Source organism: Sulfurospirillum sp. HTRB-L1, from assembly GCF_059415125.1.
In genome coordinates, this window is record NZ_JCAHZR010000004.1 from 230,686 (window position 1) to 271,338 (window position 40,653).

Sequence of the window (40,653 nt, forward strand, 5' to 3'; positions counted from 1 at the left end):
CTAATCAGAAAGTTATACTCTTTTTTTATAGAACTTAGCTGTATTTGCTATCGAAATATAGAATATTTTTAATATATTAACCTGTATTGACAAATGGTGGCAATAGATATATAATCCAGAAATAAGTTTATTTTAAATAGGCAAATTTTATTTAATAACATTTTCAATATAAAGCGAAAAAGGAACCCTATGCTTGCACACGCTAAAGAAATAGAAACAGAACAAGCCTCCCTTGCTTTAGCCATCGAGAAGAGAATAGTTGCGGAACCCGCTTATCAATCAATTCTTTACAAAATGCTCTCTTATTGTGAAGAGCCTAAAACATTCCAAGAACTAGAAACACACGTGCTCACCTACCCTGAAATGAAAACACCCATGCAAACGCCACAGGTTTTTTTAACATGGTTAGTTAAATGCCATGCTATGGAAGAGATAGAACAAGGGGCGCAATATTCACTGTGGAAAACAACTCAAGCTGGATTCATTGCGTTAAACAAAGAGCGACTACACGATAGGCTTGAAACGCTGCTTACAGAAGATGCTCACTATAGGCCTATCTACTTAATGGTATTAGAATTTTGCAAGCATGCAAAATCTCGCATGGAGATTGAAGCATACTTGGTTGACCACCCTTTACTGGAAAATCCAAAAATATATGCGAGTTATTTCATTGACACCTTAGAAAAAGCAGGTGGGCTACTTTGGGATAGTGCATGGAAAACCACCCAAAAAGCGTGTGCCAAACTTTAAGAAATATCACATTATCACAAAGGATAAAAAATGGGACAGATGCGTGAAAATATTGCATTAATGGACAATAGAACTTATGTCTACCGGCTTTTAGGAAGAATTTATAAAGAAGAGGTTGATCAAGAGCTATTCAAGCAACTCGCATCTCTGCACTTTTATAATGATGCCAATGAAGGTGAATTATCAGAAGGATATCGGGCATTTGAAGCTTTTTTTCAAAAAAACCACCTAGACCCACTCACTGATTTGGCAGTTGATTATGCACGTGTGTTTCTTGGAGCAGGTGTTTTGGAAGGCACAGTAGCTGATCCATATGAATCGGTCTATACCAGTCCTGGACGTTTAATAATGCAGGATGCGCGCGATAACGTTTTGACGCTATACCGTAAATTTGGGCTAGATAAAGATGAAAAACTCAATGTTCCAGAGGACCATATTGCGCTTGAATTTGAATTTATGGCGTATTTAACACAAACATGCAAAGAGGCGTTGCATCACGAAGATTATCCCAAAGCGAAAGCTCTTTTGGCTACTCAATCGGACTTTTTACACAACCATTTACTTAACTGGGTTCCACGTTTTTGTGAGGATGTTTTAAAATGCTCTCACGGTGAGTTTTACAAAGCTGTTGCCAAAATAACACGAGGGTACCTTCAATTTGAGCAAGAGATACTCACGTATTTAGATACTGCGGTGATGATTAGTGCGCACAAGGCACATGCGCATCAAGAAAATTTTGTACAAAGTACCTGTGCTGCCAACTAAAAGAGCAGGGACACGCGATGGAAAATGAATCTTCTTGGACAACAAAGAAACAAAGAAAGCAATCCATCTCAAGGCGAACCTTTGTGGCATCTAGTGTAGGTGTTGCTTTAATGTTTGCTCTGGGAGCGACAGGAAAAGCAGCGCCTAAAAAAGAGCTCTTGCGTCCCCCTGGAGGACAAAATGAGGATGATTTTATTGCCAAATGTATTAAATGTGACCGATGCCGAAGCGTCTGCCACACGTCTGTTATTGGCATAGCTCCTATTGAAGAGGGGTTCATCAATGCCCGAACGCCTCTTATGAAGTTTCATATCGGCTCGTGTGATTTTTGCAATCGATGTGTTGAAGTATGCCCAACAGGGGCACTACAACCCTTTGATAAATCAAATGTCAAAATTGGCGTGGCTGTTTTAACGGATGTGTGTATTGCTTTAAATTTTGGAGCGTGCACCCTGTGCCACACCGCATGCCCTTACAAAGCCATTACTCTAGATGGACAAAAACACCCAATTATTGATGAAGACAAATGCAATGGTTGTGGTGTATGTGAAACCATTTGCCCTGCACTCATTCTTCGCTCTTACGTGGGCGGGAAAATACGTGGAGTTGAAATTAGACCCATTTCCTGTAAAGAAGCATCATTATGAAACCTCTAAACTCCTCATCATTACGAACCCTTAGCATTTCATTTTTTATCCTCTTGGTCATTATAGGCTTAGCTTTTCATACAGGCACAGGAACGCTCAGTGCCTTTGGGTACAGTACTGTTTCAGCGATTTGCCCTCTAGGCTCCATTGAAGCATTGATTGCGAGTAAAACATTTATTCCAATGGTATTTGTATCATTAACAGTTTTTTTACTGATTAGTATTGTATTCGGTCGTATTTTTTGCGCGTGGATGTGCCCAGTACCGCTTTTTCGAAAATGGTTCCCCAAAAAAAAGGAGGTAAAAAATACCCCTGATACGCCAATCTATGAAACAAAACCCAAAGAAGGATTGCTGGCCTCTGCAAAAAAAGTGGACGCTAGCTATTACGTCTTAGGTGGCGCCTTAGGTTCTACGTTTATTTTTGGATTTCCTGTGTTTTGTTTAATTTGCCCCGTGGGATTAACCTTTGCCGTCATTGTCAGCTTGTGGAGATTAATTCAATTCAATGAGCCCACATGGTCTTTAATTATTTTTCCTGCCATTTTGGCACTTGAACTTATCTTTTTTCGTTTTACATGTAGAAAATTTTGCCCTTTGGGTGCGGTAATCTCTTTGGCGAGTCGGCTCAATCTCTTTTTTAAACCAAGCATTGATAAAACACGCTGCCTAAGAACAAGCAAGGGTACTGAGTGCACCGTTTGTCAAACAGTGTGCCATGAAGAGATTGATTTGCACGAACCCTTAGGCAATGAGGAAATTGCACGCTGTACTAAGTGCAACGATTGTAAAGATGCGTGCCCCATGCAGGCTATTTCATTTAGATTTTTTCAAAAGAAATCTTCATAGAGCCTCCATGTTGGTAGATATTCATTTTTTTCCCGAACGTTGCCTTAAGAGTAAACATCGCGCTTCATTATGTCGCTTATGTTACGATGTTTGCCCAACCCATGCTATTGAACACACAGGAACTGCCTTGCGGTTTGATGTCCTTAAATGTGTGGCGTGTGGCGTGTGTGTTGGAATCTGTCCCATGGATGCCTTTGAATCCAAAGAATTTTCAGATGAAAAACTCTTACACGCCATGGCAAAACAAAGAGAACATACAGGAAAAATTGTCTTTACATGTAAAAAGACTCAAGCACCCAAAGATGCCTGCATCGTTCCTTGTTTAGCACGGCTGGATAGCTCTTTACTGTTGCATGCATGCAGTTTTAAGGCTTCTGTTGTTGAGCTCATTCATGCGCCATGTGAGCATTGCTATGCTTCTTTGATGCGCATCTGGCTTGAGCAGACATTTACAAACGTTCATAACCTTGTGCGTGAAGCATCCAAATTCAATCACTCTTTTTTACATGTAAAAGAGCAACAAAGGGCAGAACATGAAGAAAAAAAGCAAGAAGGGATGAGCCAAGAAGGCCATGTGAAAAGAAGAATATTTCTAAGATTCTTAGGTCAAAAAATAGCACCCAAACAGCAGCCCATCACCACATCTACCGCGCCTCGAAGCGTGCCAAAAGACGCTAACACACATCACTCTTTCGAAAAAAATCATCGAAGAATAGCTGCTCTGATGTTCATAAAAAAGGAGTGCGAGCGCTTGAATCCAACCCTGCCCATTGGTTTCAAACCAATGGTTGATGCGAACCAATGTAAAATGTGTTCGATTTGTACAAAAATCTGTCCTACAGGTGCTTTAGCACTTGAAAGCACTAACCCATTTACGTTGACACATCACGCCAACCAATGTATTGAGTGCCACTTGTGCGAAGATGTCTGTTTTGCACATGCTATTTTTTTTACCACAAAAGAGGTTAATGACGCGTTGCAAAAAACGCCCTTAACGCTTTTTCATCAAGAATTAAAATCTCAAAACAATACTGTTGTCATTTTTACAACGTAACCAGACAAAAAATTTAAAGATTGAACGCTTTGAGTGTATTGTTAACAAACACCTGTTCTTTCTTTAGCTGGTCCAAACGTTTTTCAAGACGCGCATTCTCTTTTTTGAGTGCGTCAATACTCTTTTTCTCGGGTATCTCATTAAAAGCAAAACTTGCATTATCTAAAAACTGCTGTTTCCAATTCATAATATTTTTAATAGAAATAGCATACTCATCGGCTAAGTGTTGCAACGTTTTACCTGAGCCAAGGGCCTCTAGCGCAACTTGCATTTTAAATTCAGGGGAATAACTGGTACGCTTTCTGGCCATCGGCACTAAACTCCTCAATATTTTTAATGCAAAATACTGCTCAATAAACCAACTTATCTCTTTTGTTTATTGAGACCTTTTTGAAGTTTATTGTAACACAAAACACTTTCTTATCCCCATAAATACCACACTATTTTTTTGAATAAAAATATATAAATAATTGTATTGACAATTAGTGGCATTAATCATATAATTCAAAATGTAAATCGATTTATTAAGACATATTTTATTATGAATTAAATTCTAAGTGGCCATTAGCAATTCATATAAAAAATGTCGGCGTTACAAAATTATGGTGGTTTCATTAAAAAAATTTATGAAATCTAATCACACACACATTTAAAACGTTAAACCTTTAAAGATGTGTTTTCCAGATTTTTGCCGTATAAGGAGAAGTGTATGGAACACAAAGAACAAACAGTCTTTGGTAGAAGGGATTTTCTCAAGACCACTGCTGCTATTAGTGCTTTTGGTGCACTGAGCAGTACGTGGAGCGGTGGATTGGTGCCTCGTGCGCATGCTGCAACACCTGGCCAGATATCCGACAAAGTTGAAATCATCCGAACAAACTGCCGTAACTGTACCGCAGATTGTGGTGTATTAGCACATGTTAAAAATGGTCGCGTTATTAAGCTAGAAGGTGATCCTGAGTTTAAAAGAAGCGAAGGAGCATTGTGTGTAAAAGGACTTGCGGGCATTCAAGCACTCTACCATCCTAATCGACTTAAATACCCAATGAAGCGAGTTGGCGCTCGTGGGGAAAATAAATGGAAACGGATTTCATGGAAAGAAGGAATTGATGAAGTTGCTCAAAAATTGATGGAAATCCGTGAGAAATACGGGGCAGAATCAGTAATGGGAGGAACAGGTGGTGGTGGAAATCCCAACTTCCCAAGCGTATGCCGTTTTTGTAATGTTTTTGGCTCTCCCAACTGGTTTGAACCAGGCGCTTCACAATGCTATATGCCACGGCAATCCGTCTATTGGATGATGTATGGCGGCGGGCCCAATGGAAATCCAAGCCTTGCGGACTCAAATGGTTTAGAAGCTTATTTTTATAATGAAATTAAAATGAAAACATTCGTGCTTTGGGCAACAGACCCCTCTTACAGTGGTCCATCACAAGCAGGACGTGCCCTTGTAGAACTGAGAGCTCGTGGCGTAAAGACCGTTGTTGTTGACCCACGCTTCACTCCAGATGCAGCTAAAGCAGATATCTGGCTACCGATTCGCCCAGGAACGGATGTCGCCTTAATGATGGCATGGATTAAGTACATTCTTGAACATAACCTGTACGACCATGAATTTGTACTCAAATGGACAAATTTACCATTTTTAGTCAACACCCAAACCAAAATGATTTTACGTGAAAACGAGTTATTTGAAGGTGGACGCGCTGATACCTATGCAATCTGGGACACCAAAACAAACTCGGCCAAAGGATTGACCTATCCGTGGGATGAGGCGCTCGAACCAGCGCTATTTGGTACATTTACAGTTAATGGCACACAGCATAAAACAGGCGCGACACTCTTACAAGAAAGAGTTGCTCCTTTTACAATTGCCAAAGCGGCCAGTGAATGCGGACTGGAAGAGAAAAAAATTATAGCGGCAATTAAAATGTATGCTGAAAATACACCATCAAGCATCGGCTTGGGTGTTGCAGTCGACCATGGCATCAACTCTTCTGAAGCAGCGATGGGTGGCGCAACGTTGGATATCATTATGGGCAATATTGAAAAACCGGGCACCATTTTGCAACGCTATAAAGGCGAAACAGGTGGCGCACTTCGTACTACACGTTTACAGCATTTTCTTACAAAAGAACAGTTGCTAAAACGCTTAGGCACGATTGAACACAAGGGCATGTTACAGTGGTGGGTAGCACAACCGACCCCATTACTTGAAGCCATGCTTACAAAAAAACCATACGGTATTCATGCGTGGATTGAGCGCTCTGGCAATAAACTGGGCGTGGTGGCAAATGCGACTCGATGGGTAGAAGGCATGAAGCAATTAGATCTTATCGTTCATGCATTTACCTATCCCACCTCTTTTTCTGCATATTCAGATTATTTATTCCCGTTGACAGAATGGCTAGAGACAGATTTCATTACACAATCTTTCAATGTCATGTTCGCGAGACGTGCCGTGACACATCTGTGGGAGACATGCAATGAAGACTTCTTTTGGACTCAAATTACAAAACGATGCGGTGAATTGGGCCATGAAGGATGCAAACGTTCGTTTGACCCAAAAGAGACCGCCCCTGAAATACCCAACTTCAATTCGTATGAAGAAAAGCTAGACTCATGGACTAAATTCTTTGGTATGACATGGAAAGAGTATATTCAAAAAGTTCCGTTTGAACATATACCATTTAACGAATTCAAACAATACTATCGTTATTTGGATATTGATCCAAAAACAGGAAAAGCAGCCGGATTTGGTACACCTTCAAAAAAATGCGAAGTGTATGGTGAATGTTTTATTAAACTAGGACGAACAGGGAGACCGCTGTCACCTTTTGACTTACCACCAGCTTCCAAAGATTATGATCCACTCTTGTACTACAGAGAGCCGCTTGAAAATAACAATTCTCCGGAAGGAAAATTATTCCCTCTCATTATGACCAATGGTCGTTTACCTATGTATCACCATGGCACCCTTAGAAATATTCCTTACCTAAGAGAGATTTATCCTGTGCCTGAAGTATGGGTTAATCCCATAGCCGCTAAAAAATATGGTGTCGCACAAGGCGATTGGACGTGGATAGAATCTGCAAGAGGAAAGATTCGGGGCAAAGTGAGAGTTACGGAGGGCATTCCACCAGATACTGTCTATATGGAACGCTTTTGGAATCCTGAAACCTTAGACACACCAACAGCTGGCTGGCAAGAAACGAATGTCAATGTCCTCTCAAGAGAACAAGGTCCGTTCAACGATATCTTTGGAACGTATACCATACGAGGGTATCGCGTAAAGATTTATAAAGCAGAGAGTGCGCCAAAGGGCATCTGGGAGAAGCCAGAAGAGTTTAAACCATGGCTACCGCAACCATCTGAAACCACCAAAACTGTAACACTATAAGCAAAGGAAGAAGCAATGAAAAAAACAATGGTTATCGACCTAGATCGTTGTATCGGATGTTACTCTTGCGAAATATCGTGTAAGATAGAAAACGATGTGGCATTGGGCGTTTATTACAACAAAGTATTGACGATTGGCCCCATGGGAACATTTCCTGATATAGAACAGTACCATTTGCCAACCATCTGTCAGCAATGCTACAACCCAACCTGTGTGGACGTCTGCCCAACAGGCGCTTCTTTTAAAGCGTCGGACGGGACCGTTATGGTCGATAAAGAGCTATGCATTGGATGTAAATATTGCATCATGGCATGCCCTTACGGCGCACGCTCCTTTAACGAAGAACAAAAAGTGGTTGAAAAATGTACTTTATGTGCACATTTAACTGCCGTGGGGGAACAGCCTGCATGCGTGAAAGTATGTTGCGCCAAATGCCGTTATTTTGGAGACATTGATGATCCAAGCAGCGAAGTCTCTAAGATTTTAAAAGCTGCGGGAGAAGAGAATATTCACACCCTTCCCGATCGTGGCAACCATCCATCTGTGAAATATATTTTACATCGCAAAACGGCTACATGGCAAGAATTACCACCTAAAGATACGTGGAGAACACCGTATCATTCTGGAAAAAAGGAGGAGAAACATCATGGATAGTGAATTTTCATTAGTCTTTTTTACATCTTTTGTAGATTTAGGATGTGGATTGTTTATCGCGTTGGCGATAAATGAGTGGTATGGCTTTAGTGAAAAGGTCAAACAGCGTGGTGCTATTGCTGCATTGGTTACCTTAGCACTTGGTGGTTTTTCCAGTGTTCTTCACTTGGGCCATCCTGAACGAATCTTTGGTGCACTAGGTCATCCGACCTCAGGTATTTTTATTGAATCAGTAATGATTGGCATTACAGGAATTTGTCTTCTTGCCTATATTTACGCATTGCATCGTCATGCTTCTAGGCAAACACTTAAGTCACTCACCCTCATTGGGGGTATCACGGCGGCTATTCTTGCTTTTGCAGTAGGTGATTCGTATGTCATGGGTGCACGTCCTGCATGGGATACCCTCACTTTGCCCTTTGTTTATTTGGCATCTGCGTTTTTAATGGGCACTTTGGCCTTTGGAGCCCTTTTGGTTGAACCAAATGCTGCAATGATTGAAAAAATAAAACGCTTCGTTCAAGTGCTAATTGCTGTTCAAGCCATTGCCATTATTGCTTATTTGGTTGCTTTGGTCGTTGCGCCGTATCAAGATCCTAGTCGCGCCGCATCGTCTGTGTTGTCTGGTGAATTTGCCATGCTCTTTTGGGTGGGTATTGTCATTGTTGGGCTTGCGCTTCCTTTTGGGCTGGTCTCATCATTTTCTGGTAAAAATGAAGGTGCTATTACTCTCTCGAATACCCCTTTTGCTTTGGGGCTTATTTGTGCTTTTGTTGGTGCCGCCATTTTCAGGATTATCATGTTCAATTTGGGTACTTCTGTTTGGCAATTCTTTTAGGGAAAGCTTCGTAAAAACTCTACGACATCCCTTTAAAAAAATCTAAAAAGCTATGCCAACGTTGGACTTTTTGCAAATTTTGTTTTGCAAAAAGTCCGGTTGTGCCTTTGCGCGGATTGATATACCAATCCGCCCTTCTCTTCTTCTTCTTCTTTTAACTCACACCAAGGAATGTTTATGAAAATGAGTAGGACTAAATACCAATGACAATGCGGTTGCTGGTGGCAATATTGATTTGTACTACGGTGAAATTGCTTACAAATTGCCAATCAATGATTTTACCTATGGAATTGCTCTTAATAGCGAATACAAATCAGCCACAACCAAAGATGATGGATTCATGTATGGCGCAAAAGCCAGTTTGGGCTATAAAGAGTTCGGTACTGTTCACCATTCTGTGTCAGCATCGAATAATTCCTAAAATTGCATCATGACCTTAGAGGCAGGCCACTTTCTGACTCCACCGCATCATGGCACGCTACTCTTTACATGTATAATTCCCCTAGCGCTCAAACGATAGTCCAACTCTTCTCTTGTGGCACCACCACGACAGATAACTGTGGCAATTTTTTGTAAAAAATCAATGCCCGCGTTTACGGATCCATTTTCTATTCTACTAATGACGGCGTGTGAAGTGCCAAGTTTTTGAGTAAGTGCGGCTTAACTTAACTTATATTGCATTCTAATTCCCGCCATCAAGCCACCCAGCTCCTTATATTTGCATTATGCTAAGTCTTTTACGCAAACGCCCTTGTAGGCGTGAATATTTTCAAAAGCACCGGTTTTTCACCAAGTTTGGCTATAGTGGGGCAGATTATAGCTTTAGATAAATTGAAAAATTATAGTAGGTTATCACAACATGAAACTTCTGCGACGCATTTTTTCCTTTTACAGCGAGGGATTTTCTAGCATGAAAGTAGGGAAACAACTTTGGCTCATCATCGGAATCAAACTTTTTCTCTTTTTTTTCGTCCTCAAATTCTTCTTTTTCCCCAATGTGCTCGAGACCCAATTTTCCACTGACGAAGATCGGGCAAATCATGTTATGCAGAACTTAACGCAACAAAGGTAACAGATGGAAAATACGCTTCTAGTGGACCTCTCACGGGCTCAATTTGCACTGACCGCATTGTATCACTGGCTTTTTGTGCCGCTAACCCTAGGACTCTCCTTTATTATGGCGATTATGGAGACCATTTACGTCAGAACAAAAGACGAGGCGTGGAAAAAGATTACGAAATTTTGGATGACACTTTTTGCCATCAACTTTGCCATTGGCCTAGCAACGGGGATTATCTTGGAGTTTGAATTTGGAACCAACTGGTCAAATTACTCTTGGATAGTCGGAGATATTTTTGGTGCGCCCTTGGCCATCGAGGGCATCATGGCGTTTTTTATAGAGTCAACCTTTTTTGCGGTCATGTTTTTTGGGTGGAACAAAGTCTCAAAAAATATGCACTTGCTTTCGACGTGGCTCGTTGCCATCGGCTCAAACCTCTCGGCCGTGTGGATTTTGGTTGCAAATGGCTGGATGCAACACCCTGTGGGCATGGAATTCAACGTCGATACGGCCAGATTTGAGATGCATAGCTTTTTGGATGTGCTCCTTAACCCAAATGGTGTTTCAAAATTTCTGCACACTATCGCTAGTGGGTACGTGATGGGTTCTTTGTTTGTGGTGGGCGTTAGCGCGTGGTATTTACTGAAAAAAAGAGAAGTGCTCTTTGCCAAAAGAAGCATCATCGTTGCCGCCTCTTTTGGGCTTTTTGCCTCGTTGTTTTTGGTTTTCACCGGAGACGAATCAGGACATCAAGTGGCGCAAACCCAACCCACGAAATTAGCCGCGATGGAGGGCTTATACAGCGGACACTCCCGTGCGGGCATTGTTGTGATTGGACAGTTAAACCACAAAAAAGAGATAGGCGACACGCAAGATGAGTTTTTGTGGGCGCTTGAAGTGCCCTATGCCCTTTCGTTTTTAGGCTATAGAAATATCAACGCCTTTGTTCCAGGCATAGACGATTTGGTGTTTGGAAATGAAAAGTTAAGCATCGAATCCGCACAGGTCAAAATAGAAAAAGGCAAGGTTGCCCTGAGCGCATTGCGGGGGTACAAAGAGGCAAAAAGAGCAGGGGACGTTGAAGCTACGGCGGCGCACCTGGAAACCTTTAGAGCCCACGAAACGTACATGGGGTATGGGTATTTGAAAGACCCCAAAAGCATCATCCCGCCAGTTGGGCTTACCTTTTACAGCTTTCACCTCATGGTTGGGCTTGGCGTTTGGTTTGTGGTGCTCTTTTTCTTTGTTTTGCTCTTTAGCATGCTAGGCAAACTTGAAAATAAAAAATTGCTCCTCAATGCCGCCCTTTTTAGCATACCTCTAGGGTATATCGCAGGCGAAGCGGGCTGGATAGTTGCCGAAGTGGGAAGACAACCGTGGGCTATTCAAGGGATGTTACCCACAGGTGTTGCCACCTCAAGCTTGGATGAATCGGCTGTTATCGTCACCCTCTCTTTGTTTGCAATTATCTTCACAGGATTGCTGATTGCGGAGATAAAAATCATGCTCAAGCAGATAAAAATAGGGCCGCAGGAGGAATCACATGTTTGAAAAGTTATCCCTTTTGGCACTCCAACAGTACTGGTGGTTTTTGATTGCTTTGATTGGCGCGTTGTTTGTTTTTGTCACCTTTGTCCAAGGGGGGCAGACCCTTTTGTATAAGATTGGCAAAGATGAAAAACAACGCACTGTTCTTGTGAACTCTCTGGGAAGAAAATGGGAACTCTCTTTTACGTCACTTGTCGTGTTTGGCGGGGCTTTATTTGCGGCATTTCCTCTTTTTTACGCGGTGAGTTTTGGCGGGGCATATTATGTTTGGATGGCGATTTTGTTCTGTTTTATCATCCAAGCAGTTTCGTACGAATACAGAAAAAAACCAGATAATCTCTTTGGCGCACGCACCTATGAAACCTTTTTGTTCATCAACGGAAGTGCGGGGATTATCCTTATCGGGATTGCTGTTGGGACGCTTTTCACAGGGGGAAATTTCATCAAAAATGAGATGAATCTCTCGTCTTGGACACTGCCTACCTATGGCCTAGAAGCTGTGCTCAATCCTTTCAATGTTGCCCTAGGACTCACACTGTTTTTTCTAGCAAGAGTCCAAGCGTCCTTGTACTTTTTAAACAATATCGCCGAAGAAGAAATCCTAAAAAACACAAGGACACAACTTGTCAAAGATGCCCTTTTGTTTGTGGGATTTTTTGTACTTGTTGGCACGATGCTTGTTTTGATGAGCGGATTTGCGTATGAGGGAGAGAGGGTGTTTATCGTTGAGCACAAGTTTCTCTCTAATTTTTTAGCCACGCCTCTTTTGCTCCTTTTCTTTGTGTCAGGAACCGTGCTTGTGGTGTATGCCATCCTTATTGCTTTAGTGAAAAAAAGCGATAAGGGCATTTGGTTTAGTGGCCCAGGAACGGTACTTGTGGTGTTAAGTCTTTTTTGCCTTTTAGGCTTCAATGGGACGACCATCTACCCTTCGCTAAGCGATATGGCCAGTTCGCTGACCATTGAAAACAGTTCAAGTTCACACTATACACTTAGTGTGATGGGTTACGTCTCGCTGGGAGTACCCTTTGTCGTGGCCTACATCTTCTTTGTTTGGAGGGTTATGGATAAGGAAAAGATAACGTCGCACGAAATCGAGGCAGACCCACATCACTATTAGGAGAAAAAAATGGTAAATTACACCTCGGGGATTTTATGGTTCGCCGCTTGGCCAGTACTTGTGTACGTGGCCTACCGATTTGTCCTGCTCAATATTAGTTACTTTGAAAAAAATATCAAAGACAGATAGTCCTTACATGTAAGAAATTTTTCTTACATGTAAGGTGTAAAAAAGGCTGTTATTTTCTGTTACAGCCTTTGCCTCTTCCTTGGCCTTTGCCAAACCCTTCGCCATTTCCATGGCAAGATTGGTCATGCTTCATGTTGCCACCACGCCCCATTCCAGAACCATTAAGGGCTCTTTTTTGCATACGTTTTTTTTCCATCATTAATCCTTTTGTATAAATTTTTTACAGCCTTTTTCTTCATTTCCACCGTTAGTGGAGAACTCTTTGGCGCCTTCGAGGAAGAGCTTATACCGTAAGCACTCATCTTTTTTTATACACGTGCTATTGTTGCAAGCAAGCACAACTTCTTGTTCCATTTACGCTCCTTATTTTGAACATATGTTCATATTATATCAAACATACGTTCAAAAAGAAAGAATCCAACATGCTACAATGCCACCAAAAAAAGGAAGTTCTATGGAGCTTATTTTCGCACAATACCAGAGTATTATCGTCTTTTTGCATGTTATTTCTGCTGTAGTGTGGGTGGGTGGCATGATTGCCATTCGCTTTAGCGCCCACTACGCCCTAGCCCAACTTGAAGGGCCACAACGTCTGGCTCGCACGGCACATATGCTCAACACTCTCTTCAAGATTGTCGTGCCCTTTGTACTGCTCTTGCTTCTTACCGCGCTTATCATGGCACTTGCCATGGGCTTGCATCAAAGCGACCTAAAAGTGCTCACCTTCGCCAAAGAAGGGATTTGGAGTGTGATGGCACTAAACCTTGGCATGATGATTCTACGCCGCAACAAAGCCCAACGCTTCATAGATGCAGGAGATTTTGCCAACGCAAAATCCATGCTAGGGCCAATCGGAACCCTCATGGTGCCCATCAACATCACACTAGGCGTGGTAGCGATTTTTCTAGGCGTGCTTTTGCGTTTTTGAAACGCGCTCAATCGCCCCACGCTATTTCCACGCTACACACCTGTTGTAAGATTTCCTTGCTAAAAAACTAAAAAAGGAGACGTTATGGCAGTAAAGATTACGGACGTTTGTATTTCATGTGGAGCCTGTATCGATGAGTGTCCCGTGGAGGCTATCGTGGATGATAGCGACAACCCAACGGATGCGGATATTTACTATGTGTACGCAGACAAATGCGTTGAGTGCGTAGGTCACCACGCTTCACCCGCGTGTATGGAAGTCTGTCCAACCGAAGGGTGCATTGTTTTTGCACATTAATAAGCCTCACGCTTTACATGTAAAGAAGAGGCTAGGCACACACGTGAATATAGTGTGCGCCTAGCCTTGAGGCCGCCCCCTAAGACTTAAACTTTCCTAACTCGTTGTTAAGATTTTCGGTCATGGTGTGCAAGTGCTCAGACGCTTGAGAAACGTTGTCGATGCTTCCTACGTTCTCTTTTGAAATCACATTGATTTTTTCGATTTCATCTACAATCTTTTTGATTTTTTCAGCCGTATCCACAAAGTCATTCACCGTGCCGTGAGACTCTTCGATGGTTTTATAAATCGTATTGGCAACCCCGTTCATGCCGTTTTGTAGCTCCAAAGAGACAGAAGCCAACCGGCTTACTTCCTGAGCATTAGCAGCGATGTCGGTATTGGCATCCATGATAGACTGTACTACCACGTTGATGGTTGCATCAATCTCCACAAGGCTTTTTTGGGTTCTCTCCGCCAATTTTCGCACCTCATCGGCCACGACCGCAAACCCACGCCCATGCTCACCCGCGCGCGCCGCTTCGATGGCCGCGTTGAGCGCCAAAAGGTTCGTTTGGTCGGCAATATCGCGGATGATGCCAAGCACATCTTTGACTTCGTTGGCATTTTGACTGACCGTATTGAGGCGATCGGCCAAGCCCAGTTCCTTGGCGGCTGTGGCTTGCATGGTGTGCTCCAACTCTTCCACTTTCGCTTTCACCTCCCCAATATCTTGCTGGGTGCTAGAAAGTGCTTTTTGGGAAGCCTTGGCTTTTTCCACAGAACTTTCAATGCTTTTTACTAACGCCGTGCCCTCTTCTTTTGTTTTTTCTACAATCCTCGACTCGCTGTCCACGTTTCGCACCACTTGCGAAGCAGTGCGTGAGAGCTCTTCTGAGATGGACGCATTTTCACTGCTGATGACTTTTGATTTTTTCACAATCTCGTGAAGTTTTTCAATGAAGCGATTGATGTTGCGTGAGACTTGTGAAAATTCATCATTAGCGGTCGCAACAAGCCGTTGGCGCAAATCTCCCTCAGCACTGGAGAGTTCTTCCACAACGCTGTTGAGTTTATCGAGAGGTTTTAGCAGTGTTTTGATTAAAAAAATCATAATGCCCATCGAAACAACGAGCATCATCACACCAATAAACACAAGTTCCCTTGTTTGGGCATTTAAAAAGGCGTACGCCACTTCTTTCTCAAAGGTGATGCCAGGAATCCAATTGGTCTCCACGGAAGCCTTGTAGGTAAAAATTTTATCGCTTCCATCAAAGGTGTATTCAATCATCCCCTCACTCGCCCCGCTAAAGCGCGACGCCAAGACAGACTCTTTGCCAATCATGTCAGATTTAGGGTGCACAACAATGACTTTTTTCGCGTCCAACAGCATGCCGTATCCGCCGTTAAAGTCAATGCCACCCACAGCCTTAGCAATGTGCGTTAGCTCAAAAGAGCTTGCAACAACGCCGATGATTTTGCCATTTTTGACGATGGGCGCCATCACAGCGACCAAGTCAATAGGATCAGCCGAGCCTCGGTAAATATCGGTCATGCCGGGCTTACCTGTGGTTTTACCCATGATAAACCACGGACGCGCACGCGGGTCAAACCCTGCTCTTGGCGTGGTATTGCTTCCGTAAATCATCACACCAGAAGCCTCGATGCCCACAAAGGTGTCGCGACTTTCTGCGGCACTTGTCGTTTCTTGAAGCACGGCTTTGATTTGTGCTTCGCTCATAGTTTCAATCTCGCTAAGCATGCGAGCCGCACTCATCAAGCTATTTTTTTTGCTCAGCACCCACAAATCAATGTAATCCGTCAAGCCTCGAGAGGCTATCTTAAGACTCTCTTCAACCTGCGCAACACTGTTTTTCTTCGTGTCAATGTAACTTATGACACCAAAGATACCCAAACTTAAAAACATCAGCACGGCAATCGTGGTGATAATCTTTGCTTTAAATGACACATCCACTCCTTGTAGTAGTTTCATATTCACCCAAAAATGTCACCACCATCATGCCACAACATGGTGACATAAATAAGACGGATGCCCCTTTACATGTAAGCCTTAGGGTTTGGGTGCTTTTTCATACAACGGCATCACACGCAAAGCAGCCTGATTAAGTTCAGCGATGCGCGACTGGGGCGAAGGGTGGGTGCTTAAAAATTCCAGCGGTGCACTTTGCGACACTTTTGCCATTTTTTCCCACACCCGCACCGCGCCTTTTGGGTCATAGCCCGCACGTGCGGCTAGTTCAAGGCCGATGATGTCCGACTCGCGCTCATGCTCTCGGCTGTAGGGCAGCGTGATGGTGTAGTGGGTCGCCATGTCTGCTAGCTTCATCACTTCACCCGAAGCACCCGTGGCTTTTTGTACGGCAAAAAGGCCAATCTGGCGCAACTGGTCTTGGGAAGCACGCTCACGGCTATGTTCGCGCAAGGCGTGGGCCATTTCGTGCCCCATGATGGCGGCGACTTCGTGGTCATCAAGCTTCAACTGGTCTAAAATACCCGTGTAAAAAGCAATCTTTCCCCCAGGCATACACCACGCGTTTAGGGTGTCTTCGGTGATGAGATTCACTTCCCACGCCCACTGGGTGGCATCTTGGCGAAACACGCCCACGTGTGCCACAAGGCGCTTGGCGATGGTGCGCAACCGTTCCACTTGGGCCTTGTCTTTATTGAGCTTATTCTCGGCTTTGGCCTTGCTCAACACTTGTGCATAGGCTTCGTTGGCTCCTGTTTGCATCTGATCCGAAGAGACGAGCATGAGTTGCCCACGGTTTACGCCCAGTGCGCCTCCTTGGGTGGAGCTTGCCACACATCCTGTCAGTAAAACCCCTACTACTATCGCCACCAAACCCTGCCAAATGCGCATTGTTCTCTCCTTGTATTTTGCCAAAAGTATAGCAAAAACCCTTACATGTAAAGGATTAGTCGTTCAAGTAATAGACCACCGTAGAAACCACCCGCACGGTTTTGATATGAGGGGTGTTTTTGTCGCGGTCGCTGATGCTAAACTGCCCTTGAGAAGCGGATTTTATTTTGCCTAGCTTGCTTTGGGAGTCATCTGCAAAGGTTTGGGCTGAGGCGCGCGCACTGAGTGTGGCTTCTTTGAGCATGGCAGGTTTGACCGCGTTGAGTTGCGTAAACAAGTACTCTACACGGTTTTCGTACATATCGGACTTAAAGGTCACTCCCTGCTTGCCAAGTTCCCCGATACTCACCATCGCCCCTCTGGCTTTGGCGACTTGGGTGCTATAGAGGGAAAGGGTTTGGTTGAGGATGTAGCGGTATCCGCCCTCATTTTGGCCGTATTGGTTACTGAGGCGGTCAAACACCACGGGCGCGCTAGTGGTCAACTCTTCGGCACTAAACCCTTCGGACTCCAAAAAGTTTTTGACCAGTTTTGTATCGCGCTCTAACTCTTGGTAGAGCTTGGCCAAATCATCGCCCGCGCGGGTAAATTGGATGGGCCAAATGACCACGTCTGCTTCCACTTCCGTCTCTGCTAACCCCTTCACCGAAACCGTGCGCTCCAACTGTTTGTATTTGACCACACTGCTTCCAAGTCCCATTCCAAGGGCTCCTGCGCTTAAAAGTAAAAATAACCCCAACACAAATGCGGAAGATTGTTGCATCACTCGCTCCTCTTAATGTAAAAAAATCAAGCTCATGAGCGGAATGCTCACAAGGGAAAACAAGGTGCTAAGCAGCACCGCAAAGGAAGCCTTTTCGGGCGCGGCTTTAAGCAATACCGCCATGGAGACAGCATTGGCCGCTAAAGGCACCACGGCGAAGATAAACATGACTTTATACAAGGCATCATTGAGCAAGCCAAGCCACGTTTGGTCAAGGTAAATAAGCCCAAACACCACCAGCGGCCACACCACAAATTTCGTCACAAAGGTCATACCCACAAAGGTAAAATCCATCCCCTTTTCCCGCACGCCTTTAAGGCCCATGCCTACCATCATCATCCCTAAAATGGCAAAAGTTCCCTTAAAATACTCCATAAAATCCATCAACGATTCGGAAGGAAACCACCCCATGTAGTTGCACACAAGCCCCAAGTGCATGGCATACAGCGAAGGCAACCGCGCCACTTTGAGAAGGCTTTGCCTAAACGTGTACTGCCCGCGCGCGATGATGTAAAACCCGATGGTACTCTCGTATAGCAAGGAGGCGAGCATAGTGAAAATGTACAAATTGGCCACTTCTGGCTCAAAAAGTAGCATCGCCAAAGGGATGCCAAAGTAGCCCGTGTTGCCCGTGCCTGCGCTAAAAGCAAAGATGTTGCGCGTGGCGTCCTCCCAAAAAAACTTCCCCACCCAGTAGAAAAAAAGGCACAACGCTGCGCTCACCCCAAACATGAACCACGGAAACCCGAGCACTTCAAGGCTGATGGTCACGTTCAAACTGGCCGCAAACACCACCACAGGCGAGATGACATAAATAAGCAAAGGCGCGATAGATTCACGGGCTACATGTAACCCCCGCGAAGCGATGTACCCCAGCCCAATCATCCCATAAAGCGGAAAGATTTTTCCCACCAAACCCATAAAAATGCCAAACACACGAACTCCTTGTAAAAGGGAGATTATACTCCAAAAAGAACACGAAGGGTTTGGAGAAATTTCTTACATGGCAAGGATATAACGTAAAATAACACCTTTTATAATTACTTAATTTAAATATAATACTTTAAACTATACAATTGTGCTTTTAAATTTTTATCCCTTATCTTTTTAGATTCAATGGAAGCCAATGATGCGCAAACAACTTATCTTGTATTTTCTTTTTCCTTCCCTTTTATTTTCAAGTCCCGCCCAAGAAGCCATCGACCAACGCGAGCAATTTGAGCGACAAAAAGAGGTGTTTGAAAAGCTTGAACAAAACCAACACCAAAACACCTTTCGCTACGAGGTCGAAAAACCAGCATTGCACACAAAAGAAGAGGAGCAATGTTTTCATATCACCGCAATCACAGATGAGGGAATCACCCTGCTTTCTAGCACCGAAAAAAACCTTATATATAGTCAATACATAGACAAATGCAACACGCTTTCTGAGTTATCAAACCTCACCAAACACCTCACGGCTTTGTATATTGAAAAAGGCTACATCACCTCTCAGGTTTACATCAAACCACAAAATATAGCCCAGGGGGAGATCATGCTTTACGCCACGGAGGGAAAAATAGCGACTATCTCACCCAAGGAGCGGTACATTAACAATGCTTTTTGGGGAGAAGAGGGTGCTTTTTTAAACATAAGAAACTTAGAAAATGCCATAGAAACCATCAACCGCCTCCCTAGCAACCACGCAAACATGAACCTGCTGCCTAGTTCCCAAGTAGGCTATAGCGACATTCACATCGAAAATACCCCCACAAATCGCATCAATGGCACTGTTGGCATCAATAATTTTGGCACAAAACAAACAGGAGATAAACAAGGAAATCTCGCGCTAAACATAGACAATCCTCTGGGTATCAATGACCAATTTTCCCTCAATCTCAACAGCACAGACCAGCACTTTAAAAATGAAAATTCCCTCGGAGACGGATACCAATACTCCTTTCCCTTTGGCAGACTGCTTACAACATTGAACTACCGCAAAAGTAACTACAAACAGTTTATTTATGGCGGAATAAACCAATACACCTCCAAAGGCAACACGCAAACCCACACGCTATCTTTTAACTACAAACTTTTTCACGACCTCTCTCACAGGGTCACCCTAGGCTCTTCGTTGTCGCGGTACCACACCAAAAACTACATAAGCGATACCCTCATAGAAACCTCTAGCTACAAGCTTTCCAAGGCTGGCTTGATGGTTGATTATTTGTACCAAACATCGGGTATGTACTTCTATACGGCCCTTAATTACACTAAAGGAACAGATTGGTTTCATGCCACAAACCCAACCCATCTCAACGAACACTACCATCTTTACACGCTTGATTTGGCTCTTTTAAAACGTGCGGACAAATTTCAATACGCCCTCAATGGCCATTTTCAATACTCCCATCACCAACTTTTCAACACTAACCAAATCAGCATTGGCGGGCACTACAGTGTACGCGGCTACCAAAAAGAGGGACTTAGTGGCAATACAGGGTTTTTCTTACGCAATGAATTTTCCTACCTCTCCCCAGTGCATTGGTTTGGCGCCCTAAGCCCGCATTATTTCGTAGGGTTTGATTATGGAGAGATTAAAAAAGAAGAAGACACCGCCGGAGGTGCTTTATTTAGCAGTATTCTTGGCCTCAAACTTCAGAAAGATTCCCTTAATACTTCATTGTATTACGCTATGCCTTTGCGAAAGCGCGATGTGTCCAAACATCAGAATTTTTTTGGATTCTTAGTGCACTATGGATTTTAAAAAATGAAAAAAACCTTATGGCTTGTTGTCGTATTTTTAGCTTTGGCATTCCTTTATTTTAACCAAGACAGAACAGCCCTTCATGTTGTCACAAAAGACAAATCCTATAGCTTCACCAAAACAAACCACTTGCAGCACATTTTCACACCCTCGCATACCGTTGAGTATCTCCTTGATGCCCAAGGATTAAAACTGGCAAAAAAGGTAAATGGTGTGCTTAAAGAACGCTATCTTTGGGCTGGCGAAGGGCAACTTCTTGCGGTTCTTGATGCCGATGGAAATGTTTTGCGTCAATACGCCTATGCCGATGCGCAGGCGACACTTCCTCGCAGTATGACAGTCAAAGACAAAACCTATCGCTTTATCTTCAACCCCATGCGAAGCCTAAGAATCGTCATGGATAAAGATCAGCAAATCATAAAAATCATAGACTACAACGATGATGGCCTTATCGCCAAAGACACCCTGCCTTCCTTGAAGGTTGATTTTGCCTACGCAGGAGGCCTTTGGGACGAGGATGCCAATCTTTTGTTTTTCTCACAAGGGGTTTACGACCCTTTTGAGCAAGTCTGGCTTTCTAAAATAAAAGGGGACGACATCATTGAAAACCTTAAACAACTCACTGCCCTCGCCCCACACGATGTCTACCGCTGCAATGCCACCTTGGATGTTTATTATCATGCTTATTTATGCACTGCCAACCAGTGTGGCGGGCTGTACGCAACCCAATACCTTGATTATTTCAACACGCAAGGGGCGATGATAGACAATTCGCCCTACTTTAACCACGCCAAATGCCATCCCCTTGACTTGGCAAACGATGAAGATGCCACCACGTTCTCCCAATGCGTTCAAGAAAGAATATCCCCCCGCCAACCGCTGCCCTTTGATGCATTTTTTCACAATTGCCATCACGAAGTCACAGATATTATCGTTACATGTAAAGCTTACGCCAAAAAAGGACACCCATGAACACCGCTCAGTTTATTTCTCTTTGCACCAGTTTTTTCCTTATCTCCACCCAAACACTCCATAGTGCAAACCTTGCCGTAGACACAGCCGCACCGAGTGCAAATCAAGCTGGGCTCATAGAAGCGCCCAATGGCGTCCCTGTTGTTAATATCGTCGCCCCAAACGCACAGGGCCTCTCCCACAATAAATTTTCCAAATTTAACGTCGAACAGCAAGGCCTCGTTCTTAACAATGCTAAAAACATTGCCAACACACAGCTCGCAGGCTACATCTCTTATAATCCGAAACTTACAGGCAATGCCGCGAGCCTTATTCTCAATGAAGTGACAGGCACAAGCAAAACATTATTGCGAGGCTACACTGAAGTTGCAGGACAAGCAGCGGATGTTATCGTCGCTAATCCAAATGGTATTAGCATCAATGGGGGAGGTTTTATCAACACCCCCAATGCAACCCTAACCACCGGCACACCCGTGATGCACGGGGGCGTGCTTCACGGTTTTGATGTGGAGCGTGGCATGATTGCTATCGACGGGGACGGTTTTAACGCGCACAACATCGCCAAGGTCAATCTCTACGCCAAGGCACTAGAGTTCAACGCCAAGCTGTACGCGGATGCGCTTAATGTCATCGCAGGAGAAAATAGCATCACACTTGAGGGCGCCCATACTCCTAGACAGACAAGCGACGCTGGCATTGCCATAGACTCAACCCTTCTTGGCGGTATTTACGCCAATGTTATTACACTAAAAAGTACCGATAAAGGCATCGGTGTTCACCTTCCACCTGAAGTCTTAGCGCAAAATACCCTTGAATTAAGTGCAGATGGCGACATTGTTGCTTCTAAAATCATTGCAGGCACCGCAGCAACGCTTAACTCCCATAGCGCGGATATTACCCTCAAAGGAGACATGAGCGCCCAAAATATTTCGATTGATACAGCAAAAAAACTTTTGGTTGAAGAAAATAATGTTATCGAAGCTTCTAGCACTATGGTCTTAAAAGCAAAAGACATCCACAATAAGGGCGAGCTCATCACCCTTGAGGGGACCGGGAAAAATACACTGTATGCTTCAAATCACATCAATAATGAAGGACTTGTGGGCGGCTATGATTTGGAAATTGCCGCTAATACTATTGAAAACACGGGTGCATTTTATGCCAAAAACGACTTAGCCCTAGCTTCCAAAAACCTCGACAACGCGGGAGTGATCCGTAGCAATAACGCCATAGACCTCCTCATAGCAGACACACTCACCAACCAAGAAGAAGGCGTTATCTATGGTGATGGGAGTCTAACCATAGCCTCAAACAGCGATAAGGACAAAATCAACACCGTTGCCAACCGCGGACTCATCCAATCAGAAAAAGATATTGCCATTACGGCTAAAACCCTCAACAACACAGCACCTGCACCGACATTCAAAAACACTTCCTCCACCCATACAAAAACCGTTTCAAAGGGAGGCTCCAACGACTATGATATCATCACCACCACAACGTATGAACAGGTTATAGACACCCCAACCGACCCTGCCCTTATCCTCGCTTCTGGTGATATTTTGCTTGATGTTGACACCCTTAACAACGCGTATTCACTAATTGCATCAGATAAAAACATACACTTAAATGCCGCTCAAGTAAACAATATTGGGAAAGTAGTAGTAAGCACAACCACTACCAAAACAGCCCAATACAGAAACGAAAAATACTGCTCTTCTTCTGGCCCATCAGGAACATGCTTTAACCACAAGCACAGAGCAGCATACAGAGGAACATTTACTACCACAAAAACTAGCAAACACCCTTTAGCCAACTATGGCATTCAGGCAAAACATAGCATCACAGGCAATGTCATTACCCTCAATAACATCAGTGACCAACTCACTGGTTCTTTGAGTGACCAACAAATACTCAGCAAACTAACTGCGATAGAGAGCATTGAAGATGGTGTATTTTCCCTACAAACGCTCACGTTAAGCCTTCAAGCAAGCGATGAAACCCTGCTCAATAGTCTAACTGTTGAGGAAACACTGCTATCACAAGTCCTAACCCAAGAGGATTTAACGCATTTTAAAGATGACTTAACAACGCTAAAACAAAACCTCCAAACCACCATCACAGAAAATCAAACAACCCTAACCTCCTTGGAAGACACACTTGAGACTATCAAACAGTTTAATATCCTTCAAGATACTGGTGAGCTTGAAAGCGCCATTAGCCTCCTTAAGGAAAATATAACCCATGCACATAAACACATCGCCAGCTACGAGACGCTGAGCGATAGCCTAACAACAGTGGAAAACCTGGAAGAAAACAAGCAAAACTTGTTAGATTTAAATGAAGAGTTGAAAAATCTCTTTTTGCAAAACCTCCAAACGCTCACAAGCCTTGACATAACCACACTAAATCAAGAACTTGAACACGCTAGCAATACCTTACGGGATGAAGTCAACGTAGCACTTGCGCTAAATGAAAACATTGAATACAAAATCATTACAAACGATGAAGGGCTCTATCAAACCAACACCCACAATGCGCTTGCGCAAACACAATCCGTAACCCCCACAACAAGCAGCGACACCATCATCGACAACATTACTCTCCCCAAGGGAAAATACGGCCTTTTCCTAGTAAACCAAGCAAGCAACCACCCCTATCTCATCGAGGCTAACCCACTTTTTACCAACTACAATACGTTTATTAGTTCTGATTATATGCTCAGCAAACTTGACTACCGTCCTGAGCACACCCTAAAACGCTTAGGGGATGCCATGCTTGAAACTCAGCTTGTCAGCAGTAGTGTACTTCGCCTTAGCGGAAGCCGCTACTTAGAGGGCTATGCTTCTGAGCTAGAGCAGTTTCAAGCCCTCATGGACAATGCCCTTTCTCTGCAAACTTCCCTAGATTTGCAAGTGGGCATCTCTTTGTCTAAGGAGCAAGTGGCCCAACTGGGGAAAAACATCGTGTGGATGGTAGAGCGTGAGGTGGAGGGACACCGTGTGCTTGTGCCTGAGGTGTACCTAGCGAGTACTAACATCAGTAGCGATGGCGCGAGAATAGCCGCAGGAGAGATAGACCTTGTCATCCAAGACACCCTTTTAAACGATGGGCTTATTGCCTCAGAAGGAACCCTAAGCATTGCTACAGGTGCTAGTCTCTCTCATCGCAACGGCACCATCACCTCAGAGGGCGACATGACCCTTGCATCTGGCGGAGTCCTTGAAAACCTAAGCGGAACTGTTTACGCTGGGGGTGACATGCATCTTCGTGCCGACACCATCCTTAGCTCCGCTCTCACCCAAGATAAAACTTACACGTATACCCAGGGCACCCAAACCCTCACGCAAAAAGGCAAAGCGGCGCAGTTTATTTCTGGTGGCGATGTATTGATGGAAGCAAATGAGGGCATTACACTTGCCAACACTCATGTAAAAGCCGTGGGAGACATACTACTCTCCGCTATTGACGGTACTGTAGAAATAGAAGCATTGGAAACTAAAGAGAATTATGACTTTCGCCTGAGCAAAGGCTACAACAAAGGCGAGTCTATCACGCATGCTACTTCGACAGTTGATGGTAGAAACATCGCCATTAATGCCAATCACATCAATGTGGTGGCATCCAACATGAATGCGAGTGATACTATTGTTTTACAAGCTAAAGAGAGCGTGAACATCTTGGCCTCCAATGATCTTAGCTACCAAGATACAAAAATACAATCTTCCAGTGGATTTCTTGGTAAAAAAACACAACAAGACACCCTCTACAAAGAAACCGTAGTCCAAAGCACCCTTGATGCCAACAACATCCTCATCCACTCTAGCGACGGAGACGTCATCCTCGAAGCAGCCAATCTTGTTGCTAAAGAAAACATCATTGTGGACGCCAAAGAGGACATCACTGTTCTTGCCAAACAGTACAAAGAAGGCGAACTGCACTCGGTGAAAAAGTCTTCATGGGGAGGGCTCAAGCAAAGTGCCTCCATGAACAGAGTGGATGCCCTCAATGCCCAAGAAGCACACCTTCGCACCGAAGCACTAAACATCATCTTAAAATCAGGCAAGGACATCAGGGTCATTGGCTCCAACCTCGATGCGGCTTCTGACCTCCAACTTCACGCCGCCAACGAAGTGCTCATTGCGGCCGCGCAAGAATTTTCCAAGCACGAACAATGGAGCAAGAAAAGCAGTTTTAACCTCGGCAATCTCATCGCCTCCCTTGCCACCTTAGGCTTAGCAGACACAGGGCCCGTGTATGCCATGGAACTGCAACACGACCAACAAGCCGCCACAAGTGCCAAGGCCTCTTCCCTTAAAAGCGGTGGTGGACTTTACATTGAAAGTGGCAACACCAAGATACTGGGTTCTTCTTTGGAGGCACACGATGCCTTGCATATCACTGCATCCAAAGGTGACATTGAAATCCTTGCCGCCCAAGAAACAGCCCAAACGTCTAGCCATTTCGAGAAAAAAGAGCTACGCCTTGCAAGCATTGCAGAGGTAGCACAAGCACTAAACCCTAAACTTCCCGGAGAAGATACGAAGCTTAAAATCACCCTTGCCGAAGCCACTTACGACAAAGAGGTTCTCAATACCCAAGGACTTACCCACAAAAGTGCTTCTCTTAAAAGTGGTCAAGGTGACATCGTTCTTGACGCCCAAGAAAACATTCACGTCCAAGGCTCCACCCTTGCTGCCCAAGAAGACATCCGCCTTACCACCCAAGAAGGCGACATCGCCATCACAGAATCCATCGACGTCTTTAGCAAGGACAGCCAAGAAAAACATGCCAGTGCGACCATCAGCCTCACCGTACAAAACGAATACGTAGAGATTGGTTCAGCGGTTAAAGCCGCTGCCGAGTCAGCCGAACAACTTAAAAAAGTGAAGGATGAGTACAGCCATTACAAAAACGAAGTGGGTAAACTAGAAGCCATACTGGGTGACCTAACCGTGCGCTACAGAGCTAAAGAGGCAGGGATTGACTACGAAGACATTGAAGATTTAAGAGAGCTTATCGACCACATCAAGGATAATGAAAAGTACTATGTTGCTGCCATCGCTGCTGCCTCGGCCGACCTTGCTAGTAAAACGGTGGCTATTGCCGCTCAGGTTGCTACAGCGGTTGCAAGTTCTGGGACATGGGGCTTTTCCATAGGTTTGGCCCTAGACCTTAAAGGGGAAAGCCTCTTGGAAAAAGCAGGCATCACCCACTCCCTTGCCTCCACCTTCTTTGCACAAAACATCTCCATCGTCACAGGGGCGCACCACGACACTACCCTAAGCGGTTCAGCCTTGGTGGCCAAAGAGAACCTAGACATCACCACCCACAACTTACATGTAAGCGCCTCCGCCGACACCACTACTTCCAACCAAGAGAGTAAAGACCTCAGTGCGTCTCTTTCCATGACCATGTACGGAGGCGGCAGTGGACTGGGCGCTTCCTTGGGGTATGGGCAGGGACATCAAAGCAGTGAGAGCACCACCCACACCAATGCAGAACTTCTTGCCCAAAACATCACCATAGAAACCACCAATGATGCCTCCTTTAAAGGAGCCACGGTTCATGCGCAAGAGTCCCTAGACCTTAAAGTCGGAGGAGACTTAAGTGTTGAATCTGTGAGAGATAGTAGCTCTTCCAATTCTAAAGGGTTTAACGTCAGTCTGAGTGCCTCTTTGGGAAGTGATAAAGAGTACACCAGTGGTTCGCGTGCACAACAAAATGCACTCAACAATACCGTAGGTGCAAGAGTAGGCGATGGCTTAGGCAGTACAGGAGCCAGCTACGGAGCAAGTACGGGAACAAGTCAAAGCAAACAAACCGTTCTAACTTCGCTTACAGGAGAGAATGTCACCATTGATGTTGAAAACAACACCCATGTTAAAGGCGCACTGATTGCCGCAGGAGGGAGCAATGAACAAGGTGAGTTTGAGGATAATGGAAAGCTAAACCTAAGTACAGGTACTTTAACCTTTGCAAACTCTACCAACTCTCAGTATAGCTCAAGTAACAGTTACAGTGTAGGAACCAATATAGGCTATACCACAGGGAAAAATACCCAAACCAATGTGGAAGAAACCACAGGAAAAGTAAACTCCTCTACCCTCTCCCTCTCCAATGAGATGGGTTACTCCAGTTCTAAAACTCTAGCAACCGTGGGTGAAGGAACCTTACATGTAAAAGATACAGAGAACTCCGATGAGCTTGAAAGGCTTAACCGTGATACCAGCAAGGTGAGTAAAGAACTTTATGGAGGAAGTGTGGGGACTTCGGTGAGCGCTACGCTGGACCATAGGCTGTTGAGTGAGGAGGGAAGAGCGCAGATAAAGCAAGAGTATGAGGAGATGAATAAAAATATGAATATAATAGCTGGGACACTCCCCAATGCAAATAGCGATAATCCCGTTGAGGCTGTGACAGGAGAAGTGTGGAATACGTTGACCAAATATCTCTCCCTAGGACTCATTCCATCTAATGAAAATCGTGGGGGTGTTTTGGCCCAAATTCCTATTTTAACCGGAACGGAGGATTCAGCACATATGGCATTGCAAGTTATTAATCAGTCATCGGAGAAGTTCAATCAAAAAGACTATATAAAAATGGAAGACAGCAGCTACTACAAATCTTTAAGTGCGGAAGATAAAGCATTTTTTGAGGGTAAGGATATATACGTTTCAAGAGTGCCTGTAGAAATTACATCCCAAAGCGCAACGTATCAAAACGCCATCAACGGCATGATGAATTCTATTGGCGAAGCCATTAAAAATGGGCTGCAACAAACAGGGCAGTCTGGAACAGATAGCCCCGTAGAGCTTACTGTAGCGTATAATCCATCTTACGGCTTTATACCTGATTTACTTGAATCATTTGTCGACAAGAGTGGAGTTGGCACCACAGGTATCGCGAAACAAACAGGGCAATTTGTCAATGAAGTCTCAAGCGCAAGAGGCAGTGAAGGTTCCAACTTTGCAATGCACTCACAGGCCAATGCGATTGTCCATAATGGCATCGTTTATGTGCAAAACACAACAGGATTCCAGCCTGTAGGGTATTATAAAGCTAATGAAAATGTTCCAACTTTTGTTTCTTTTGGTTCACCAATGAAGGGAGAAGATATGCGTAAAGTAATTGAAGGTAGTTTGGGCTATACATATTCGGGTTCTTATACCAAACCCAATGACTTCATAGGAGAGGTTTTAGGTGGGAATAGTGGCAATAACGAACAAGCGGACTTAATACAAAAAGCAAATATCCTCAATGCGTATAAACTTTTTACCTCTGATTCACCGCATAGTACTTATGTTTGTGAAAATTACGCGGACCAAGGCGTACAATGTGGGTATAGAAAATGAGACATATATTAATAGCAATTTTTACATTATTAACTTTTACTGGGTGTTTAGCTAAAGATTATGCACCAGGGACAGAAACTATGATGGTTGATAATGTAAGACTCTATAGTCACAATAAAATTATGTCAATAGAAGCACCTTTCAATTTAGGGGAACCCTTTAAAGGATTTTCTACTTCTTACAAAGACTTTTTAAGTCTTACAAGATTTATCCGTGGCAGAATGGTAGAGAAGGTACTTATTAACAATTATTATATATCACCAGAGGGAGATATATTTAATTCTTTCCAATATTTAGATAAAAAAAATAGTGATATTTTTGAGAAAAATATTCAAACAAATAAAAATACTACATATTACAATGAAAAATACGGAATAAAATACTATGAAGGCTCTGTAAATTATATAGACGGAATTAGATGTAGATCATTTTCACAAAAAGAAAAATACCGAGAGGATTATGACCATAAGATTACAATAAATACCCAAACATATGATATTTTTTGTAGCTACTATGATGTATCTGGAAAAGGAAGATTATTGTGGATAACTTATGAATATAATTATTCTTTTGGAAGTCAGGCATTGAAAGGTCTCGATGAAAATTTAAAAAGTCAAAGCTTAAAAGATATCCAGTACCAATTTAAACAAGACATAAAAGCTATTTTTGATTCACTTCACATTCACGATATGGATAGAGCAAAAATGAAAGAGCTAGGACTCTTGCATAATAAAGCGTATGAAATTAAAGAATGATTAGTAAAAGAGGCAAAGGCAAGGACAGGGGATAAAGGGGACGGATAAAGGGGACAGGCTACTTTAAATAAGTATTGTGCTAAACTTTTTCTAAAATCTTTACATGTAAAAGGACAAATCCATGCCACGCATTGCCAGAGGTGAGAGTATTGGAGGCATTTATCATGTAATTAACCGTGGAAATATGCGAATGCAAGTGTTTGATGATGCTGGAGATTATGCTTATTTTTTAAAGTTACTTCAGGATGGCTTGAAACGTGAAGCGGTTGAACTTCATGCGTATTGTCTGATGCCAAACCATTTTCATCTTTTGCTTGTACCTCTTGCCAAGGGAAGCCTGAGTCGCTTGATGCAATGGGTGATGACGTCGCATGTGCGTTATTATCATCGAAAGAATAAAACATCGGGACATATTTGGCAAGGGCGATATAAGAGTTTTATGGTTCAAAAAGATAATTATTACCTCTCACTCTTGCGTTACATCGAAGCCAATGCCCTGCGTGCTAAGCTGGTAAATGAAGCTGAAGCATGGGAGTATGGCTCCTTATGGGAGCGAATGAATCAAGAGAAGCAGTTACTCGATGAATCTTTGATAGCATTGCCAACCGATTGGGCTTTACATGTAAACACGCCTTTAAGAGATGAGGAACTAACAATAGTACGTAATAGCGTCAATCGTCAAAGTCCATTGGGTGAATTAGAATGGATGGAAAAAACAGCACAAGAGTTTGGACTCTCCTCAACGCTCAACCCACGAGGAAGACCAAAAAAGAAAGAAGAATGATGATAAAAAGTAGCCTGTCCCTATTTTCTATTTTCTATTTCAGTAAGTATTGTTTTGAGCGGTTGCCGCATGGGACCAAGTACCTATGAAATATTTGAATATCATAGAAATTGGAATGTAAGAGTTATAGATATTCCAAAAGTAAATTATAGAATAAGAGAGGTTTATAGTGAAGATAAATATATTTATAAATTTCAATATCCCAAAGGCTGTCATTTTGGATATTTAACAAATAGAGACGATAAGCCTGAAAAAGTTATAGGTTGGATTATAATCTCTGGCAAAGAATTTTGTAAAGAACAACGAAGTTATAGATTAGTTCAGTAAAAAAATCAGCTACTTCATTTGCAGCAGGGACATTCATGCAAGATAATTATCAATATATCCAAGATGCGAGACACTTCTTAAATGAAAACAAAGAAAAACAACAAGAAGCTATAAATAATGCAAAGGATAATAGATGAGAAATATTATACTTATCACTACAGTAAGTATTGTTTTGAGCGGTTGCTATATTGGACCTGCAACATATGAAATATTTGAAAATAATAATAATTGGAATATAGGAAAGTCAGGAATCCCAAATGCAAATCCTAAATTAAGAGAAATTTATAGTGAAGATAAATATATATACATCTTTAGAAATAGCCCCAAAGGTTGTGTGTATGGATATTTAACAAATAGAGATGATAAGCCTGAAAAAGTTATAGGTTGGATTATAATCTCTGGCAAAGAGTTTTGTAAAGAACAACAAGCTTATGGGTTTCAAATTTAAAGATGGAGGGGACAAGGCTACTTTACTAAAATTATGAGATAAATATTTTACATGTAAAGAAAAAGCGGCCTCGCATCATTCAAAATCCACTCAAAAAGAGCTTTTGGACAGTAAGGCATAGGAGTAAAGGCTAAACTTTTAACTTTTCAGTAACTTATAGAAGAAAAAGTGCGATTTTGCGGATAAAACCCTTTACATGTAAAGGTAAAAAAACACTGGGGAACTGAATCAAACGCGAAAGACAAAAGTCTAAAATGCACTTATATCAAAGAAACAGATTCGTGGGACTGCATAGGAAGAGAAACAGGTAGACACTGTACGCGAAAAAGAACAGAGAAATATATTTGGGATTGTAAAGACAAATAAAACTAAGGAAAAATATGAAATCTATTAAATTGCTTTTAGTGGCGCTTGTGCCACTGGTATTTCAAGCATGTGCTGCGAGTAAAAAAATCTCACACACAATGACGTTGTCAGAACAGCACTGATGAAATGTCCTGGACCTGAGATGAACATCTCTACAGTACCTTCACGTGGTCCTCCTGCTGATGCCATGGCAATTAGTGCTATCAAAACAGCTAGAAATGATGGAGGGTTTTCTAAAGAGTTTGCAACATTTATAAAATCTGATCCAAAAAATGAGCTAAAAGGCATTTCTATTTGTGTTATCGGTATAGCAAATAGCCAAGAATTAACAACTGAAGCGGTTAGAACAGGTGTTGTTCTCAATTCATTCCATAATTATAAATCAATCCAAAAGGAAAAAGATGAAAAATACAAAACGAAATTTAGTTTATGTACTCTTTGTACTGATAGCATTCATATTTACAGGCTGCGCTGCAACACAACCCTCTGCGCCTTTAAGCGGAAAAGTTAAATTTGATAAAATTACTCTAAATTTTATGCAAAAACATATCCCTAGAACAAAACAATATCAATCGCAAGATGATGTTGAAAGAAAATTAAATGATGAAATTATCAAAAATTTAGAACTTAACAATATGCTAGATGCTAATTCAACAGATGAGTTGGTTATTACTATTGATTTTAGAAGAATTTTTATGGGTGAAGATATGCCTATTTCAAAATTAAGAAGTGACACGATAGCTTCCCCAAAATTAGGTTACGATATTAAAATAATACGTGATGCAAAAGTTTTAAGACATTTACGCAAAACAAACTTGAACTATAGTGCAGGTTTTGCAGGAAATATAAAACATATCATGATGATGGATAAAGAAAACGAGCGAGAAAATGGAGCCATTGGCGCTTTAAGCAAAGATATTGTGGAAAAAGTAAAGGAATTTTAATTGTTAAAATGTTTACATGTACAAAGATAAAACAACAATGGAACATAAGTAAAGCCAATGAGTTGTTATCACTACCGCCCCCGAGCACACCCTAAAACGCTTGGGGGATACCATGTTTGAAACCCAACTTGCCAGTAGCAGTGTGCTTCGCCTTAGCGGAAGCCGCTACTTAGAGGGTTATATTTCTGAGCTAGAACAGGCGCTACTCTTGCCTTTGTTCCATAATAATCCGTCTTACATGTAAAGAAAAAAGAGGTAAAGATGTTCAAAACCACACTACTGCTATGCTTGGCGATTTTATTTTCAGGTTGTGCAACAAAGTCGCCCTACACACCCCCTACAGAAGGACCAACGGCAACCTTGGTGCTCCCTGTTGGTTTTACAAAATATTCATTTGGCTTTAGTGGGGCTTCTACCCACTTCGCCATTGGTGATGCCTCGGGCTGCGGAAAAATTTATGAAGCCAAAGAAGCGCCCAAAGAACAAGAAATGGTAACCTACAAAATTCCCGCCAAAAAAGATGTCTTTATCCACCACTGGGCATACATTAGAAATGCATCATGCACTATTGTCAAAGTCATACCTAATGTTGAAGAAGGAAAAATCTACGAAGCCAAAGGGGCAATGGCGTGGAACGGGGCAGGCTTAAGGTATGAATGCGCACTTGTCATCATAGAAAAATCCGGACCAAGAAAGGTTTTTGTAAAAACCGAAGAAGCAGAGGTAAAAGGAGGGTATCGAGTATGCAAAAATCCATAAAAATTCTACTCTTAGCCATACTTTTAACGGTTTTAACTTCATGCGCATCACACCCTGCTACCCCTGCTCTTGACATGGGCAGCGTGCAACAACAAGCAGAATCTGGCGACAAACATGCCCAATACCAGCTTGCGCTGCTTCACGCAAACCACGGGCACTTTCCAGAAGCTTTTGAATGGCTCCAAAAATCAGCCGTGCAAGAGCACCCTTTGGCACAAAATGAACTGGGAAACATCTACCTCGAAGGACGCATGGGAGAAGAAAAAGACCCAACCCAAGCATTTGCATGGTATCAAAAAGCAGCGCAAGGCGGGTACTTTGACGCCATCAACAATCTGGGGTATCTGTATGATTTGGGTAAGGGGACAGACCAAGACCACGCCAAAGCGGCCCAACTCTACGAACTTGCCGCCTCAAAAGGCTCAATACGCGCCATGTACAACCTTGGTCTTTTGTACCAGCAAGGTCAAGGCGTGGAAAAAGACATGGTGCAAGCGTACAAGTGGCTCGATCTTGCAAGGTACTATACGGGCAGATCAAGAGATATGGCCCTTAAATGGGCTATTAGAAAACAGTGGGATGAATTAGAAGCAACCATGAGCTCTTCTGAAAAGAAAGAGGCAAGAGCACTGGCTTCTCAATGGCAGAAATCTATTGCATCAAATCGCTAGATGCCTAATAAGATTGCGCATATTTCAGGCACTTCACACCCTGTAAAAGGTGCTATGATTCGTACACTAATTCCAAAAGAGGCACGCATGCTTACATGTAAAGTTTCAACTCAAGACCCAACCTTTTATGCCCTCACCAAGGCGTTGGACGCGGAGCTCGCGTTGTGCTATGGAACGTTGCAGTCCCATTATGACGCGCACAATGTCGTCGAACACATTCAAACAGCAGTGGTTGGCTTTGTGGAGGAGGAAGGTATTGCCTGCGGATGTTTCAAACCCATCGACGCAACTACGGTGGAAATCAAACGCATGTTTGTTGTACCAAACTACCGCCGAAAGGGCTATTCTTCCGCTCTTTTGCAAGAACTCGAAGCGTGGGCACGTACCCTAGGGTACACAAATGCACGCCTTGAAACAGGTAAGGGGCAGCCCGAGGCCATCGCCTTGTACCAAAAACACGGCTATGGCCTCGTTGCAAACTTTCCACCTTATGTGGGCATGGACAACAGCGTGTGTATGCACAAATCTCTTTACATGTAAAAGGCACGCCCAAGCGCCACCACGGCTACACCCAAGACCAAAGAGGCCACCACGCTTCTTGTCGTATAGACGCACAGGGCAATGAGCACGGCTGCAACCCCACCCAAGACCCCTTCTTTAAGGAGAGAAGGCACCACAAGGGCAATCAAAAGCGCAGCAGGAAGCACGTCTAAAAAGACTTTTACCCGCCCCTCACGCGCAAGCTTGTTTGAAAACAGCAATCCGCAAAGGCGCAAGCCGTACGTGCCCGCAGCAACAGTAAAAATCACCACCAATGCCGCCATATCACCCATGACTCTTCCCCCACAACGCAGCACTTAGCGCTCCCGCAAGGGCGCCAAGGACGATGTAAAATTTCCCCGGTATCAACGCTTCTGCCACGCTTGCTACCACCGCTGCCACACCCCAAGGAAGGAGGCTTTCTTTGCCGCGGAACATCAAAAAGGCCAAGGCCAAAAAGATAGCAGTGAAGGCAAAATCTAAGGCATATTTTTCAGGCTCAGCGATAAACCCTCCAAGCAAATACCCCGCCACCGTACTGGCGTTCCACATCAGCACCAAACACACTCCGCCGCCAAACAAAAACAAAGGCGTGATGGGTTCTTTGTGCAATCTGCCCATGGTCACCGCCCAGTTTTCATCGGCTACCAAGTGCATGTAGCGCATTTTTTCACCCAAAGTACTTGACTTAAACAAAGGGTTCAACGACGCACCGATAAGAAAATAGCGCAGGTTTATCATCAAAGCAGCGGCAATCATCCCCAGCACATCAAGGGTTTCGCCCCACATTTCCACCAATACAAACTGCGAAGACCCCGCAAAAATAAAAAGATTCATCAGCACCATTTCGTGCAAGGCAACGCCCGCTTGAGAACTGAGCATCCCGCACACAGAACCGTAAACAGCAACACTAAAACCAATGGGTAAATTGGCCACAAAGCCATTTGCAAAATCATGTTTCATGAGGGGTATTATAGAGCAATCTCACACAAAACTTGATAGGTAATATGCAAATATAACACACAATTTTGGTTACTTTTTTTATAATTACTCCACCAAAAAGGAGACCCATGCGCAATACTATTTTTACGCCCCTCAAAGCCCTGCTCTTTTCCCTCGTCTGTTTTAGCATTTCACTCGCCCTTGAACCAAGCCTTCTAAAACCTTCCTCCTTTGGCGAACACGCCGATGCGCTAGCTTCCATCGCTCTCAATCCTGAGGGTACCGCCCTTTTGGCCGCAAGCTTTGATGGTTCTTTAAAGCTCCTAGACGCGCAATCAGGCAAGGTCACACACACGCTAAAAGGACACACGGGTGCCGTTCAAGTGGCCATTTTTAGCCCAGATGGCGAGATTATTGCCGCAGGAAGCAAAGACAACACTGTACGCCTTTGGGATGCCAAAACAGGCGCGCTTTTGCACACCCTTGAAGGCCACAGCGCAAGCGTCTCTTCTCTTAGTTTTAACCCCAAAGGAACTCTCCTTGCCTCAGGCAGTGAAGACAAAAGCGTCATTGTGTGGGATGTCGCCACGCGCCACGCGCGCCACACCCTCACCGGCCATGAAAGTTGGGTGCGCTCCCTTGCGTTTAACCCTGAGGGCACCGTCCTTCTTTCTGCTAGCTACGACCACACACTAAAACAGTGGAGCATCGCCTCAGGCAAAGAGCTTCAAACCCTCAAAGGCCACACAGGAAGGGTTGAAAAAGCCCTTTTTAGCCCTGAGGGCACCACTATCGCTTCTGCGGGAGAAGACAAAACCGTACGCCTTTGGGATGCCAAAACAGGCGCGCTTTTGCACACGTTTACCGAAGCCAAAAGTTGGCTTTTTTCCCTAGGGTTTTTTCCAGATGGAACCACCCTTGTCGCGGGAGATTTTAACGGCAACCTCTTATTTTGGAACACAACAACACGGCAATTTCTCCACGAACACACGCACCACAAAGACTTGGTTTCCTCCCTTGCCTTCCACCCCAAAGGCACCCTCTTCTTCTCAGGCAGTTGGGACAAATCCATCCTCTTGTGGCGCTTTCCCTAACACACCGCCAAAACCCTTACATGTAAAGACCCAAAAAGGCACTTAAGGCCTTTTTGGGTACAATCTCTCTAAACCCTACGCAACAAGAGGCACCCATGACACTCACCCATCTTGATGAAAAAGACCACCCCAAAATGGTCGATGTTTCCGACAAAACCCCCACCACGCGCGTTGCTATCGCTAGTGGAACCATCACTATGAGCCAAGAAGCGTATGCTATGGTAGTGAATGAAAAAGCCAAAAAAGGGCCTGTCTTACAAACAGCCATCATCGCAGCCATCCAAGGCACCAAGCGCACGCCTGAGCTCATCCCCATGTGCCATCCCTTGCTTCTAAGCTCCATCCATTGTGATGTGGAAGAACTGCCCGCACTTCCTGGCTTCAAACTCAGCGTCACCGCCAAACTCACTGGACAAACGGGTGTTGAAATGGAAGCACTCACGGGAACGAGTATCGGCCTTCTCACCATCTACGACATGGTCAAAGCCATCGACAAAGGCATGGTCATCTCCAATGTCCAACTTGAGTCTAAAAGTGGAGGCAAAAGTGGCAACTACGTGCGATCTTAACCTTGCCCAAAAAGAAGTCCACATCGACTACCCTTGCCACTGGGAATACAAGGTCATCGTCCACGCCCACGTGGATATTAAAACGCCGTTGACTGAAGTGCTTGAAAGCAGAGAATACAGTCTAACCTTGTCTAACAATTCCAAAGCAGGCACCTACACTAGCTACAGCGCGCGCGTTCTTGTTGTAAGTCACGAAGAGCGCAAAGCCCTTTTTAACGCGCTAAAAGCCCACCCTTCCATCAAATACGTTCTATAAGGAGCACCCATGGAATCCGTTCAAACCATCTTTGCCAATTCTCTTAAAGAAAACAAAACCAACCCCGTCCTTCCTAGCCTCATCGAGGAACTCAGTTTTGAGCTTTCCCGCAAGAAACTCCAACGCCTCAAAGACCCTGCTCACATTCAAAAACGCATTGGGGAACTTTTTAGCCTCTATAGCCACGTGTTAAAAGAAGAGGGACTAGATACCCCCCAACTCTTTACATGTAGCATTGATGGCCTCATCAAGGCGGCCAGTTTTGATGAGAGTGAATTGCTATTTAAACGCATCTACGAAAAAGAGCAACTGGAAAAACTCATCGCAGGACAAAAAAACAGCATCAAAACGCTGATTGCCTCCACCTATGCAACCCTCGAAGAAACCATCGATGTGGCAGAACACAATGCACCGCTTTTCATCGCCTTGCATGATTCTAAGCTGCGCGGCATTGAGATGTTAGGTATTCTCCAAGAAACCACCCAAGAAGCCCTACTTACCACCATCGAAAAAGGCAGTGACATCGAAGACACCGCCGCAGAAATTACCAAAACCATCTCCTACCAAGCCATCAACGAAGGAGAGTTTACCAAGCAGCGCTTTTTAGATGTCGCTAGGGCAATCATTGGCGTTTCAGTGGAAATCGCCGACACCGACCAAGCCTTTGCCAAAGAGTTGCTACACGGCTGCGTACACGGCACCAAAGAGGGCATCGCCAAAGCGGTAGAAAAGTTTAAACACGATTTAAAATTTACCCCCGAAGAAGTCGAGGCACTACTTGGTAGAGAACTTTCTGAAACCAAAAAAGAACTGCTCAAGGTCGACGAAGAGTACATTGCCATGCTACGTTCTTGCGCGAGTCAAAGCAATGGCATTTCAAAAGGTATCCTTGAAGAGATTTTAAACGAAGAGCTCGACACAGCCTTTGCCAAAATGCAACGCATCACCCACGAAGCCGCAGAGGCCATCAGCGACCGCATCGAAGAGATGCGTGAAAATGCTTCACACTTTGAAAAAGATTTCAAAGAACGTGCTTCCAAACGGTTTGATGGGTTTAAAAAAGAAGTGGAAGAGTTGGAGAAAAAGGCCAGCGAACGCATGGAAAATTTGCGCAAAAACCCCAAGGCTCAAGAAGCCAAACGCTTAGGCGAACGCGCTTGGGAAGTAGCCAAAAGCATCACAGAAGGCGCCATCAAGGGCGCAAAAGACGCCATGAAAAAAGAAAACAAGTAGGGTTTCCTACTTGTTTTACTGGATACCTTGCGCGTTGATAAGCACCGCACGGTCGGCAATGAAGCGCACTTTAATGTTTTTAGAAACATTGCCCCACACGCAACTGCTTGCCTCGCCAACACTATCACAAGAGTTAGGCTTGCCAAGCACGGCAACCGTCGCGTCATAACTCATCCCAACCCGCAAACTGTCGTAATTTTCCTTGTTCACTTTAGAACATCCCAAAAACACCAACAGTGAAAAAACCAAGATAAAAGTCCGCATGAAATCTCCTTTACATGTACGCCTTACAAGCAAGTATGATTCCCAAAAAATTGGGGGAAATATTCCCCCAACCTATTAATAGCGGTAGCGTAGTGAAAGACGAAGGTTTTGAGCTTTTTCTACAGCACCAGGAGTCTCAGAAACTTTCATAGGTGTTCCTGTTTGACCAAAGAACATATCGCTCCCCGTGTAGTCATAATCGATGTAGGTATAGCGCAATTGCGCGGTTAGATTATTGCCCAATAAAGGAAGGTTGTAGTACATCTCATAGGCATCGCCACGCGTAGCTAACTTAGAGCCCACCAAGGTATCTTCACCATAGGTAAAGCTTCTCCAGTATTTGGAACCGTGATTGTATTCAAATCCGATTTTATCCTTCTCAAAAAAGCCAGGAATTTGAACACCCACATAGAAAGAGTGGCCTGTTTTTTTGTCTTGAGAACCGAGCATACCAACGGGTGCTTGAAAGTATCCTGTAGCAGGATCGAATCCACCAACTACAGTTTTATTTGGTTCTGTATGACTAAACGCGTAAGAGGCAAATACTGTCGTATCCATCAAAAAATCATTTTCATAGGAAAGGCCGCTAATCTGAAAAGAAAGGGCGCCTCCTAACATATCCCCCACATCTGCAAATTTAAATTTACTAGGATCTGTGCCATCAGTAAAATCCAACCCCATCAAATTCCACGCCTTAAAGACATTGGCCATGACTTTATACTGCCCATCATCATACAACTGCATCATTAGGCCCGCTAAATCCATATGGGGATTCATGTCGTCTTTACTATAACCTGGAGCAAATCCTGAACCGTTAGAGGAATAAGACCCTCTTGCCTCGGAGAATCCACGACCCAAGCAGAGTTTAAAATACATCCCAGAAACACCTGTCACTTTTTCCACATCAAACATAAAACTGGCACCATCAAATTCCATGTTAATATTATGGCCGATGGGCGAAGCAGGGTAGGCATTGTCTTCACGCAAATTGGTCAAAAAGCCATCCACAGAAGGCCGACGACCAAAGCTTGCGGTGTAAGGAACCTCGCCCATTTTTCCAAAATAAAGAAAATAGGCCTCCCTCAAGCGCAAGGTTGCATCATTGGGTTTTTGTGTCCCGTACCAATCAAAATCTTGAAACATGCTTGTGCCAGCCATGTTAGTTTGTCCAAAAGCCTTGTACACACCTAGTGCCCCACGAAAAACAAGGTCTTCACGCGGCTGTGCGCCCATACCTAAAATAAGTTTATTAGTCCAAACATTATTGCTAACATCTTTTCCGCCGTTGATTTTATAATCTACGATATCGTAAGAGGTGCGAAAATCCACATCAAACTTGACGTTATCGCCCGCAGAATGTGCCCTGACTTCATTGATTTGGCGCTGCAATGCGTCTATATTAATCGCCTCTTGCGCTGCTCTTAATTCCGCAATTTGCTTTTTCATTTCCTCGAGTTGCGCTTGCATTTCTTGCGATGCAAAACCCGATGTAACTAAACACGCGCCAACCACCATTGGCGCAATAACTCGTTTCATTCCTTCTCCTTTAAGAATACCCGCAACCTTCACGACAGCTTGCGTGGGATGAAAAAGTTCTTCGACACACAAAGAACTTTCCTAGACACACCTGACACTTTATTCGTCAATCATACAGCAGTCAATCTAAAAAAATATTTAAATTTCTCTAAAAATTTAAATTTACATATATTTGTTAATTTTAATTGACAAATATATGTCCATAGAATGGTACTTTTGTGCTAATACGGGGTTTTAGTTAACTATAGTTAAACTTTTAAAGTATAATGTATTCTAATAATTATTAAGGAGTGGTCAATTTTTATCCTTACATGTAAAGCCAAATCTCTCCAAAAGCAATCCTGCCAGAAAAAAGACGAATGTAAGATAAAAATTAAGAAAAGAGAGGAATAGTTGAGAATAAAATGCATAAATAAAAACAAAAATAAATA

The 40,653-nt window shown here is 43.6% G+C and carries 40 protein-coding genes and 2 pseudogenes; 29 read left to right on the forward strand and 13 right to left on the reverse strand.

Annotation, left to right across the window (positions count from 1 at the left end):
* Window positions 1-189: 189 nt before the first annotated feature.
* The 5 genes from AC5SLM_RS08880 to AC5SLM_RS08900 all read left to right on the forward strand — a co-directional run bounded on the left by AC5SLM_RS08880 (window position 190) and on the right by AC5SLM_RS08900 (window position 4,064).
* On the forward strand, window positions 190-750 hold the full coding sequence (locus AC5SLM_RS08880; RefSeq protein ID WP_495250593.1) for a hypothetical protein: 561 nt from the start codon (window positions 190-192) through the stop codon (window positions 748-750).
* A 30-nt stretch (window positions 751-780) separates the two neighbouring features.
* Window positions 781-1,515 carry a TorD/DmsD family molecular chaperone gene (locus AC5SLM_RS08885; RefSeq protein ID WP_495250594.1) on the forward strand — a complete coding sequence of 245 codons (735 nt, stop codon included), beginning with the start codon at window positions 781-783 and terminating at the stop codon, window positions 1,513-1,515.
* 17 nt (window positions 1,516-1,532) lie between these two features.
* Window positions 1,533-2,162, forward strand: a complete 630-nt coding sequence (locus tag AC5SLM_RS08890) for a 4Fe-4S dicluster domain-containing protein (protein ID WP_495250595.1) — start codon at window positions 1,533-1,535, stop codon at window positions 2,160-2,162.
* Between the two features lie 155 nt (window positions 2,163-2,317).
* A complete protein-coding gene (locus AC5SLM_RS08895; RefSeq protein WP_495250596.1) occupies window positions 2,318-3,010 on the forward strand; it encodes a 4Fe-4S binding protein in 693 nt (230 codons plus the stop codon).
* Window positions 3,011-3,017: 7 nt separating this feature from the next.
* A complete protein-coding gene (locus tag AC5SLM_RS08900) occupies window positions 3,018-4,064 on the forward strand; it encodes a 4Fe-4S binding protein (RefSeq protein ID WP_495250597.1) in 1,047 nt (348 codons plus the stop codon).
* Between the two features lie 13 nt (window positions 4,065-4,077).
* On the opposite strand, the gene AC5SLM_RS08905 is transcribed toward AC5SLM_RS08900, so the two are convergent.
* Complete coding sequence (locus tag AC5SLM_RS08905; RefSeq protein ID WP_495250636.1) at window positions 4,078-4,374, reverse strand: transposase; 297 nt, start codon at window positions 4,372-4,374, stop codon at window positions 4,078-4,080.
* A gap of 399 nt (window positions 4,375-4,773) precedes the next feature.
* On the opposite strand from AC5SLM_RS08905, the gene AC5SLM_RS08910 reads away from it, so the two are divergent.
* Genes AC5SLM_RS08910 through AC5SLM_RS08920 form a run of 3 tightly spaced genes read left to right on the forward strand, consistent with a single transcriptional unit; the run spans window position 4,774 to window position 8,956 of the window.
* Window positions 4,774-7,464, forward strand: coding sequence for a molybdopterin-containing oxidoreductase family protein (locus AC5SLM_RS08910; RefSeq protein WP_495250598.1), 2,691 nt, complete (start codon window positions 4,774-4,776; stop codon window positions 7,462-7,464).
* 15 nt (window positions 7,465-7,479) lie between these two features.
* Window positions 7,480-8,118 (forward strand): 4Fe-4S dicluster domain-containing protein, encoded by a 639-nt coding sequence (locus AC5SLM_RS08915; RefSeq protein ID WP_495250599.1) that lies wholly within the window; start codon window positions 7,480-7,482, stop codon window positions 8,116-8,118.
* Window positions 8,111-8,956, forward strand: coding sequence for a dimethyl sulfoxide reductase anchor subunit family protein (locus tag AC5SLM_RS08920; RefSeq protein ID WP_495250600.1), 846 nt, complete (start codon window positions 8,111-8,113; stop codon window positions 8,954-8,956). The genes AC5SLM_RS08915 and AC5SLM_RS08920 overlap by 8 nt, the downstream gene beginning before the upstream one ends.
* A 468-nt stretch (window positions 8,957-9,424) precedes the next feature.
* On the opposite strand, the pseudogene AC5SLM_RS08925 reads toward AC5SLM_RS08920, so the two are convergent.
* A pseudogene (locus tag AC5SLM_RS08925) lies at window positions 9,425-9,592 on the reverse strand (hypothetical protein); the annotation flags it as partial.
* Window positions 9,593-9,815: 223 nt separating this feature from the next.
* On the opposite strand from AC5SLM_RS08925, the gene AC5SLM_RS08930 reads away from it, so the two are divergent.
* The 3 genes from AC5SLM_RS08930 to cydB are packed head-to-tail and all read left to right on the forward strand — an operon-like array spanning window position 9,816 to window position 12,684.
* Window positions 9,816-10,028 carry a DUF4492 domain-containing protein gene (locus AC5SLM_RS08930; protein ID WP_495250601.1) on the forward strand — a complete coding sequence of 71 codons (213 nt, stop codon included), beginning with the start codon at window positions 9,816-9,818 and terminating at the stop codon, window positions 10,026-10,028.
* A gap of 3 nt (window positions 10,029-10,031) precedes the next feature.
* A complete protein-coding gene (locus AC5SLM_RS08935) occupies window positions 10,032-11,567 on the forward strand; it encodes a cytochrome ubiquinol oxidase subunit I (RefSeq protein ID WP_495250602.1) in 1,536 nt (511 codons plus the stop codon).
* Complete coding sequence (gene cydB, locus AC5SLM_RS08940; RefSeq protein ID WP_495250603.1) at window positions 11,560-12,684, forward strand: cytochrome d ubiquinol oxidase subunit II; 1,125 nt, start codon at window positions 11,560-11,562, stop codon at window positions 12,682-12,684. The genes AC5SLM_RS08935 and cydB overlap by 8 nt, the downstream gene beginning before the upstream one ends.
* A 178-nt stretch (window positions 12,685-12,862) precedes the next feature.
* Here the strand turns inward: cydB and AC5SLM_RS08945 are convergent, their stop codons facing one another.
* On the reverse strand, window positions 12,863-13,009 hold the full coding sequence (locus AC5SLM_RS08945) for a hypothetical protein (RefSeq protein WP_495250604.1): 147 nt from the start codon (window positions 13,007-13,009) through the stop codon (window positions 12,863-12,865).
* 2 nt (window positions 13,010-13,011) lie between these two features.
* Window positions 13,012-13,167, reverse strand: coding sequence for a hypothetical protein (locus AC5SLM_RS08950; protein ID WP_495250605.1), 156 nt, complete (start codon window positions 13,165-13,167; stop codon window positions 13,012-13,014).
* A gap of 100 nt (window positions 13,168-13,267) precedes the next feature.
* On the opposite strand from AC5SLM_RS08950, the gene AC5SLM_RS08955 reads away from it, so the two are divergent.
* On the forward strand, window positions 13,268-13,741 hold the full coding sequence (locus tag AC5SLM_RS08955; RefSeq protein ID WP_495250606.1) for a hypothetical protein: 474 nt from the start codon (window positions 13,268-13,270) through the stop codon (window positions 13,739-13,741).
* 84 nt (window positions 13,742-13,825) lie between these two features.
* Window positions 13,826-14,029: pseudogene (locus tag AC5SLM_RS08960) on the forward strand (4Fe-4S dicluster domain-containing protein); the annotation flags it as partial.
* 88 nt (window positions 14,030-14,117) lie between these two features.
* Here the strand turns inward: AC5SLM_RS08960 and AC5SLM_RS08965 are convergent.
* The 4 genes from AC5SLM_RS08965 to AC5SLM_RS08980 form a co-directional block, all read right to left on the reverse strand.
* A complete protein-coding gene (locus tag AC5SLM_RS08965; protein WP_495250607.1) occupies window positions 14,118-15,986 on the reverse strand; it encodes a methyl-accepting chemotaxis protein in 1,869 nt (622 codons plus the stop codon).
* A gap of 102 nt (window positions 15,987-16,088) precedes the next feature.
* Entirely contained in the window at window positions 16,089-16,898 is an 810-nt protein-coding gene (locus AC5SLM_RS08970; protein ID WP_495250608.1) for a M48 family metallopeptidase, read from the reverse strand.
* Window positions 16,899-16,953: 55 nt separating this feature from the next.
* Window positions 16,954-17,661, reverse strand: coding sequence for an SIMPL domain-containing protein (locus tag AC5SLM_RS08975; RefSeq protein ID WP_495250609.1), 708 nt, complete (start codon window positions 17,659-17,661; stop codon window positions 16,954-16,956).
* Between the two features lie 12 nt (window positions 17,662-17,673).
* Window positions 17,674-18,597, reverse strand: coding sequence for an AEC family transporter (locus AC5SLM_RS08980; protein ID WP_495250610.1), 924 nt, complete (start codon window positions 18,595-18,597; stop codon window positions 17,674-17,676).
* A gap of 190 nt (window positions 18,598-18,787) precedes the next feature.
* Here AC5SLM_RS08980 and AC5SLM_RS08985 point away from each other — a divergent pair, with 190 nt between their 5' ends.
* From AC5SLM_RS08985 to AC5SLM_RS09015, 7 genes are all read left to right on the forward strand, one after another.
* Entirely contained in the window at window positions 18,788-20,407 is a 1,620-nt protein-coding gene (locus tag AC5SLM_RS08985) for a ShlB/FhaC/HecB family hemolysin secretion/activation protein (RefSeq protein WP_495250611.1), read from the forward strand.
* A gap of 3 nt (window positions 20,408-20,410) precedes the next feature.
* The gene (locus tag AC5SLM_RS08990) at window positions 20,411-21,379 is read left to right on the forward strand and encodes a hypothetical protein (protein WP_495250612.1); all 969 of its coding nucleotides are present in this window, start codon (window positions 20,411-20,413) and stop codon (window positions 21,377-21,379) included.
* A complete protein-coding gene (locus AC5SLM_RS08995) occupies window positions 21,376-28,734 on the forward strand; it encodes a two-partner secretion domain-containing protein (protein ID WP_495250613.1) in 7,359 nt (2,452 codons plus the stop codon). The genes AC5SLM_RS08990 and AC5SLM_RS08995 overlap by 4 nt, the downstream gene beginning before the upstream one ends.
* Window positions 28,731-29,489 carry a hypothetical protein gene (locus tag AC5SLM_RS09000; RefSeq protein WP_495250614.1) on the forward strand — a complete coding sequence of 253 codons (759 nt, stop codon included), beginning with the start codon at window positions 28,731-28,733 and terminating at the stop codon, window positions 29,487-29,489. Before AC5SLM_RS08995 ends, AC5SLM_RS09000 begins: the two co-directional genes overlap by 4 nt.
* A 121-nt stretch (window positions 29,490-29,610) precedes the next feature.
* A complete protein-coding gene (locus AC5SLM_RS09005) occupies window positions 29,611-30,273 on the forward strand; it encodes a transposase (RefSeq protein ID WP_495250615.1) in 663 nt (220 codons plus the stop codon).
* A gap of 69 nt (window positions 30,274-30,342) precedes the next feature.
* The gene (locus AC5SLM_RS09010) at window positions 30,343-30,600 is read left to right on the forward strand and encodes a hypothetical protein (protein WP_495250616.1); all 258 of its coding nucleotides are present in this window, start codon (window positions 30,343-30,345) and stop codon (window positions 30,598-30,600) included.
* Between the two features lie 133 nt (window positions 30,601-30,733).
* Window positions 30,734-31,048: a hypothetical protein gene (locus AC5SLM_RS09015; RefSeq protein ID WP_495250617.1), complete on the forward strand. Its 315-nt coding sequence runs from the start codon at window positions 30,734-30,736 to the stop codon at window positions 31,046-31,048.
* 390 nt (window positions 31,049-31,438) lie between these two features.
* On the opposite strand, the gene AC5SLM_RS09020 is transcribed toward AC5SLM_RS09015, so the two are convergent.
* Window positions 31,439-31,777: a hypothetical protein gene (locus tag AC5SLM_RS09020; RefSeq protein ID WP_495250618.1), complete on the reverse strand. Its 339-nt coding sequence runs from the start codon at window positions 31,775-31,777 to the stop codon at window positions 31,439-31,441.
* Window positions 31,778-31,815: 38 nt separating this feature from the next.
* Here AC5SLM_RS09020 and AC5SLM_RS09025 point away from each other — a divergent pair, with 38 nt between their 5' ends.
* The 5 genes from AC5SLM_RS09025 to AC5SLM_RS09045 all read left to right on the forward strand — a co-directional run bounded on the left by AC5SLM_RS09025 (window position 31,816) and on the right by AC5SLM_RS09045 (window position 34,328).
* Window positions 31,816-32,358, forward strand: a complete 543-nt coding sequence (locus AC5SLM_RS09025) for a hypothetical protein (protein ID WP_495250619.1) — start codon at window positions 31,816-31,818, stop codon at window positions 32,356-32,358.
* A 112-nt stretch (window positions 32,359-32,470) separates the two neighbouring features.
* The gene (locus AC5SLM_RS09030) at window positions 32,471-32,602 is read left to right on the forward strand and encodes a hypothetical protein (protein WP_495250620.1); all 132 of its coding nucleotides are present in this window, start codon (window positions 32,471-32,473) and stop codon (window positions 32,600-32,602) included.
* Window positions 32,603-32,619: 17 nt separating this feature from the next.
* Window positions 32,620-33,117 (forward strand): hypothetical protein, encoded by a 498-nt coding sequence (locus AC5SLM_RS09035; protein WP_495250621.1) that lies wholly within the window; start codon window positions 32,620-32,622, stop codon window positions 33,115-33,117.
* Entirely contained in the window at window positions 33,102-33,788 is a 687-nt protein-coding gene (locus AC5SLM_RS09040) for a tetratricopeptide repeat protein (protein WP_495250622.1), read from the forward strand. The genes AC5SLM_RS09035 and AC5SLM_RS09040 overlap by 16 nt, the downstream gene beginning before the upstream one ends.
* A gap of 54 nt (window positions 33,789-33,842) precedes the next feature.
* On the forward strand, window positions 33,843-34,328 hold the full coding sequence (locus tag AC5SLM_RS09045) for a GNAT family N-acetyltransferase (protein ID WP_495250623.1): 486 nt from the start codon (window positions 33,843-33,845) through the stop codon (window positions 34,326-34,328).
* Here AC5SLM_RS09045 and AC5SLM_RS09050 read toward each other — a convergent pair.
* Both AC5SLM_RS09050 and AC5SLM_RS09055 read right to left on the reverse strand, forming a co-directional pair.
* Entirely contained in the window at window positions 34,319-34,621 is a 303-nt protein-coding gene (locus AC5SLM_RS09050; RefSeq protein ID WP_495250624.1) for an AzlD domain-containing protein, read from the reverse strand. The two genes, AC5SLM_RS09045 and AC5SLM_RS09050, sit on opposite strands and share 10 nt — an antisense overlap.
* The gene (locus AC5SLM_RS09055; protein ID WP_495250625.1) at window positions 34,614-35,291 is read right to left on the reverse strand and encodes an AzlC family ABC transporter permease; all 678 of its coding nucleotides are present in this window, start codon (window positions 35,289-35,291) and stop codon (window positions 34,614-34,616) included. Before AC5SLM_RS09055 ends, AC5SLM_RS09050 begins: the two co-directional genes overlap by 8 nt.
* 107 nt (window positions 35,292-35,398) lie before the next feature.
* Here AC5SLM_RS09055 and AC5SLM_RS09060 point away from each other — a divergent pair, with 107 nt between their 5' ends.
* The 4 genes from AC5SLM_RS09060 to AC5SLM_RS09075 all read left to right on the forward strand — a co-directional run bounded on the left by AC5SLM_RS09060 (window position 35,399) and on the right by AC5SLM_RS09075 (window position 38,422).
* A complete protein-coding gene (locus AC5SLM_RS09060) occupies window positions 35,399-36,364 on the forward strand; it encodes a WD40 repeat domain-containing protein (protein WP_495250626.1) in 966 nt (321 codons plus the stop codon).
* Between the two features lie 95 nt (window positions 36,365-36,459).
* The gene (gene moaC, locus AC5SLM_RS09065) at window positions 36,460-36,933 is read left to right on the forward strand and encodes a cyclic pyranopterin monophosphate synthase MoaC (protein WP_495250627.1); all 474 of its coding nucleotides are present in this window, start codon (window positions 36,460-36,462) and stop codon (window positions 36,931-36,933) included.
* Window positions 36,911-37,189, forward strand: coding sequence for an HP0495 family protein (locus AC5SLM_RS09070; protein ID WP_495250628.1), 279 nt, complete (start codon window positions 36,911-36,913; stop codon window positions 37,187-37,189). The genes moaC and AC5SLM_RS09070 overlap by 23 nt, the downstream gene beginning before the upstream one ends.
* A 9-nt stretch (window positions 37,190-37,198) precedes the next feature.
* The gene (locus AC5SLM_RS09075) at window positions 37,199-38,422 is read left to right on the forward strand and encodes a DUF6781 family protein (protein ID WP_495250629.1); all 1,224 of its coding nucleotides are present in this window, start codon (window positions 37,199-37,201) and stop codon (window positions 38,420-38,422) included.
* 15 nt (window positions 38,423-38,437) lie between these two features.
* Here AC5SLM_RS09075 and AC5SLM_RS09080 read toward each other — a convergent pair whose 3' ends face one another.
* Both AC5SLM_RS09080 and AC5SLM_RS09085 read right to left on the reverse strand, forming a co-directional pair.
* On the reverse strand, window positions 38,438-38,686 hold the full coding sequence (locus tag AC5SLM_RS09080) for a DUF3862 domain-containing protein (protein WP_495250630.1): 249 nt from the start codon (window positions 38,684-38,686) through the stop codon (window positions 38,438-38,440).
* Window positions 38,687-38,761: 75 nt separating this feature from the next.
* On the reverse strand, window positions 38,762-40,222 hold the full coding sequence (locus AC5SLM_RS09085; RefSeq protein WP_495250631.1) for a DUF3373 family protein: 1,461 nt from the start codon (window positions 40,220-40,222) through the stop codon (window positions 38,762-38,764).
* Window positions 40,223-40,653: the final 431 nt, after the last annotated feature.

Excerpts from the sequence above, each read along its gene's own strand:
- AC5SLM_RS08915 (WP_495250599.1), top strand. The coding sequence starts at position 7,480 with ATGAAAAAAACAATGGTTATCGACCTAGATCGTTGTATCGGATGTTAC.
- AC5SLM_RS08890 (WP_495250595.1), top strand. The coding sequence starts at position 1,533 with ATGGAAAATGAATCTTCTTGGACAACAAAGAAACAAAGAAAGCAATCC.
- AC5SLM_RS08975 (WP_495250609.1), bottom strand. The coding sequence starts at position 17,661 with ATGCAACAATCTTCCGCATTTGTGTTGGGGTTATTTTTACTTTTAAGC.
- cydB (WP_495250603.1), top strand. The coding sequence starts at position 11,560 with ATGTTTGAAAAGTTATCCCTTTTGGCACTCCAACAGTACTGGTGGTTT.
- AC5SLM_RS08910 (WP_495250598.1), top strand. The coding sequence starts at position 4,774 with ATGGAACACAAAGAACAAACAGTCTTTGGTAGAAGGGATTTTCTCAAG.
- AC5SLM_RS08945 (WP_495250604.1), bottom strand. The coding sequence starts at position 13,009 with ATGGAAAAAAAACGTATGCAAAAAAGAGCCCTTAATGGTTCTGGAATG.
- AC5SLM_RS08900 (WP_495250597.1), top strand. The coding sequence starts at position 3,018 with ATGTTGGTAGATATTCATTTTTTTCCCGAACGTTGCCTTAAGAGTAAA.
- AC5SLM_RS08955 (WP_495250606.1), top strand. The coding sequence starts at position 13,268 with ATGGAGCTTATTTTCGCACAATACCAGAGTATTATCGTCTTTTTGCAT.
- AC5SLM_RS09010 (WP_495250616.1), top strand. The coding sequence starts at position 30,343 with ATGGGACCAAGTACCTATGAAATATTTGAATATCATAGAAATTGGAAT.
- AC5SLM_RS09075 (WP_495250629.1), top strand. The coding sequence starts at position 37,199 with ATGGAATCCGTTCAAACCATCTTTGCCAATTCTCTTAAAGAAAACAAA.
- AC5SLM_RS09000 (WP_495250614.1), top strand. The coding sequence starts at position 28,731 with ATGAGACATATATTAATAGCAATTTTTACATTATTAACTTTTACTGGG.
- AC5SLM_RS09050 (WP_495250624.1), bottom strand. The coding sequence starts at position 34,621 with ATGGGTGATATGGCGGCATTGGTGGTGATTTTTACTGTTGCTGCGGGC.
- AC5SLM_RS08930 (WP_495250601.1), top strand. The coding sequence starts at position 9,816 with ATGAAACTTCTGCGACGCATTTTTTCCTTTTACAGCGAGGGATTTTCT.
- AC5SLM_RS08995 (WP_495250613.1), top strand. The coding sequence starts at position 21,376 with ATGAACACCGCTCAGTTTATTTCTCTTTGCACCAGTTTTTTCCTTATC.
- AC5SLM_RS09030 (WP_495250620.1), top strand. The coding sequence starts at position 32,471 with ATGTTTGAAACCCAACTTGCCAGTAGCAGTGTGCTTCGCCTTAGCGGA.
- AC5SLM_RS09045 (WP_495250623.1), top strand. The coding sequence starts at position 33,843 with ATGATTCGTACACTAATTCCAAAAGAGGCACGCATGCTTACATGTAAA.
- AC5SLM_RS08920 (WP_495250600.1), top strand. The coding sequence starts at position 8,111 with ATGGATAGTGAATTTTCATTAGTCTTTTTTACATCTTTTGTAGATTTA.
- AC5SLM_RS09025 (WP_495250619.1), top strand. The coding sequence starts at position 31,816 with ATGAAAAATACAAAACGAAATTTAGTTTATGTACTCTTTGTACTGATA.
- AC5SLM_RS08970 (WP_495250608.1), bottom strand. The coding sequence starts at position 16,898 with ATGCGCATTTGGCAGGGTTTGGTGGCGATAGTAGTAGGGGTTTTACTG.
- AC5SLM_RS08985 (WP_495250611.1), top strand. The coding sequence starts at position 18,788 with ATGATGCGCAAACAACTTATCTTGTATTTTCTTTTTCCTTCCCTTTTA.
- AC5SLM_RS09085 (WP_495250631.1), bottom strand. The coding sequence starts at position 40,222 with ATGAAACGAGTTATTGCGCCAATGGTGGTTGGCGCGTGTTTAGTTACA.
- AC5SLM_RS09005 (WP_495250615.1), top strand. The coding sequence starts at position 29,611 with ATGCCACGCATTGCCAGAGGTGAGAGTATTGGAGGCATTTATCATGTA.
- AC5SLM_RS08990 (WP_495250612.1), top strand. The coding sequence starts at position 20,411 with ATGAAAAAAACCTTATGGCTTGTTGTCGTATTTTTAGCTTTGGCATTC.
- AC5SLM_RS08905 (WP_495250636.1), bottom strand. The coding sequence starts at position 4,374 with ATGGCCAGAAAGCGTACCAGTTATTCCCCTGAATTTAAAATGCAAGTT.
- AC5SLM_RS09035 (WP_495250621.1), top strand. The coding sequence starts at position 32,620 with ATGTTCAAAACCACACTACTGCTATGCTTGGCGATTTTATTTTCAGGT.
- AC5SLM_RS09040 (WP_495250622.1), top strand. The coding sequence starts at position 33,102 with ATGCAAAAATCCATAAAAATTCTACTCTTAGCCATACTTTTAACGGTT.
- AC5SLM_RS09080 (WP_495250630.1), bottom strand. The coding sequence starts at position 38,686 with ATGCGGACTTTTATCTTGGTTTTTTCACTGTTGGTGTTTTTGGGATGT.
- AC5SLM_RS09060 (WP_495250626.1), top strand. The coding sequence starts at position 35,399 with ATGCGCAATACTATTTTTACGCCCCTCAAAGCCCTGCTCTTTTCCCTC.
- AC5SLM_RS09015 (WP_495250617.1), top strand. The coding sequence starts at position 30,734 with ATGAGAAATATTATACTTATCACTACAGTAAGTATTGTTTTGAGCGGT.
- AC5SLM_RS09055 (WP_495250625.1), bottom strand. The coding sequence starts at position 35,291 with ATGAAACATGATTTTGCAAATGGCTTTGTGGCCAATTTACCCATTGGT.
- moaC (WP_495250627.1), top strand. The coding sequence starts at position 36,460 with ATGACACTCACCCATCTTGATGAAAAAGACCACCCCAAAATGGTCGAT.
- AC5SLM_RS08950 (WP_495250605.1), bottom strand. The coding sequence starts at position 13,167 with ATGGAACAAGAAGTTGTGCTTGCTTGCAACAATAGCACGTGTATAAAA.
- AC5SLM_RS08885 (WP_495250594.1), top strand. The coding sequence starts at position 781 with ATGGGACAGATGCGTGAAAATATTGCATTAATGGACAATAGAACTTAT.
- AC5SLM_RS08935 (WP_495250602.1), top strand. The coding sequence starts at position 10,032 with ATGGAAAATACGCTTCTAGTGGACCTCTCACGGGCTCAATTTGCACTG.
- AC5SLM_RS08880 (WP_495250593.1), top strand. The coding sequence starts at position 190 with ATGCTTGCACACGCTAAAGAAATAGAAACAGAACAAGCCTCCCTTGCT.